This is a genomic window from Serratia sp. DD3 (assembly GCF_000496755.2).
In genome coordinates this window covers 1-57,671 of sequence record NZ_AYKS02000074.1, presented here as the reverse complement: position 1 = coordinate 57,671, position 57,671 = coordinate 1, and the positions used below count along the sequence as shown (strand labels likewise).

General features: G+C 47.4%; 45 protein-coding genes and 2 pseudogenes (1 of these 47 running past the window's edge). 27 read left to right on the top strand and 20 right to left on the bottom strand.

What is annotated here, in order from left to right; genetic code table 11:
• The 5 genes and pseudogenes from IO95_RS14695 to cysG form a co-directional block, all read right to left on the bottom strand.
• Positions 1 to 311, bottom strand: the 5' portion of a protein-coding gene (locus tag IO95_RS14695; RefSeq protein ID WP_037385925.1) for a DUF3561 family protein. Its footprint begins 13 nt before the window's first position; 311 of the gene's 324 nt are visible here — the first part of the coding sequence; the start codon lies at positions 309 to 311; its stop codon lies off the left edge, out of view.
• Between the two features lie 115 nt (positions 312 to 426).
• Complete coding sequence (cysC, locus tag IO95_RS14690; protein ID WP_023492492.1) at positions 427 to 1,056, bottom strand: adenylyl-sulfate kinase; 630 nt, start codon at positions 1,054 to 1,056, stop codon at positions 427 to 429.
• Positions 1,049 to 2,491, bottom strand: a complete 1,443-nt coding sequence (gene cysN / locus IO95_RS14685) for a sulfate adenylyltransferase subunit CysN (RefSeq protein ID WP_023492493.1) — start codon at positions 2,489 to 2,491, stop codon at positions 1,049 to 1,051. Before cysN ends, cysC begins: the two co-directional genes overlap by 8 nt.
• 11 nt (positions 2,492 to 2,502) lie before the next feature.
• Positions 2,503 to 3,411, bottom strand: coding sequence for a sulfate adenylyltransferase subunit CysD (gene cysD / locus IO95_RS14680; protein WP_023492494.1), 909 nt, complete (start codon positions 3,409 to 3,411; stop codon positions 2,503 to 2,505).
• A gap of 161 nt (positions 3,412 to 3,572) precedes the next feature.
• Positions 3,573 to 4,955: pseudogene (gene cysG / locus IO95_RS14675) on the bottom strand (siroheme synthase CysG); the annotation flags it as partial.
• 286 nt (positions 4,956 to 5,241) lie between these two features.
• Between cysG and IO95_RS14670 the strand changes: the two are divergent.
• The 3 genes from IO95_RS14670 (at position 5,242) to IO95_RS14660 (ending at position 9,166) form a co-directional block, all read left to right on the top strand.
• Complete coding sequence (locus tag IO95_RS14670) at positions 5,242 to 6,321, top strand: aminopeptidase (RefSeq protein ID WP_023492496.1); 1,080 nt, start codon at positions 5,242 to 5,244, stop codon at positions 6,319 to 6,321.
• Positions 6,322 to 7,188: 867 nt separating this feature from the next.
• Positions 7,189 to 8,181 carry an AAA family ATPase gene (locus tag IO95_RS23580; protein WP_051791249.1) on the top strand — a complete coding sequence of 331 codons (993 nt, stop codon included), beginning with the start codon at positions 7,189 to 7,191 and terminating at the stop codon, positions 8,179 to 8,181.
• On the top strand, positions 8,174 to 9,166 hold the full coding sequence (locus IO95_RS14660) for a DUF4435 domain-containing protein (protein WP_037385924.1): 993 nt from the start codon (positions 8,174 to 8,176) through the stop codon (positions 9,164 to 9,166). The genes IO95_RS23580 and IO95_RS14660 overlap by 8 nt, the downstream gene beginning before the upstream one ends.
• Positions 9,167 to 9,619: 453 nt before the next feature.
• Here IO95_RS14660 and IO95_RS14655 read toward each other — a convergent pair whose 3' ends face one another.
• The 3 genes from IO95_RS14655 to cysJ form a co-directional block, all read right to left on the bottom strand.
• Positions 9,620 to 10,354 (bottom strand): phosphoadenylyl-sulfate reductase, encoded by a 735-nt coding sequence (locus tag IO95_RS14655; RefSeq protein WP_023492712.1) that lies wholly within the window; start codon positions 10,352 to 10,354, stop codon positions 9,620 to 9,622.
• Positions 10,355 to 10,990: 636 nt separating this feature from the next.
• Positions 10,991 to 12,706 carry an assimilatory sulfite reductase (NADPH) hemoprotein subunit gene (cysI, locus tag IO95_RS14650; protein WP_023490899.1) on the bottom strand — a complete coding sequence of 572 codons (1,716 nt, stop codon included), beginning with the start codon at positions 12,704 to 12,706 and terminating at the stop codon, positions 10,991 to 10,993.
• A complete protein-coding gene (gene cysJ, locus IO95_RS14645) occupies positions 12,706 to 14,505 on the bottom strand; it encodes an NADPH-dependent assimilatory sulfite reductase flavoprotein subunit (protein ID WP_023490900.1) in 1,800 nt (599 codons plus the stop codon). The genes cysI and cysJ overlap by 1 nt, the downstream gene beginning before the upstream one ends.
• 490 nt (positions 14,506 to 14,995) lie before the next feature.
• Between cysJ and IO95_RS14640 the strand changes: the two genes are divergently transcribed.
• Both IO95_RS14640 and queD read left to right on the top strand, forming a co-directional pair.
• Positions 14,996 to 16,885, top strand: a complete 1,890-nt coding sequence (locus IO95_RS14640; RefSeq protein WP_023490902.1) for a PhoX family phosphatase — start codon at positions 14,996 to 14,998, stop codon at positions 16,883 to 16,885.
• Between the two features lie 225 nt (positions 16,886 to 17,110).
• Positions 17,111 to 17,473, top strand: a complete 363-nt coding sequence (gene queD / locus IO95_RS14635) for a 6-carboxytetrahydropterin synthase QueD (RefSeq protein ID WP_023490903.1) — start codon at positions 17,111 to 17,113, stop codon at positions 17,471 to 17,473.
• Positions 17,474 to 17,528: 55 nt separating this feature from the next.
• Here queD and queE read toward each other — a convergent pair whose 3' ends face one another.
• On the bottom strand, positions 17,529 to 18,200 hold the full coding sequence (queE, locus tag IO95_RS14630; protein ID WP_023490904.1) for a 7-carboxy-7-deazaguanine synthase QueE: 672 nt from the start codon (positions 18,198 to 18,200) through the stop codon (positions 17,529 to 17,531).
• Between queE and IO95_RS25650 the strand changes: the two genes are divergently transcribed.
• The 3 genes from IO95_RS25650 (at position 18,199) to hutH (ending at position 21,988) form a co-directional block, all read left to right on the top strand.
• A complete protein-coding gene (locus IO95_RS25650) occupies positions 18,199 to 18,369 on the top strand; it encodes a hypothetical protein (protein ID WP_160165623.1) in 171 nt (56 codons plus the stop codon). The genes queE and IO95_RS25650 overlap by 2 nt on opposite strands.
• A gap of 395 nt (positions 18,370 to 18,764) precedes the next feature.
• Positions 18,765 to 20,456: a urocanate hydratase gene (gene hutU, locus IO95_RS14625; protein ID WP_023490905.1), complete on the top strand. Its 1,692-nt coding sequence runs from the start codon at positions 18,765 to 18,767 to the stop codon at positions 20,454 to 20,456.
• Positions 20,453 to 21,988: a histidine ammonia-lyase gene (gene hutH / locus IO95_RS14620; protein WP_023490906.1), complete on the top strand. Its 1,536-nt coding sequence runs from the start codon at positions 20,453 to 20,455 to the stop codon at positions 21,986 to 21,988. Before hutU ends, hutH begins: the two co-directional genes overlap by 4 nt.
• A 135-nt stretch (positions 21,989 to 22,123) precedes the next feature.
• Here the strand turns inward: hutH and eno are convergent, their stop codons facing one another.
• The 6 genes and pseudogenes from eno to IO95_RS25645 form a co-directional block, all read right to left on the bottom strand.
• Positions 22,124 to 23,419: a phosphopyruvate hydratase gene (gene eno, locus IO95_RS14615; protein WP_023490907.1), complete on the bottom strand. Its 1,296-nt coding sequence runs from the start codon at positions 23,417 to 23,419 to the stop codon at positions 22,124 to 22,126.
• 83 nt (positions 23,420 to 23,502) lie between these two features.
• On the bottom strand, positions 23,503 to 25,140 hold the full coding sequence (gene pyrG / locus IO95_RS14610) for a glutamine hydrolyzing CTP synthase (protein WP_023490908.1): 1,638 nt from the start codon (positions 25,138 to 25,140) through the stop codon (positions 23,503 to 23,505).
• Positions 25,141 to 25,559: 419 nt separating this feature from the next.
• Positions 25,560 to 26,366, bottom strand: a complete 807-nt coding sequence (gene mazG, locus IO95_RS14605) for a nucleoside triphosphate pyrophosphohydrolase (RefSeq protein ID WP_023490909.1) — start codon at positions 26,364 to 26,366, stop codon at positions 25,560 to 25,562.
• A 115-nt stretch (positions 26,367 to 26,481) separates the two neighbouring features.
• Positions 26,482 to 28,716, bottom strand: a complete 2,235-nt coding sequence (relA, locus tag IO95_RS14600) for a GTP diphosphokinase (protein ID WP_023490911.1) — start codon at positions 28,714 to 28,716, stop codon at positions 26,482 to 26,484.
• A gap of 84 nt (positions 28,717 to 28,800) precedes the next feature.
• A pseudogene (rumA, locus tag IO95_RS24225) lies at positions 28,801 to 29,108 on the bottom strand (23S rRNA (uracil(1939)-C(5))-methyltransferase RlmD); the annotation flags it as partial.
• The gene (locus IO95_RS25645; RefSeq protein WP_160165622.1) at positions 29,095 to 29,244 is read right to left on the bottom strand and encodes a TRAM domain-containing protein; all 150 of its coding nucleotides are present in this window, start codon (positions 29,242 to 29,244) and stop codon (positions 29,095 to 29,097) included. The pseudogene rumA and the gene IO95_RS25645, both read right to left, overlap by 14 nt.
• A gap of 65 nt (positions 29,245 to 29,309) precedes the next feature.
• On the opposite strand from IO95_RS25645, the gene barA reads away from it, so the two are divergent.
• A complete protein-coding gene (barA, locus tag IO95_RS14590; protein WP_023490915.1) occupies positions 29,310 to 32,048 on the top strand; it encodes a two-component sensor histidine kinase BarA in 2,739 nt (912 codons plus the stop codon).
• A gap of 95 nt (positions 32,049 to 32,143) precedes the next feature.
• Here the strand turns inward: barA and degP are convergent, their stop codons facing one another.
• Together degP and dgt are read right to left on the bottom strand one after the other, a co-directional pair.
• Positions 32,144 to 33,601 (bottom strand): serine endoprotease DegP, encoded by a 1,458-nt coding sequence (degP, locus tag IO95_RS14585; protein ID WP_023490916.1) that lies wholly within the window; start codon positions 33,599 to 33,601, stop codon positions 32,144 to 32,146.
• Positions 33,602 to 33,739: 138 nt separating this feature from the next.
• Positions 33,740 to 35,257 (bottom strand): dGTPase, encoded by a 1,518-nt coding sequence (gene dgt / locus IO95_RS14580; RefSeq protein WP_037385919.1) that lies wholly within the window; start codon positions 35,255 to 35,257, stop codon positions 33,740 to 33,742.
• Positions 35,258 to 35,395: 138 nt separating this feature from the next.
• Between dgt and mtnN the strand changes: the two genes are divergently transcribed.
• Genes mtnN through IO95_RS14565 form a run of 3 tightly spaced genes read left to right on the top strand, consistent with a single transcriptional unit; the run spans position 35,396 to position 37,531 of the window.
• Positions 35,396 to 36,097, top strand: coding sequence for a 5'-methylthioadenosine/S-adenosylhomocysteine nucleosidase (gene mtnN / locus IO95_RS14575; protein WP_023489844.1), 702 nt, complete (start codon positions 35,396 to 35,398; stop codon positions 36,095 to 36,097).
• 1 nt (position 36,098) lies between these two features.
• Positions 36,099 to 36,905, top strand: a complete 807-nt coding sequence (btuF, locus tag IO95_RS14570) for a vitamin B12 ABC transporter substrate-binding protein BtuF (protein ID WP_037385950.1) — start codon at positions 36,099 to 36,101, stop codon at positions 36,903 to 36,905.
• Entirely contained in the window at positions 36,905 to 37,531 is a 627-nt protein-coding gene (locus IO95_RS14565) for a TRIC cation channel family protein (RefSeq protein ID WP_023489846.1), read from the top strand. The genes btuF and IO95_RS14565 overlap by 1 nt, the downstream gene beginning before the upstream one ends.
• 177 nt (positions 37,532 to 37,708) lie before the next feature.
• Here the strand turns inward: IO95_RS14565 and erpA are convergent, their stop codons facing one another.
• Positions 37,709 to 38,053, bottom strand: coding sequence for an iron-sulfur cluster insertion protein ErpA (erpA, locus tag IO95_RS14560; RefSeq protein ID WP_023489847.1), 345 nt, complete (start codon positions 38,051 to 38,053; stop codon positions 37,709 to 37,711).
• Between the two features lie 432 nt (positions 38,054 to 38,485).
• Between erpA and hemL the strand changes: the two genes are divergently transcribed.
• Entirely contained in the window at positions 38,486 to 39,775 is a 1,290-nt protein-coding gene (hemL, locus tag IO95_RS14550; RefSeq protein WP_023489848.1) for a glutamate-1-semialdehyde 2,1-aminomutase, read from the top strand.
• Between the two features lie 62 nt (positions 39,776 to 39,837).
• On the opposite strand, the gene ampE is transcribed toward hemL, so the two are convergent.
• Positions 39,838 to 40,692 carry a beta-lactamase regulator AmpE gene (gene ampE, locus IO95_RS14545; RefSeq protein ID WP_023489849.1) on the bottom strand — a complete coding sequence of 285 codons (855 nt, stop codon included), beginning with the start codon at positions 40,690 to 40,692 and terminating at the stop codon, positions 39,838 to 39,840.
• Between the two features lie 1,283 nt (positions 40,693 to 41,975).
• Between ampE and nadC the strand changes: the two genes are divergently transcribed.
• From nadC to IO95_RS14480, 13 genes are all read left to right on the top strand, one after another.
• The gene (nadC, locus tag IO95_RS14540; protein WP_023489850.1) at positions 41,976 to 42,866 is read left to right on the top strand and encodes a carboxylating nicotinate-nucleotide diphosphorylase; all 891 of its coding nucleotides are present in this window, start codon (positions 41,976 to 41,978) and stop codon (positions 42,864 to 42,866) included.
• A gap of 343 nt (positions 42,867 to 43,209) precedes the next feature.
• Entirely contained in the window at positions 43,210 to 43,647 is a 438-nt protein-coding gene (gene ppdD / locus IO95_RS14535) for a prepilin peptidase-dependent pilin (protein ID WP_023489851.1), read from the top strand.
• Positions 43,648 to 43,657: 10 nt separating this feature from the next.
• Positions 43,658 to 45,094, top strand: coding sequence for a type II secretion system protein GspE (gene gspE / locus IO95_RS14530; RefSeq protein WP_023489852.1), 1,437 nt, complete (start codon positions 43,658 to 43,660; stop codon positions 45,092 to 45,094).
• The gene (hofC, locus tag IO95_RS14525) at positions 45,091 to 46,290 is read left to right on the top strand and encodes a protein transport protein HofC (RefSeq protein WP_023489853.1); all 1,200 of its coding nucleotides are present in this window, start codon (positions 45,091 to 45,093) and stop codon (positions 46,288 to 46,290) included. The genes gspE and hofC overlap by 4 nt, the downstream gene beginning before the upstream one ends.
• Before the next feature lie 599 nt (positions 46,291 to 46,889).
• Positions 46,890 to 47,438: a fimbrial protein gene (locus IO95_RS14520; protein ID WP_023489854.1), complete on the top strand. Its 549-nt coding sequence runs from the start codon at positions 46,890 to 46,892 to the stop codon at positions 47,436 to 47,438.
• A gap of 159 nt (positions 47,439 to 47,597) precedes the next feature.
• The gene (locus tag IO95_RS14515) at positions 47,598 to 48,170 is read left to right on the top strand and encodes a fimbrial protein (RefSeq protein ID WP_051791247.1); all 573 of its coding nucleotides are present in this window, start codon (positions 47,598 to 47,600) and stop codon (positions 48,168 to 48,170) included.
• 257 nt (positions 48,171 to 48,427) lie between these two features.
• Complete coding sequence (locus IO95_RS14510; protein ID WP_037385911.1) at positions 48,428 to 50,932, top strand: fimbria/pilus outer membrane usher protein; 2,505 nt, start codon at positions 48,428 to 48,430, stop codon at positions 50,930 to 50,932.
• An 86-nt stretch (positions 50,933 to 51,018) separates the two neighbouring features.
• Positions 51,019 to 51,750: a molecular chaperone gene (locus IO95_RS14505; protein ID WP_037385909.1), complete on the top strand. Its 732-nt coding sequence runs from the start codon at positions 51,019 to 51,021 to the stop codon at positions 51,748 to 51,750.
• Positions 51,751 to 52,020: 270 nt separating this feature from the next.
• Positions 52,021 to 52,593 (top strand): fimbrial protein, encoded by a 573-nt coding sequence (locus IO95_RS14500; RefSeq protein ID WP_235186775.1) that lies wholly within the window; start codon positions 52,021 to 52,023, stop codon positions 52,591 to 52,593.
• 12 nt (positions 52,594 to 52,605) lie between these two features.
• A complete protein-coding gene (locus IO95_RS14495) occupies positions 52,606 to 53,151 on the top strand; it encodes a fimbrial protein (protein ID WP_023491265.1) in 546 nt (181 codons plus the stop codon).
• Positions 53,152 to 53,292: 141 nt separating this feature from the next.
• Complete coding sequence (locus tag IO95_RS14490; RefSeq protein WP_023491264.1) at positions 53,293 to 53,847, top strand: fimbrial protein; 555 nt, start codon at positions 53,293 to 53,295, stop codon at positions 53,845 to 53,847.
• Between the two features lie 541 nt (positions 53,848 to 54,388).
• Positions 54,389 to 55,156, top strand: coding sequence for a winged helix-turn-helix domain-containing protein (locus tag IO95_RS14485; RefSeq protein WP_037385903.1), 768 nt, complete (start codon positions 54,389 to 54,391; stop codon positions 55,154 to 55,156).
• A 4-nt stretch (positions 55,157 to 55,160) separates the two neighbouring features.
• Positions 55,161 to 55,673: a hypothetical protein gene (locus IO95_RS14480; RefSeq protein WP_037385902.1), complete on the top strand. Its 513-nt coding sequence runs from the start codon at positions 55,161 to 55,163 to the stop codon at positions 55,671 to 55,673.
• A 93-nt stretch (positions 55,674 to 55,766) separates the two neighbouring features.
• On the opposite strand, the gene IO95_RS23575 is transcribed toward IO95_RS14480, so the two are convergent.
• Entirely contained in the window at positions 55,767 to 56,186 is a 420-nt protein-coding gene (locus tag IO95_RS23575; RefSeq protein ID WP_023492924.1) for a helix-turn-helix domain-containing protein, read from the bottom strand.
• Positions 56,187 to 57,056: 870 nt separating this feature from the next.
• Here IO95_RS23575 and IO95_RS14470 point away from each other — a divergent pair.
• Positions 57,057 to 57,455, top strand: a complete 399-nt coding sequence (locus tag IO95_RS14470; RefSeq protein ID WP_037385900.1) for a helix-turn-helix domain-containing protein — start codon at positions 57,057 to 57,059, stop codon at positions 57,453 to 57,455.
• Positions 57,456 to 57,671: the final 216 nt, after the last annotated feature.

Here is a 57,671-nt window from a genome sequence, read left to right as displayed (position 1 = left end):
AACAAGCTAAAGACCCACCAAAATAGCCCTAGCACTACGATCCCCGTCAATAATAGCGTGAAGACCACATGGCCCCGTAACAGGATACTGAAAGCGATACCCAGTAGGACGGAAAGCGGCATTAAGGAAAGAAAAAACGGCCATGTATAGAGCAACAAGAACAGTGTGTTAGCACCATAGACCATAAAAGGCACAGCAAAAGCCAACCAGTAGAAAACAAATCCACTAATGCCCCCCAGAAAAAAATAAGCGGGCTCTTCTTGCTCCTGTTGTGCCGCTATCAATATCGACATCGGCGTGACATTTTGCATACGCTTCCCAAGTTATTTATCTGCGATATCCATCACTACCCAAGCTGAATATATAGCTACAGCTTGAATAAACCTCTAAAGACGCATGGCAAAAAACACCATGCCCTTTTTAAACTTAAGATCTGATAATAGCCTGACGCCGTAATACGTCTAATAATTGCTCAGTCAAATTTGTAACTAATTGTTTGCCATCCAGATGCACCTCAGGTCGTTCTGGTACCTCATACATCGCATCGATTCCGGTGAAATTTTGCAGTTGCCCCGAGCGCGCTTTTTTATACAAGCCTTTTGGGTCACGTGCCTCACAAATTGCCAACGGGGTATCGACAAATACCTCAATGAAACGCCCCTCATCCAGCATATGGCGCACCATCTCTCTTTCGGCTCGATGCGGGGAAATAAACGCCGTTAAGACCACCAAGCCTGCATCCACCATCAGTTTGGCAACCTCGCCCACCCGACGGATATTCTCGCGCCGATCCTGGTCAGAAAACCCCAGATCACTGCACAAACCATGGCGCACATTATCGCCATCCAACAGATAAGTACGCACCCCCAATTGATGTAGCGCTTGCTCCAGTAACCCTGCGATGGTCGATTTGCCGGAACCTGACAGGCCGGTAAACCATATCACCAGCCCTTGGTGACCATGACTGCTTTCACGTTGAGTACGCGTGACGGCATGTGAATGCCATACGATATTCTCATCATCACGCCCGGTGGCTGCTCTTGGCCCTTCAACCATGTGAGCCCCCCTTAAGCAGGTCACGCGCCCCCCAGTGAGGAAAATGCTTGCGTACCAAAGCGTTCAATTCCAACTCAAAGGCACTGAACTCCCCCGTCACGACTGACTTAGCCTGGTGTAACGCTTGGCGCACCAATCCGGCGCCCACCGTGACGTTGCTCAAGCGGTCAATGAAGATCAAGCTGCCAGTATCATGATTCTGCTGATAGCTATCCAATAGCAACGGTTCATCAAAGGTGAGTTCCACCAGCCCAATACCATTGAGCGGTAATGCATCAACCTGATGATGTACCAAGGAGTTTATGTCCACCTGATGGTGAATACTCTCAACACGGGCACAGGTCTTCTTACCCGCTATTTTGACATTAAAGCGTTGACCCGGCTGTAAAGCCTGCTCCACCATCCACACCACATCCACCAACGCACTTTGCACCGGCTGTAATGTTTCACTCGCATCCACCAGCAGATCGCCACGGCTAATGTCTATCTCGTTTTCCAGTACCAGCGTAATCGCTTCACCGGGTATCGCCTGTTGCAGGTCGCCATCAAATGTCACGATACGTGCCACGGTTGACTCAACCCCTGAAGGCAGCACCTTAATACGCTGCCCCACATGCACCACACCGGCTGACAGCGTGCCCGCATAACCACGGAAATCGAGATTCGGGCGGTTGACGTATTGCACCGGGAAACGCAACGGTTGATTCTCACGGTCACTCACCACATCAACACTTTCCAGGAGCGCCAACAGGGTTGGGCCTGAGTACCAAGGCATCCGCGCGCTCGGTGTGGCGACATTGTCACCATCCAACGCTGACAGCGGCACAAATTTAATATCCAGATCATCAGGTAAGCGTTGCGCGAAAGTCAGATAATCCTGTTTAAACTGTTCAAAGATCGCCTCACTGTAATCCACCAGATCCATCTTGTTCACCGCCACCACCAAATGCCGGATGCCGAGCAAAGTAGCAATAAAACTGTGGCGTCGCGTCTGATCAAGCACGCCTTTGCGCGCATCAATCAGCAGGATAGCCAAATCACAGGTGGAGGCACCGGTAGCCATATTGCGGGTGTACTGCTCGTGCCCCGGTGTATCGGCAATAATAAACTTCCGTTGTTCAGTAGAGAAATAACGATAAGCGACGTCGATGGTGATGCCTTGTTCTCGTTCTGCCTGCAGGCCATCAACCAGTAAGGCTAGATCGAGTTTTTCGCCCTGAGTCCCAATACGTTTACTGTCAGTATGCAGTACTGAGAGCTGATCTTCGTAGATTTGGCGGGTATCGTGTAGCAAACGACCAATCAGGGTGCTTTTGCCGTCGTCGACACTGCCGCAAGTCAGGAAACGCAGCAAGCTTTTATCTTGTTGAGCATACAGATAGGCTTCTACTCCACCCTGTTGTGCAATTTGTTGTGCAATCACATGATTATTCATCCGGCGGTTCCTCAAAAATAGCCTTGACGCTTTTTCAACTCCATCGAACCGGACTGGTCACGATCGATCATACGCCCCTGTCGTTCGCTGGTAGTAGAAAGCAGCATTTCCTCAATGATTTCCGGCAGGGTCTGTGCCGAGGAGTCTACCGCCCCGGTTAATGGCCAACACCCCAAGGTACGGAAACGCACCATCCGCTGGCTGATCACTTCACCCGGCTGTATGTCGACGCGATCGTCATCCACCATTAATAACATGCCATCACGCTCAATCACCGGGCGCGGTTTCGCCAGATAAAGCGGCACGATTTCGATCTTTTCCAGGAAGATGTATTGCCAGATATCAAGTTCTGTCCAGTTTGATAACGGGAACACCCGGATACTCTCACCCTGGTTTATCTGACCGTTATAGTTATGCCATAACTCAGGGCGTTGATTTTTCGGGTCCCAACGATGAAAACGGTCACGAAAAGAGTAGATCCGCTCTTTAGCTCGTGATTTTTCTTCGTCACGGCGCGCCCCACCAAAGGCAGCATCAAAACCATATTTATTCAGCGCTTGCTTCAGGCCTTCGGTTTTCATGATATCGGTATGTTTAGCACTACCATGAGCAAAGGGGCTGATTCCCATCGCTACACCATCGGGGTTTTTATGCACTAATAGCTCAAAACCGTACTGTTTGGCAGTACGATCACGGAATTGATACATCTCGCGAAACTTCCAACCGGTATCCACATGCAGCAACGGAAATGGTAACGAACCAGGATAAAATGCCTTACGTGCCAAGTGCAGCATCACCGAAGAGTCTTTGCCGATGGAGTAGAGCATCACCGGATTGGCGAATTCAGCAGCAACCTCACGGATGATATGGATACTTTCCGCCTCCAATTGCCGCAAATGAGTGAGTCGTTTTTGGTCCATAACCGCTCCTTAAATAGATTGCCTTACTGCGTAAAACCGATAAATACCCGCCGTTATGCCAGCTCTTTGGAAGAATTGACCACATCAACATAATCTGACTTGTGGTTTGAGTTGACGTTGGGGTCTTCTGGCTGCAGTGTGAAAAAGTCCGCCTGCGCCGATTGATGCCCAAACCAGGCGATCTGATGATGTAATTCCACCACTTCACCAATCACCAATAACGCCGGTAGGGGTGCCTGTTGAGCCAATTGTTCCAGTTGCTGCAAGGTACCGGTCTGTACCTGCTGATCTCGGCGTGTTCCGCGGCTAATCACCGCCACTGGGGTATCAGCACCACGGCCATGAGTGATCAAGTTACGGCTGATATCGGCGGCTTTCAGGGTGCCCATATAAATCGCCAGGGTTTGATGGGCCCTCGCTAACGCTACCCAATCCAGGCTATTTTCATCCGCACGGCAATGACCGGTAATAAAGGTCACGCTTTGTGCGTAATCACGATGAGTGAGTGGAATACCGGCATAAGCCGTCGCCCCCACAGCGGCAGTCACTCCGGGCACCACCTGGAAAGGAATACCAGCAGCCGCAGCAACTTGCAGCTCTTCCCCACCACGGCCAAACAGGAAAGGATCGCCCCCCTTCAAACGCACCACGCGTTTCCCTTGTTGCGCCAGCGTAACCAGCAAACGATTAATCTCGTCCTGAGAAGCCGAGTGCGCACCAGCACGTTTACCGACACAGATACGTTCCGCATCACGACGAACCAAATCCAGTACCTCTTGGCTCACCAGGTGATCATAAAGCACCACATCTGCCAGTTGCATCACCTGCAAGCCACGTAAGGTCAACAAGCCCACATCACCGGGCCCAGCCCCCACTAAGGCTATTTCCCCTTGCTCCTGTTCACTCCCCTGCACAAAGGCGCTTAGCTCCTGCTCCAATTGCTGCTCAGCTTGCACAACTCGGCCCTGAGCCACCAGCGAAACAAAACGGCCATTAAACAGCTTTTCCCAAAACCGGCGTCGGTGACTAAAAGAGGCGACTTGCTGTTTTACTTTACCACGTAATTTCCCCGCCAATTGAGCCATGCGCCCCAAGCTGGCAGGCAGTAATGCTTCTAATTTTTCCCGTAGCATGCGGGCCAAAACGGGGGCCTGGCCACCCGAAGAGATGGCCACTATAAGCGGAGAACGATCAATAATTGACGGAAAGATAAAGGAGCAACGGGGTTGGTCATCAACCACATTGGCCAATACACAACGTTTGTCTGCTTCGGCAAAGACTTCGGCATTGAGTGCACTGTCATCGGTGGCGGCAATTACCAGAAACACCCCATCCAATTGCGAGGGGGTAAAAGCCTGCCCCAGCCAATAAATCAGCCCTTGCTGATAAAGCTGCTTAAGTTCCGCAGACAGCGCCTGGGCAACCACATGGATTACCGCACCGGCACGTTGCAGCTGCTCCACTTTACGCGCAGCGACCGCACCGCCCCCCACCACCAACACCGGACGTTGTTTGAGATCAGCAAATAGAGGTAAATAGTCCACAGTGGCCTTTGCCTATAACAAAAAGATAGTGTGACTATACGGAGTGAGATTTGCTCGATGAAATGACTAATAAGCATGAGTAGTTCCATAATGGAATATACCGGCAAATTTATTTAAATGAGTAACGGTGAGTTGTAAATTGAATAACCGTAGGATGAGTAACAGCGCAACTTGCACATTGGCCACAAAATTAATAAACACATAAATTGTGTAATTCGCCATCACGTCCCATACTGAACTTGCAAATATATTTGGCTCCACCTCTGTTACAGAAGGATTTTTCGGTATGTTTTTCCGCTTATGCCTGAGAACCGGGCTGTTGTTAGCCGCTTTCAGCGGTACTGCCAACCTGTATGCGGCCCCTGATAAAGCCCACAAAGAAGTGCCGCTGGGTCAGTTTGCCGCCAGCCAGATACGTTATATCGCTACCTACTTTCCTGGTCGGATGGCTGGCAGCCCCGCCGAAATGCTTGCGGCAGATTATCTAAAACAACAGTTTACAGAGATGGGCTACCCAGCTGATACCCGCACCGTTGACGACCGTTATCTTTATACCAACAAAAACCGCAGTGAAAACTGGCATAAAATTACCTTTACCTCGGTCATTGCGGCCAAAAACGGTGATCAGCCCAAGCAGATCATTATCATGACGCACTTTGATACTTATACCCCGGTCAGTGATGATGACGTGGATAATAATCTGGGGGGGCTGACGTTACAGGGTGTGGACGACAATGCCTCTGGCGTCGGTGTGATGCTAGAGTTGGCTAACAGACTTAAAGATATCCCCACCACTTATAGCCTACGTTTTATCGCTACCAGTGGGGATGAGCTCCATTTGTTGGGGACCAAAAACTACCTGCAACGGATGTCGCCGGCAGAGCGTGAAAATACCTTGCTGGTGATTAACCTCGACAAGTTGATTACCGGGGATCGTCTCTATTTCCAATCCGGTGATAACACCCAACCCGATATCATTAAGCAATCCCGTGATCAGGCACTAAACCTTGCCCACCGCTACGGTATTGACGCCGCTCTGGTTCCTGACGGCAAAAACAGTCGAAAAGAGCATGATCCCAATAAAGAACTGTTTGACCAGGCAAAAATTCCGTTCCTATCCGTAGAAGCGACTAACTGGTTACTGGGGGCGAAAGATGGCTATCAGCAGCGGGCCATCAGCCCAAGCTTCCCACAAGGGGTCACCTGGCATCGTCCGCAATATGATAATTTGCAATATCTGGAAACCCATCTCCCAGGGCGGATTGAGAAACGCAGCCACGACAGCGTGCAGATCCTGCTGCCTCTGATTAAACAGCTAGCACAAGCGCGGCCAGCAGCGGGGGTGAAAGGTAAGAAGGTGAAATAGGCTATACCCAAGTTCATTCAAGTTGCAGGACAAAACGCGTAGCGTTTTGAACAGCGCTAGCGCTGGCTCCGAAGGAGCGAGGCCCAAATGGGCCGAGTAACGCGGCAACTGAGCGACAAATCGGTCAGGAACCGATTTGAACAGCACTTGTGCTGGCCCGCAGGGTGAACCTCATGGATGAGGTTCATTAATCCCCAGGAGCTTACATGAGTAAGTGACTGGGGTGAGTGACAAATCTGCAGGAGCAGATTTGAACGCCGCTGGCGGCGGCCCCGAAAGGGGCGAGATCCACGGACGGACCTCGTAACGCAGCCAACACCGCTGCAGCTTGAATGGCGACGGGTATATATCAGCTCTGTGCTAATACTGTTATAGCACAGAGCGATAGCTAATCTGGCAGGTAGTTCAGCACTACGTTGAATATAAATCAAGAACCGCGCTAATGGTAAATCGGTTGAGTCAGAAGGATGTTTGCTTCACGCTCTTAGCGGATCAGCGGTATCTTTGGTTGGATGCTAAGTGCTGGAGCGGATGCTGTTTACATTATGGGTGACAGGTCAGACCCGCCCTCTGCCCTGCTGCCACGGAAAAAACACAAAGCACGGCGTGCTGGATTTCTACTTTCTGGATATGTACCATGTAAGTGGGAAAAATTAATCAGACACCAGGATAACAATAGGAATGAAAAGGAGCGTTTCCCCCTAGATAATGGGGTAAACATCGTGATTTACTCCCATATGACGCGTTCGGTGGCAAACTGCCTCCAACGGGCGAAACATCCTTAAACAGACAGAAAGCGAAAACAGTTACTAAGGTGTGCATGACCGTAAAATCCCTTACACTAGTACAAAAATTGAAGAGAAAAAAATGACTAGTCTCCCAAAGTTTCCAAAAATAAAAAACCTAATGGTTAAGGGTCTTCACGGCTATAAAGACATTTTTCTGGAATTTAAAGATGTAACTGTAATTGTCGGTAAAAATGGCATGGGTAAGACCACTTTGCTGAAATTGATTCACTCATTGCTTATCAATAAAAAAGATGAATACTTAGTATCAATATGTGATTTTGCAGAACTATCCTTCACCGATAACGAATCGATCTCTTTCGGTGGTATTACTGATAAGCTTAGAAGTGAGCTTTTAAAATTTACAATTAATGAGAGACTTGAGGAGATAAAAAAAACAAGAGGAAAAAAAGGAATCTCGAAAGCAATAACCGATATGATTTTAAATGATTTAGAAGTAAACAATAAAATAAATGACATATTAAAAATGCATAGGGATGCTATTTTCTTTAAAGAGAAAACCGAAAAATACATTAGAAATGAACTAAAGATAAGGTATATCTCCACAGTGAATATATCCTTTAATGCTGATAACAACATTGATGTCGGGAATAGTGTATCAACCAATTTACTTGATCTTGCAACAGAGAAAGAAATGAGGGAGCTATTAAAAAGCGAAAATCAATTATACAAAAATGCATTTTTAGAACAAATCAATGTAATGTTGATTGATACTAATAAGAAGTTTTTCACTTCAGATAATGAGTATTGGATTCTTGATGGAAATACAAGTAAAAAAATCACATTAAGCCAATTATCATCTGGGGAAAGGCAATTAATTTACATATTAGTTACTGCTGCAAACATTGGTAATTCGCCAGCTGTTTTTCTCATGGATGAGCCAGAAATATCGTTACACTTAAGTTGGCAAGAAAAAATACTCGATGCATTACGTAAAATAAATAATAACATGCAAATCATCATCGTAACACATAGCCCGGCAATGATTATGAATGGATATATGGACTCTTATGTAGATATTAAAAATATCATCACGGAGAATAATCATGGATGATTTTGATTCTATTAGATCAAGTCGTAATTTTTTAAATGCATACAATGTATTTACTACATCTATTCCAGCAGGTTTTCTTTATATTGAAGATGCCTCCGATCGTCTGTTCTGGGAAGAGCTTGTTAAAGCTGTTTGTCCTGGGAGATATAGAGTCATGCCCTATTCGCAGGGGGGGGCAGAGGCGAAACGAAGCCTTGAACGCGAGTATATTAACCTTCATCAGGATTTTATCGTTGGGGTTGATAGTGACTTTGATTATTTATGCTGCAATAGAAATGAATTTGCAGAACAGTTAAACACTAATCAATATGTGCTTCATACATTTTATTACTCTCGTGAAAGCCATATTAACTCACCGGAAGCCATTAGTAATATCCTTGATTGTTTTCATTTGCATAAGTATCCCGACAACCAATTACTAGCCTCTTTAGATAAATATTCAAAAACCATTTACCCTGCTCTTTGTCTTTTTTCATGGCTGCACAATGTTAAACGGCAGATGCATCCAGAGAATTTGTTTAATATGGCCATCCGTTTACCTGAAGGCTCAAGACTTCTCAATGAAGACCTTACAGTAAATGAAGAGACTATAAATGGAGTTAAACAGAAGATTGATGAATATATCCATACATACAGTATCCAAGTGAATGACAGTCAGAGTTACATCTCGCATCTTGAACAACTATTGCAACGTGGAATAAATACAGGAAATGCTCACTTATTTACAGATGGCCATTATCTTTTAGATGGCATACTACTCCCGATTTTAAAAATGGTTGTCATGGCTGGCCAAAGGCAAGATAAAGCTTGGGTAGAACAAAATTATGACGGTGATGCGATTGGACAAAGAAAGAGTCAGGTAGTTAAGCATTACAAAGAAAACTGTAATACAAAAACTTTAGTTTACCAGTGTACAGCTTATCATTCAGGTGCTTTCTGGCAGCGAATAGTTGAAAAAATGCACAAAATCATAGGCATGTCGTAAGTCCCTCTATCCTATTATAAGGTTTTGCAGAACCATTTATTATAATAGTGAAAGCTGCTGTAAGATTCTTGTAATCTAAGAATAAGGGCTTTCTTTGAACTTAATAAGTTGTGAAGGAATTGTAGGTCTGTGAGTTTTTATTTTGGGCGTGATTCTCTGCAAGTACAGGTTTTTCAGGTCTATGACTATATGACCACAATTAGACAACTCTTTAAAGAACAGCTGTTCTATTAACTTGATCCTCGTTTATTAGTACACCACGATTTAAGTAATACTTTCATCATTGATGAGAGCAAGTGCCAAAGTCCGCTTCGCTCAAAGCCGCCAGCCACACTCGATTATCTGCCACCCGAGAAAACTATCAGGCCAAGTCTGAGCCAATAGAAACAAGAAATCCCCCCAACCTCGCTTGCCTATATCAAGCGTGCCTATATCGGGGGGCATTGGCTCCATTTATCCCTCATGTAGCCCACATTCGCGTTTCAGGCCAAAGAACCGGGTTTCTTCTTCACTCATGCCCGCTTCCCATTTACGGGTGGTGTGGGTGTCGCCCACGGAAAGGTAGCCCTGTTCCCATAGCGGGTGGTAATTCAAGCCATGTTCGGTGAGATAATGATAAATCTGGCGGTTATCCCAATCGATAATCGGCAGGAATTTAAATACCCCGCGCTGTACCGCCAATACGGGTAGATTGGCGCGGCTATCTGATTGTTCACGGCGCAAACCAGCAAACCAGGTCTGTGCCCCCAGTGTTTTCAGCGCGCGGTCCATGGGTTCCACTTTGTTAAGCTGATTATATTGCTCAATCCCGCTCACCCCCTGTTCCCACAGTTTGCCGTAACGCGCCTCTTGCCAGGCGGGCGACTGTTCAGCTCGGTATACTTGCAAGTTCAGTTGCAACTGATCCGTCAGTTGGTCGATAAACTGATAGGTTTCCGGAAACAGATAACCGGTATCGGTTAGGATCACCGGAATATCCGGCTTAATGCGAGTGACCAGATGCAAGCACACCGCCGCTTGAATACCAAAACTGGAGGTGAGCACAAATTCACCGGGCAAATGCTCTAACGCCCACGCCACCCGCTGCTGTGCAGACATCTGCTCCAACTGGCCATTGACGACCGCCAGTGACAATGCCTGCCGAGATTTTGGTTGGGCATTTAACGCCGCCAAATTGAATTGAACCATGTTGCATACCTCCAGAGACCATCACTCTACCCTTCATCCTTCAAGCTGCTTGGGTGTTAGCTGCATTTACTCGCCTCATCCCTGAGGCTCGCCCGTATCGGGGCCGCTGCAAGCAGCGTTCAAATCCGCTCCTGGCGGATTTGTCTGTCACCCCAGTCACATAGTCAGCTATGCTCCTGGGGATTAATGAACCTCATCCATGAGGTTCACCCTGCGGGCCAGCACAAGTGCTGTTCAAATCGGTTCCTGACCAATTTGTCCATCGCTGGCCGCCTACAAGCAACTCGAATTATTTTGGGTACAAATAGTTACGCCTAATCGTGTTACAGGTGGTTATGATGCAGGTTAGCTGACCGTGGAGCGCATGGACGCGCGATACGAGCCCCCAGGGAGGGGTTCACGGCGTGTCAGCGTTCCGCATCATACCCACCAGCCTGACGCTTAACATGGAGCGGTATCAGGCTCGGTTATTTATACCCGTCACCAATAAAGCTGCAGGGTTGTTGACTGCCTTTACTCACCCCAGTCACTTACTCGTGTAAGCTCCTGGGGCTTCGCTCAGTTGCCGCCTACCTGCAACTTCATTGAACTTGGGTATACTGAGTACTCTCACCTAAATGAGTACAATCACCTAAGTTAATCCCAGAAATCCCGCGCTGGATCGACGACTGGCCGCACAATACCGCTTCGTACTGTGAAATCGCCGAAACCTTCTCCCTCTGTGCGCTCTCGTGCCCAACGACCTACCAAGTCATCAATCTCTTGCAGGATGTCATTTTCATTAATGTTCTCGCGGTACATGCGCGGAATGCGGGTTCCTTCACGGTTCCCCCCTAGGTGGAGGTTATAACGACCAAGAGCTTTACCCACCAGGCCAATCTCCGCCAACAGTGCTCGGGCACAGCCATTTGGGCAACCGGTAACGCGCAATACAATATGCTCATCCCCTACCCCATGCTGCTGCATAATGCTCTCCACTTTGGTGATAAATTCTGGCAAGAAGCGTTCCGCCTCGGCCATCGCCAGTGGACAGGTGGGATAAGAAACACAAGCCATCGAATTCTTGCGTTGCTCACTGATGTTGTCGTCGAGCAGGCCATATTTACGCGCCAACGATTCGATCTGTGCCTTTTGATCCTCTTTTACACCCGCCACGATTAAATTCTGGTTGGCGGTCAAGCGGAAGTCACCTTGATGAACTTTGGCAATCTCGGCCATGCCGGTTTTTAGCGAGCGGCCGGGATAATCCAGCAAACGGCCATTTTCGATAAATAACGTCAGATGCCACTGATTGTCGATCCCCTTTACCCAACCGATGCGATCACCACGCCCGGTAAAATGGTATGGGCGCACCGGCTCAAAGGTGATGCCTGCCCGTTTCTCTACTTCAGCGCGAAACGCATCAACACCAACGCGCTCCAGTGTGTATTTGGTTTTGGCATTTTTACGATCGGTGCGGTTCCCCCAGTCGCGCTGGGTCGTCACCACCGCTTCCGCTACCGCCAGCGTATAATCCAACGGGATATAACCAAACTCACTCGCCGTCCGGGCAAAGGTATTTTTATTGCCATGATCGATAGACAACCCCCCACCCACCAGCAGGTTAAAGCCCACCAGCTTGCCATTTTCGGCGATCGCCACAAAGTTCATGTCATTGGCATGGAGATCGACGTCGTTTTGCGGTGGGATCACCACGGTGGTTTTAAACTTGCGTGGCAAATAAGTGTCACCGAGGATTGGCTCTTCATCGGTGGTGGCGATCTTTTCTTTATCTAACCACACTTCGGCATACGCACGAGTTCGCGGTAACAGATGTTCAGAAATTTTCTTCGCCCATTGATAAGCTTGCTGATGCAACTCAGATTCCACAGGGTTGGAAGTACAGAGCACATTGCGGTTAACATCGTTAGCCGTCGCCAGCGAGTCTAAACCTAAGCGATTGAGCAACTGGTGAGCAGATTTCAGGTCACCTTTTAAAATGCCGTGAAACTGGAATGTCTGGCGGTTGGTCAGGCGAATGCTGCCATACAGTGTATTTTCCTGCGCAAACTTGTCGATACCTAACCATTGCTGTGGCGTGATAATGCCCCCAGGTAAGCGGCAACGCAGCATCATGGCGTGGCGTGGTTCCAGTTTTTGTTCGGCACGTTCAGCGCGGATGTCTCGATCATCTTGCTGATACATGCCGTGGAAACGGATCAATAAAAAGTTATCGCCAGAGAAGCCGCCCGTCAGACCATCAGTTAAATCATCACTAATGGTGCCACGGAGGAAATTACTCTCTTTCTTCATGCGTTCGGCATCAACCAATTTGCCTGTTACCTGTAAAGGCCCAACGTGTTTATCATTCATCAGTACACATCTCGCTGATAACGGCGCTCTTGGCGCAGCTCACTTAAAAATTCATCTGCCTGCTCGGTATCCATACCACCGTGTTCGGCCACCAGTTCTACCAAGCTCTCTTCAACGTCTTTCGCCATATGGTTGGCATCGCCACACACATAAAGATGTGCCCCTTGCTGGATCCAACGCCAAACTTCAGCCCCCTGTTGACGCAATTTGTCCTGCACATAAACCTTATGCGCTTGATCACGGGACCAGGCCAGATCAATTCGGGTTAACAGCCCTTCTTTCACATAGCGCTGCCATTCAACTTGATATAAAAAGTCTTCGGTAAAATGGGGATTACCAAAGAACAACCAGTTATCCCCTTTGGCACCCACCGCTTCGCGCTGCTGCATAAAAGCGCGAAATGGCGCGATACCGGTACCCGCGCCAATCATGATCACCGGTATTTGTGGGTCAGTAGGCAGGCGGAAATTGTCGTTATGCTCAATGAACACCCGCAGTTCTGCTTCCTCTTCCAGGCGATCCGCCAAAAAACTTGAGGCACCACCCGCACGGGCACGACCATCCACCTCATAGCGCACCACCCCGACGGTAATATGCACTTCGCTTTCATTTTCTGCTTGCGAGGAGGCGATAGAATACAAACGCGGTGCCAGTGGACGCAGCAAACCAACCAATTGCTCCGCTGCCAGATCGACAGGAGCCTGACGAACCATATCGACGATCGGCGTAGAGTGTGCATAGTGTTGCAAGCTGGGTTTATCCGCCAGCAAGCCTATCAACCGCTCATCTCGCGACAGCGCGGCGTACTTTTCCACAATCGGTGCGGTGTTCTGTGTCAGTTCAAAATGGTGCAACAACGCATCGCGCAGTGATTGAGTTTTCCCTTCTACCGTCAGCAACTCATCGCCACTCAGCCACAACAGTTGCAGCAGTTCCTCCACCAGCGCGGGATCGTTATCAAACCAGACACCCAGCGCATCCCCCGGCTGGTAACACAAGCCGGAACTACCCAGATCAATTTCGATATGGCGCACATCCTTACTCGAACCGCGCCCGGTAATTTTTTGATTCAGCAGCAATTCTGCCGTCAATGGCTGTTGTTTATTATAGGGAGAAGTGAGGACTTGCTCACTCACACCACTAACCGATGTGGGAGCAACAAGAGCGCCCGCTGTAGCACGAGCCTGCAGGATGGTCACAATCTGTTGACGCCAAGCGACGGCCTGTTGCTGATAGTCCACATCAGCATCAATGCGATCTAGCAAGCGTTCTGCACCTAACGCCGCCAGTTTGCCATCAAAATCTTTACCAGACTGGCAGAAATTCTCATAAGAACTGTCGCCCAGACCAAATACCGCAAAGGCCGTTTCAAGCAACTTGGGCGCCTTTTTTGAATGCAGGTATTTATGTAGTGCCACCGCTTCTTCTGCAGGGTCGCCCTCCCCTTGGGTCGAGGCCACGATCACCAACAGCCGTTCCTGAGCAATCTGTTTGAACTTATAGTCACCGGCATTCACCAAAGTGACGTTCAGCTTGGCGGCCAATAGGTCATCACGCAGTTGCTCCGCCAGCCGGCGTGCGTTACCGGTTTGCGAGGCAGAGATCACGGTGATACTGGCGGCTTCAGCTGCCACTGGCACATGAGCCGCACTCTGCACTTGCGGATTCACCAAGCCCCATAAATAACCGGACAACCACGCCAACTGTGTTGGTGAGTATTCACTAATCGTCCCCTGAAGGCGCGTCAACTGTTCCGCTGACAGTGGCAGTAAAGATGTTGCAGAAACCTGAGTCGTCATCGTGGTATGGATATCCTATGCTTAGCCAGTATCAGCTGTTTCATTGTCATTTTTAAGGCTCTATCCTTAACAGACCGAGGGAAGTCTGTAAGGTTACCCAGCTCCATCGCAATGACTAAATAAGTGATAGCAATAAATAATAACCAAAATGACTATATAGCAGGCGCTATGGGATGAGCCTCAGGGGAACGCCGGATTACCACCATCCCCAATAGCTTGATTAAACGTTGAATATACGGTGACGGACACACTACCTATTTAGCATCACTCCGTCATAAAAGCCTTATAAAACAGAAAAATACCCCCTCCACTGACATCTATTGCTATCTATTAGCATCGTTATCACTTAAGTGAGTTTGATAGCTCTCATTGACCCCCAAACAGCAAGAATGAATTGCTTTCATATTGCGCTGTAACATTTATGAAACATTCCTTCACTATTATAAGACTCAAATTTGTTTATGGTATCTACTCGCAGGAAGCTAACTCCATGAAGAATAATCCGAATCAATTTAACGACCCTACACTGAGCAATCCTACTCGCCGCAAACTGTTAATCGGTGGTGCCAGCGCTATTGGCATCACCCATTTTCTCGCTGGTGGTGTACTAGGGATGACTGGTGAAGCGCTAGCAGCCGACTTACCAACCAGTAATCTATTGGGATTCAAAGGCATTGCCGCTTCCACCGCAGATGAAGTGGTTATTGCCCCAGGTTACAAAGCCGAGGTGTTGATCTCATGGGGTGACCCTTTGGTGAATGGCGCTGCCGCATTCGATGCCAACGGTGGCAACAGTGCAGCCGACCAAGAAAAACAGTTTGGTGATAACAATGACGGTATGAGTTTCTTCCCAATTGATAAAAATCATGGCGTGATGGCGATCAATAACGAATACGTCAACGAGCAATACTTGTTCGCCCACGGTGGCACCCAAGCCAAAAGCCTGGATGATGTACGTAAATCCCAAGCCGCACATGGTGTGTCTATTGTTGCGGTAAAACGTATTGGTGATAGCCAACGCTGGGAAGTTGAGCGTCCTTCACGCTATAACCGCCGCATCACCGCCAATACTGAAATGCAATTCAGCGGCCCGGCTGCGGGGCATCCACAACTGCAAACTGCAGCCGACCCCTCAGGCCTCCGTGTCCTAGGTACACTCAATAACTGCGCCAATGGCAAAACCCCTTGGGGCACCTACCTGACCTGTGAAGAAAACTTCGAAACCTATTTTGGCACTCAGCAAACAGATTACAAAAATACGCCAGAGCAAAAACGCTATACCTTGAAGGCCAATGAACCTGAACGCAATTGGTCAACGTTTGACGATCGTTTCGATGTAGTGAAAAACCCCAACGAACTCAACCGATTCGGTTGGATTGTTGAGATCGATCCGATGAACCCAGAATCTACACCCATAAAGCGTACTGCTCTGGGGCGCTTCAAACACGAAAATGCCGCCGTGACGATAGCCAAAGATGGACGTCTTGTAGTTTATATGGGTGACGATGAGCGCGGGGAGCATATTTACAAGTTTGTCTCCAAAAACAAGTTCGATAGCGCCAACCCGGCAAATAACCGCAACCTCTTGGATGAAGGTAATTTGTACGTGGCTCAGTTTGACGGGGACAGCAATGGTACGCCGCTCAAGGGCACAGGACGTTGGATTGCTTTGGAGTTTGGCAAAAATGGCCTAACGCCGGAAAATGGTTTCAAAGATGCAGCGGAAATATTAATTTTCACACGCAAAGCCGCATCACACGTTGGCGCAACCAAGATGGACCGCCCTGAGTGGATAACAGTCAATCCGCATGATGGCCGTGTCTATTGCACCTTGACCAATAACAACAAACGTGGCGAAGATAACATGCCGCTCAATGCGGCGAATCCTCGCCCCAATAACGTTTATGGCCAGATTATTCGCTGGAGTGAAGCCGGTGATGCGACAGGCGATAATTTTACTTGGGACATGTATGTACTGGCTGGCAACCCACTAGCGCATCCGCAAGGCGTTAACCGCGGCACCCCAAACATTACGGCAGATAATACCTTTAACAGCCCTGACGGCCTGGGATTCGACAGTGCTGGCCGCTTGTGGATCCTCACCGATGGTAAATACAGCAACAAAGGTGATTATCTGGGGCAAGGCAATAACCAGATGCTGGCGGGCGATCCGCAAACTGGTGAGATCCGCCGCTTTATGGTCGGGCCAAAGTCATGCGAATTGACTGGACTCACCTTTACTCCAGACTATAAAACGATGTTTGTTAACGTTCAGCACCCAGGGGAAGAAGGAGACTCTCACTTCCCTCATAATAGCCCACGTCCACGCTCGTCTGTGTTAATGATTACTCGTGAAGATGGTGGCGTGATCGGCGCTTGAGGGTTGGCTATTTAACACATACCCAAGTTCAATGAAGTTGCAGGACAGTTTTGAACAGCGCTTGCGCTGGCTCCGAAGGAGCGAGGCCCCAACGGGGTGAGCCTCAGGGAAGAGGCAAATAATTGTAACAACACCCCTGCAGCTTGATTGCTGAATGGGTATAGATGGCAACGGGAACCGCTTTCCAGTACTATTTGACAGTTTTAAATCAATAAGGCTGGGTCAATGGTCACTACGTTGTTTAAAGATTTTCAGTTTGAAGCCGCACATCACCTACCTCATGTACCAGAAGGCCACAAATGCGGTCGCCTGCATGGGCACTCTTTTACAGTGCGTTTAGAAATCACTGGGGAAGTCGACCCCCACACTGGCTGGGTAATGGATTTTGCTGAGCTGAAAGGGATATTCAAACCGATTTGGCAGCGCCTTGATCACCATTATTTGAACGATATTCCAGGGTTGGAAAACCCAACCAGCGAAGTCCTCGCCGGTTGGATCTGGCAGCAACTGAAGCCGCAACTGCCAATTCTGTCGGCGGTGATGATCAAAGAAACCTGTAGCGCTGGCTGTGTGTACAAAGGTGAGTAAACCGATATCAGTAACTCATTGGGCTGTAAGGAAATAGCCCATATAGGCTAGAGTATCAGGCAATATTGAGGTACTTGTGCGTCTGCATTGAAAGCCGCCAATTACGAGCAATACAGGTTTCAATACATAGACGCGTTGCTTCTTCCTGCTGGCTGATGGGTTGTAAAGCGATAATACGCCGCTTTTCATCCTGCAATATCGCCAGCAGTTGATCTAATGCTTCAATATCACGTTCACGCCCAACCGGATGTTTGATCTCATCGGCGCGTATCAGCGCCTGTGGCAAGACCTGCAAGCCACCACGCATCTTCACTTTTGGCGAAACCGTCACCCAGGTATTAGGCGAACAGAGAACCTCATAAGTACCACTGGTTTCTATCTGGCAACTGTAACCCTGGCTCTCGAGCAAGGTGGTCAGTGGTATCAAATCATAGATACAAGGTTCCCCACCCGTAATAACGATATGGCGAGCGGTATAACCTTGCTGTTGGATCAACATCAGCAATTGTTCAGCACTGGCACTGCCCCATTGGCGGCTTTCAGAAGGTTTCAGCAGAATTTGCTGCATATCCACCTCCTGATGTGCTTCCTTTTCCCAAGTATGTTGGGTATCACACCAACTACACCCCACCGGGCAACCCTGCAAACGAATAAAGATAGCAGGCACACCAGTAAAATAACCTTCTCCCTGCAAGGTCTGGAACATCTCGTTAATTGGGTAGAGCATGGCATTCTCAATGTTGGCAAGGGCAAAAAAAGGGATTATTGCAGATCCTGCCGCGATGACCAAACCAGATACCGGTAAACCTTGCTCGAATGAGATCAAGCTTGGCTATCCGCAATATGTTGGCGCTATTCTTCGGTTTAATTGTAATAACTATGTAAATCCATTGTGACTTAACGCTCAAAAACGACACTATTTTAACTGATTTTTGCAGTTCATCTCACTATTTTCCTCGGTTAAAACGCCTATCCCATCACCTTTTAATAATTTAATTAATTGATTTTAAATTAAAATAATTTTTTGTTGCTTATTTTTACGCCTGCACTTCTCATGGTTGCATATGCTTGTACATACAAGTATATGTTAAGAAGCCCACCGCATTGTTATGGCTTGGTGCTGCTATTCACCACCAGGTCGTGGAATTTGTACCGATACCTAAGTTCATTCAAGTTGCAGGTCGACAGCAACGCAACCAAGCCCCGACCATGGGTCAATCCCATGAACGAGGCAAGCTAACACTGCTGCAGCTTGAATGGCGACGGGTATAAACTGCTAGAGGAAATAGCTGTGACGACAAATAACAAAATTCGCAACGTTGATATCCGTGCACCACGTGGCACACAATTAAACGCTAAAAGTTGGCTGACCGAAGCGCCACTGCGTATGTTAATGAACAATCTCGACCCAGAAGTGGCAGAAAACCCCCATGAGCTGGTGGTGTACGGCGGCATTGGCCGTGCTGCCCGCGACTGGGATTGCTACGACAAAATTGTTGCAACGCTTAAAACACTGGAAGATGACGAGACGTTACTGGTGCAGTCTGGCAAACCGGTAGGCGTGTTTAAAACTCACAGCAATGCACCACGCGTGCTGATTGCCAACTCGAACCTGGTTCCGCACTGGGCGACTTGGGAGCATTTCAACGAACTGGATGCCAAAGGCCTGGCGATGTATGGCCAGATGACGGCGGGCAGTTGGATCTACATTGGCAGCCAGGGCATCGTACAGGGCACCTATGAAACCTTCGTGGAAGCGGGACGCCAACATTATAATGATAACCTCAAAGGGCGCTGGGTATTAACCGCCGGCCTGGGTGGCATGGGCGGCGCTCAGCCACTGGCAGCAACCTTGGCGGGTGCCTGTTCACTGAATATCGAATGCCAACAGAGCCGTATTGATTTCCGTTTAAAAACCCGCTACGTCGATGAGCAAGCCAAGGATCTGGATGACGCCTTAGCACGTATCAAGAAATACACCCAAGAAGGTAAAGCTATTTCTATTGCCCTGTGTGGGAATGCAGCAGAAATTTTGCCTGAGCTGGTCAAACGTGGCGTACGCCCGGATATGGTCACCGACCAGACCAGTGCCCATGATCCGCTTAATGGTTACCTGCCAGCCGGCTGGAGCTGGGAAGAGTATCGTCGCCGTGCACAAAGTGAACCCGCAGTAGTGGTAAAAGCCGCTAAACAGTCAATGGCCACACACGTTGAAGCCATGTTGGCGTTCCAAAAAATGGGCGTTCCAACGTTTGACTACGGCAATAATATCCGCCAAATGGCGAAAGAAATGGGGGTCAATAACGCCTTTGATTTCCCTGGTTTCGTCCCGGCTTATATTCGCCCGTTGTTCTGCCGTGGTATCGGTCCATTCCGTTGGGCGGCACTCTCCGGTGATCCGCAAGATATTTTCAAGACAGACGCGATGGTGAAAGAGTTAATCCCTGACGATGCACACCTCCATCATTGGTTGGATATGGCACGTGAACGTATCAGTTTCCAGGGTTTGCCAGCGCGTATATGCTGGGTTGGCCTGGGGCAGCGTGCCAAACTTGGCTTAGCGTTTAATGAAATGGTACGCCGTGGTGAATTGTCTGCGCCTATTGTGATAGGTCGTGACCATCTGGATTCAGGATCAGTTGCCAGCCCTAACCGCGAAACCGAATCAATGAAAGATGGTTCTGATGCGGTCTCTGATTGGCCATTGCTCAACGCTTTACTTAACACCGCCAGCGGTGCAACCTGGGTTTCTCTGCATCACGGCGGTGGCGTCGGTATGGGCTTCTCCCAACACTCGGGGATGGTCATTGTTTGTGATGGCACGGATGAAGCCGCTGAACGTATCGCTCGTGTGTTGCATAACGATCCGGCGACCGGGGTAATGCGCCATGCCGATGCTGGTTACGACATCGCTATTGACTGTGCTCGTGAACAAGGCCTTAACTTACCTATGGTAGCTGCAACTCAAGGGGCTAAAGCATGAAATCATTGACTATTCGCCCAGGCAAAATGACCCTAGCCGAATTACGCCAAGTTTATCAACACCCGGTCTCACTGACCCTGGATGACCATGCCTACGGTGCTATCCAACAGAGCGTGGCTTGTGTTGAACGCATTGTGGCAGAAAACCACACCAGCTATGGTATCAACACCGGTTTCGGGTTACTGGCTTCCACCCGTATCGCCCGTGCAGATTTAGAGAATCTGCAACGCTCCATCGTGCTGTCACATGCTGCCGGCGTTGGTGCTGCAACCGATGATAATCTGGTTCGCCTGATTATGGTGCTGAAAATCAACAGTCTGTCTCGTGGGTTCTCAGGTATCCGTCTGGAGGTTATCCAGGCACTGATTGCATTGGTCAACACCGAAGTCTATCCCCACATCCCATTAAAAGGTTCTGTTGGTGCTTCTGGCGATTTAGCACCCTTGGCGCATATGAGTCTGGTGCTACTGGGGGAAGGTAAAGCCCGTTATCAAGGGGAGTGGTTACCAGCGACTCAGGCACTTGCCAAAGCGGGGCTGAAACCCTTAACACTGGCGGCCAAAGAAGGCTTGGCGTTATTAAACGGTACCCAGGTTTCCACCGCTTTTGCACTGCGTGGCTTGTTTGATGCTGAAGATCTGTATGCCGCAGCCACCGTCACCGGTAGTCTTACGGTTGAGGCCGCACTAGGTTCACGCAGCCCATTTGACCCGAGGATCCACCAAGTCCGTGGTCAACGTGGCCAGATCGATGCGGCTGCGGCTTACCGCCATCTGCTGGGCACACACAGTGCCATATCTGACTCACACCAAAACTGTGACAAAGTACAAGACCCTTATTCGCTGCGCTGCCAGCCACAAGTGATGGGTGCCTGCCTGACTCAGATCCGTCAAGCGGCAGAAGTGCTGGAGATTGAGTCCAACGCGGTTTCCGATAACCCGTTGGTCTTTGCTGAGCAAGGGGATGTGTTGTCTGGGGGGAATTTCCACGCTGAACCGGTCGCGATGGCCGCCGATAATCTGGCGCTGGCCTTCGCCGAGATGGGCTCCCTCTCAGAGCGTCGGATCTCTCTGATGATGGACAAACATATGTCACAGTTACCGCCGTTCCTGGTGGAGAATGGCGGCGTGAACTCTGGCTTTATGATAGCCCAAGTGACTGCAGCGGCGTTGACCAGCGAAAACAAAGCGTTGGCTCACCCGGCCAGTGTCGACAGTATCCCTACCTCTGCCAACCAGGAAGACCATGTTTCGATGGCACCGGCTGCCGGTCGCCGCCTGTGGGAAATGGCGGATAACGTGCGCGGTATTCTGGCGGTGGAGTGGCTGGCGGCCTGCCAAGGGCTCGATTTCCGTCACGGTCTGCAAACCAGTGAGGGGTTGGAACAAGCTCGTCGCTTGCTACGAGAACACGTCAGCTTCTACGATAAAGACCGTTTCTTCGCCCCGGATATCGAGGCGGCCAGTCAACTATTAATGACCGGCCAACTGACCGCTCTGGTCCCTGCCAAGTTACTGCCTAGCCAGGCGTAACCTCTTTAGGCTGTATCCTGCTGCAAGAGAGAGATACAGCCTATTCCATTAAAATAGAAAACCCGCCAAATACTGCGGCGGGTTTTCACTTAACTAGCTACTTAACTCTCTACTTAGCTCACAATCAAAGACTGATTACTGACCTTTAACTTCTTTCAGGCCATTAAACGGTGCACGGTTACCCAGTGCTTCTTCGATACGGATCAACTGGTTGTACTTAGCTACACGATCAGAACGGCTCATAGAACCAGTCTTGATCTGACCTGCTGCTGTACCCACCGCCAGATCAGCGATAGTCGCATCTTCAGTTTCACCTGAACGGTGAGAAATCACCGCAGTGTAGCCGGCGTCTTTAGCCATCTTGATAGCAGCCAGGGTTTCGGTCAGAGAACCGATCTGGTTGAACTTGATCAGGATAGAGTTAGCAATGCCTTTATCAATACCTTCTTTCAGGATTTTGGTGTTGGTTACGAACAGATCGTCACCCACCAACTGGATTTTGTCACCCAGCACTTTGGTCTGGTAGGCAAAACCGGCCCAATCAGACTCATCCAGACCATCTTCAATGGAAACGATTGGGTATTGCTTGGTCAAGTCTTCCAGGAAATGAGTAAACTCTTCGGAAGTAAACGCCTTGTTACCTTCGCCAGCCAGGACGTATTTACCATCTTTATAGAATTCAGAGGCTGCACAGTCCATCGCCAGAGTCACATCTTTACCCAGCTCATAGCCTGCCGCTTTCACCGCTTCGGCAATTACTGCCAATGCTTCTGCGTTAGAACCCAGGTTTGGCGCATAGCCACCTTCATCACCCACTGCGGTGTTCATGCCTTTGGCCTTCAGCACTTTTGCCAGGTGATGGAATACTTCAGAACCGATACGTACCGCTTCTTTCAGGGTTTTTGCGCCTACTGGCTGAATCATAAACTCTTGGATGTCGACGTTGTTGTCGGCGTGCTCACCACCGTTGATGATGTTCATCATTGGCAATGGCATAGAGAATTTGCCTGGAGTACCATTCAGTTCAGCAATATGCTCATACAGCGGCATACCTTTAGAGGCCGCAGCCGCTTTGGCGTTAGCCAGAGAAACCGCCAGGATAGCGTTAGCACCGAATTGAGATTTATTCTCGGTACCATCCAGATCGATCATGATCTTGTCGATGTTCGCTTGATCGCTAGCATCTTTACCCATGACTGCCTGAGCAATTGGGCCGTTTACTGCAGCAACGGCTTTCAGTACGCCTTTACCCAGGAAACGCGACTTGTCACCATCACGCAGTTCCAGTGCTTCACGAGAACCAGTAGATGCACCTGATGGCGCAGCAGCCAGACCGACAAAACCACCTTCCAGATGAACTTCAGCTTCAACAGTTGGATTGCCGCGTGAGTCGATAATTTCACGGCCAATGACTTTCACAATTTTAGACATACAGGTTTTCCTCAAGTCACAAGTTAAATTAAAACTCCAGACAAACAACGCGCGGTTTTAGCGCGCGCTGTCGACTAAAACTCTTATTTCTCCTGACGCTTCTGATAATCGGCCGCTGCCTTGACAAAACCAGCAAACAGCGGGTGACCATCACGTGGCGTCGAAGTAAATTCAGGGTGGAACTGGCAAGCGACAAACCATGGATGGTCAGGCAGCTCAATAATTTCAACCAGCTTGTTATCTGCAGAACGACCAGCAACACGTAAACCCGCCGCTTCGATCGGTTTCAACAGCATATTGTTCACTTCATAACGGTGGCGATGACGCTCAGTAATGGTGGGTTCGCCATACATTTTACGCACCAGACTATTGTCCGTCAGATGACATTGCTGACCACCAACACGCATCGTGCCACCGAGATCACTTTCTTCAGTACGGACCTCGACGTTACCTTCTTCATCACGCCATTCGGTAATCAAGGCCACTACCGGGTACTTACAATCTGGCACAAACTCAGTGGAGTTGGCGTTTTCCATCCCCACCACATTGCGGGCAAACTCCATCAATGCCACTTGCATACCCAAGCAGATGCCCAGATAAGGAATTTTGTTTTCGCGGGCATAGCGTGCAGTCATTACCTTGCCTTCTACGCCACGGTAACCGAAACCACCGGGGATCAGGATAGCATCCAGATCTTTCAGCACTTCTACACCACGGGTTTCAACATCTTGTGAGTCGATCAACTTGATGTTGACGGTCACACGATTTTTCAGGCCCCCATGTTTCAGCGCCTCAATCACTGACTTATAGGCATCGGGCAGTTCGACATATTTGCCCACCATACCTATCGTCACTTCACCACCCGGATTGGCTTCCTGGTAAATCACCTGTTCCCATTCAGAGAGATTCGCTTCAGGCGGCGTCAAACCGAATCGTTTACAAATATAGTCATCTAACCCCTGAGACTTCAATAGCGCAGGAATTTTATAAATAGAATCAATATCTTTTAGGGAGATAACTGCCTTTTCCGGCACATTACAGAACAGCGCGATTTTTGCACGTTCATTGGCTGGAACGGTGCGATCAGAACGACAAATCAGGATATCTGGCTGAATACCAATGGAAAGCAACTCTTTCACCGAGTGTTGGGTCGGTTTGGTTTTCACTTCACCCGCAGCAGCCAGATAAGGCACCAACGTCAGATGCATATACAGCGTGTGTTCACGGCCTACTCCAACGGCCATCTGACGGATAGCTTCCAAGAACGGCAAGGATTCGATATCGCCAACGGTGCCGCCAATTTCAACCAGAACCACATCGTGGCCTTCGCCGCCTTCAATGATGCGTTCTTTAATGGCGTTAGTGATATGAGGGATGACCTGTATCGTCGCCCCCAAATAGTCACCACGGCGCTCTTTACGCAATACATCAGAGTAGATACGGCCGGTGGTGAAATTATTACGGCGCGTCATTTTGGTACGGATAAAGCGTTCGTAGTGACCGAGATCCAGATCAGTTTCTGCGCCGTCTTCGGTGACGAAAACTTCCCCATGCTGGATCGGGCTCATGGTGCCCGGATCCACATTGATATATGGGTCCAGCTTCATGATGGTAACATTGAGGCCACGGGCTTCAAGAATAGCTGCCAGAGAGGCTGCAGCAATGCCTTTACCCAGAGAGGATACGACCCCGCCAGTCACAAAAATATAATTAGTTGTCATGCTGAACCTGAGAGTTTAGGTTTAAAGACGATGGAAGAACCAAGACGGGAAAACAGTATACCCGAACCTCTCTTGACCTACAAATGATCGTTTTGCCATCCATCATCTCTGTCACCGCCGCGAGTTTATCCAGGTAAAGCCGCCCAAGAAATCATAAAAATGCTTTAAAAAACAAAAATAAAGCAAAGATCAGCCAATAATCCGTCTTCTGTGGCTATATCTCTATAAAACGCTATAAAAAACCTGCAATTCAGTTTGTTAACCTTAGCTAGCGTCTCGCCCCATCATCTGGCACTCTGCAACCTGCATGGGGCTGGCGGAACCTCACCGGGCGATTCAGCAACGACATGCAACCGAGCTTAACCGTTTCAGCTTAAGCAAGTATTGTCGGCGATCAAACAACCGACAGGGTTTGTCCATCATGTTTCCTGCTGGCTTTCTTGTTTTTTTATCTGCTGCCAGGCGGCTTCCATCTGCTCCAGCGTCGCTTCCTGCAGAGCTAACCCCTGCTGCTGTATGATCTCTTCTACCTGACGAAAACGGCGCTCAAACTTGCGGTTGGCCACCTGTAAGGCATTTTCCGCTTTGTGCCCAAGATGGCGGGAAAGATTAACGGTAGCAAACAGCAGATCGCCGATCTCCTCTTGCAGTTTCTGTTCATCCACCACCGCTTGCCGTACTTCATGCATCACTTCGTCAAGCTCTTCGCGCACTTTACCCACGACTGGCTCCAAGGTGTGCCAGTCAAACCCCACTGCCGCACAACGCTGCTGAATCTTATGTGCTTTCATTAATGCGGGTAAGGCATTGGGAATATCATCCAGCACTGAATGCAACGCTTTCTCTGCTCGTTCTTCAGCCTTCAGTTGTTCCCAACGCACAGAAACAGCCTGGCTATCCGCCGCATGAGCATCACCAAAGATATGTGGATGGCGGCGCTCCAGTTTGTCGCTGATGGCATTACACACCTGTTCGAAATCAAACAGCCCTTGCTCCTGCCCCATCTGAGCATAGAACACCACCTGGAACAGGAGATCACCCAGTTCATCGCGCAGATCGGCGTAATCCTGGCGTTCAATAGCATCCAACACTTCGTAAGTTTCTTCCAGCGTATAGGGCGCAATGCTGGCGAAAGTCTGCTTGCGGTCCCAAGGGCAACCCGCTTGTGGGTCGCGCAAGGTTCTCATAATGGCCAGCAAGCGTTGCAGTGAAGAGGTTTGGCTCATGTTAATCTCTCAGTAAAAATAGGCACAACACGCCCCAAACGCAGGGCAAAGCAAACACCCAAGGGAACAGATAAATACCGCCCCCAAGCCGCTTGAATGACGAAATCAAACGCACTTACTTGCCATGCAGGCGCTTGGCATCTATCACATCAGGTAATTGATTGAGCTTGGCCAATACACGCCCCAGCACTTGCTGATTGTAGATTTCAATGTCCATATCGATTGTCGCCAACTGCTTTTTCGTATCGCTACGGCTGGCAACACCCAATACATTAACTTTTTCGTTAGCCAGGATGGTGGTGATATCCCGTAGCAAGCCACTACGATCATTGGCCAACACCCGCACTACCAGCGAATAACCGCTGGAATAGCTTTCCCCCCAGACCGCATCAACAATACGCTCTGGCGCGTGAGACCTGAGCTCGGCCAGTTGATCACAGTCGGAACGGTGGATCGAGATCCCCCGACCCTGAGTGATAAAACCAACGATGTCATCACCCGGGATCGGTTGGCAGCAGCGGGCGATGTGGTGCATCAGATTACCGACGCCTTCAACCACCACGCGCCCGTTATCTTTACTACGAACCCCTGCCCCAGGTGCTTTATGTTGGGTCAACTGCTGCAATGCCTGGCGATCCTGCTCTTCAGCACTGGGTTGGTTAAGCTTATTTTGCAGGAAGTTGATCATCTGATTAAGACGAATATCACCACCGCCGATCCCCGCCAACACTTCATCCAGCGAGTTAACGTTATAACGTGGTATCAACAGCTTTTCAGCTTCCCGTAGGCTGATGCCTAGATGCTCCAGCTCATTGTCCAGCATCTGCCGCCCGGCCAGGATATTTTTATCGCGATCCTGTTTGCGGAACCAGTTGTGGATCTTCGAACGCCCACGGCTGGTGGTAATATAACCCAGGTTCGGGTTCAACCAGTCTCGGCTAGGATTCGGCTGCTTCTGAGTGATCACCTCGACCTGATCGCCCATTTGCAACTGATAGGTAAAGGGCACGATACGACCACCAATTTTGGCACCAATGCAACGGTGGCCGACATCGCTATGGATGTGGTAGGCAAAATCGAGGGGCGTGGAACCGGTGGGAAGATCTATCACGTCACCTTTAGGGGTAAACACATAGACGCGGTCATCAAAAACCTGGCTGCGAACTTCGTCGAGCATTTCGCCAGAATCAGCCATCTCTTCTTGCCAGGCAATCAGTTTACGCAGCCAGGCAATACGCTCTTCATAACCCGAACGTATTGTCGCCACCGCGCCTTCTTTATATTTCCAGTGCGCAGCAACACCCAGTTCAGCATCTTCATGCATTTGACGGGTACGGATCTGGATCTCCAGCGTCCTTCCTCGCGGCCCAAAAACCACAGTATGAATCGACTGGTAGCCGTTCGGTTTCGGGTTGGCGACATAATCGTCAAACTCATCTGGCAGATGACGAAAGTGCGTATGCACAATACCCAATGCGGCATAGCAATCCTGCAAGCGTTCTACCACCACCCGCACGGCACGCACATCGAATAACTCATCGAACGCCAGCGACTTTTTCTGCATCTTGCGCCAGATGCTATAAATGTGTTTCGGGCGGCCATAGATCTCTGCCTTGATCCCTTCCTGATTCATCTCAGTACGCAGTACAGCGACAAAGTCATCGATATACTGCTCACGATCAATACGGCGTTCATGTAACAGCGTAGCAATACGTTTATATTCGTCAGGATGCAGGTAACGAAAGCAGAAATCTTCCAATTCCCATTTTAATTGACCAATACCGAGACGATTGGCTAATGGCGCATAAATATTGAAACACTCTTTAGCTGCCAGCACCCGCTCATCTTCAGGAGCATCTTTCACTTCGCGCAAGTGAGCGATCCGCTCAGCCAGCTTGATCACCACACAACGGAAATCTTCTACCATCGCCAGCAGCATACGGCGCACGTTGTCGAGCTGTTCTGAGCCCAACGAATCGTTCTGTGTCGCTTTCAGTTGCCGGATGGCATCCATATCACGCACGCCGTGAACCAACGAGGTGATATCAGAACCGAACTCTTCAGTCAGCGTCGCTTCCGGCAAAATACCGGCATCCACCAGCGGGAACAGGAGCGCGGCGCGCATACTGTCGTTATCCATACTGAGGGTGGAGAGGATCTCCACCATTTCCAGACCTCGCCCCAGCAATAACAGCCTATCTCCGTGGCTTTGGGTCTGTTGCTCACAATAATTCCAGGTTGTGGCTAACCGCTCACATGACTGCAGGCTGGGAAGCTTTAAGCTAGCTATCCAATCATCAAGCGCAAACTCCCCCGCCGTATTCAGATGTGCACTTCTTACCGCAACCATAACTATCCCCTACTTTAGCGCTCCTGACGCCTTGATAAACAGCGCCATGGATTCAAGATGCCCCGTATGTGGAAACATGTATCACATCCGCACACGAACCAGATGGTAACCGGCGGCCAGTAACACTTTGCTATCACAAGCCAGTGTCGATGGATTACAGGAAACGTAAACCACACGTTCTGGTGCCAATTTTACAATATGTGACATCACACCGGCAGCGCCAGCGCGGGCAGGATCCAGCATCACCTTATCAAACCCTTGAACTGCCCAAGGTTGCTGTACGACAACCCCCTCCAGATCCTCATGGAAAATGACACATTCATCAGTAAATTCTTATGGGCGTTATATTGCCCATTAGCAACCAGTGTGGCAACACCTTCAACCCCTACCACCGATCACAAAGACGGTTTTACCTTGGTAACGAGCCACCCCTTTGCCAAATGAATCAAGCTCAGTCACCGTTACGGTTAATAATTGTGTTGTTGCTCGGGTCGTCACACGGCGTTTGGAAGAGTAGAATTGAGCCATAGTTGTCGATCGAATGCTGGTTCATTGTTAGGATTAGCTATCTGATTCTCCCAAATTGGAATCCCATGACCAAATACAGCTTACGCGCGCGCATGATGATCCTGATCCTGGCACCGACATTATTGATCGGTTCACTGCTCAGCACCTTCTTTGTTGTGCATCGCAACAACGAGTTGCAGAAGCAGCTTATTGATGCGGGTAGCAGTATTATTGGGCCTCTGGCGGTCGCCAGTGAATACGGCATGACCTACCCCAGTCGAGAATCGGTCAAACAACTGGTTAGCCTGCTGCATCGCCGCCATTCGGATATTGTACGTTCAATTGCCGTCTTTGATGCCCATAACAATCTGTTTGCCACCTCTAATTCCCACTCTAATTACACGCAATTGCAGTTACCGAAAGAAGTCGCCATTCCTTCTGAATTGATGCTGACGCGAAGAGGGGACTCGTTGATTTTGCGCACCCCTATCTTGTCTGAAAATCAATACTCAGATGAAAGTACCAACAACGAAACGCCTCATGATAACAATCTCGGCTATGTGGCCATCGAGATCGATTTACAATCGGTACGCTTGCAACAGTACAAAGAGATTTTCGTTGCAACATTATTACTCTTGTCGTGCATGTGCATCGCCATTTTGTTTGCTTACCGTTTAGTACAGGGCGTGACAGCGCCTATCCGCAATATGGTTAACACCGTTGACCGCATCCGTCGTGGGCAATTGGATAGCCGAGTGGAAGGCTCTATGCTCGGTGAGCTGCAGATGCTGAAAAACGGTATCAACTCCATGGCGATGTCGCTGACCGCTTACCATGAAGAGATGCAGCAAAATATTGATCAGGCGACATCCGATCTGCGTGAAACCCTTGAGCAGATGGAGATCCAGAACATTGAACTGGATTTGGCGAAAAAGCGCGCCCAAGAAGCAGCACGTATCAAATCTGAGTTCCTGGCGAATATGTCCCATGAACTGAGGACCCCACTCAATGGTGTTATCGGTTTTACTCGCCAGATGTTAAAAACCGAACTCAGCACCACCCAGACAGATTATTTACAAACCATTGAGCGCTCAGCCAATAACCTGTTGTCTATCATTAATGATGTGTTGGACTTCTCCAAACTGGAGGCCGGTAAGCTGGTACTGGAACATATTCCATTCTCGCTGCGCGAAACGCTAGACGAAGTGGTCGTTTTGCTCGCCCCAAGTGCCCATGAAAAAGGGCTGGAACTGACGCTGGATGTACAAAATGATGTTCCTGAGCAAGTGATTGGTGATGCATTGCGCCTACAGCAGATCGTCACCAATTTGTTGGGTAACGCAGTGAAGTTTACTGAAACCGGCAATATCGATATCCGTGTGGAACAACGTAACCAGTTGGAACGACAGGTAGAATTGGAAATACAGATCCACGATACTGGCATCGGGATTTCCGAACGCCAGCAGTCACAACTGTTCCAAGCCTTCCGCCAAGCGGATGCCAGTATTTCTCGCCGCCATGGGGGGACCGGGTTAGGTCTGGTGATCACCCAGAAACTGGTGAAAGAGATGGGAGGAGACATCTGTTTTCACAGCCAATTAAACCGTGGATCCACCTTCTGGTTCCATATTACGCTGGATCTCAATGAAGGCATGTTGTCATTACCGCCAAGCCTACCCGATCTGCGGGGTAAAACACTGGCCTACATCGAAGCTAACCCTGTTGCAGCACAGGCGACGCTGAATATGTTAAGCGCCACCCATTTGCTGGTGACGCATTCTCCTACACTCGACCAGTTACCAAGAGATTCCTATGATTTCCTGCTGGTAGGTATCCCCATTCCTTACCGAGAAAATATCACCCATCATCGTGATAAGTTAGAAGAGGCGTTGACGATTGCCGACCGCGTGATCCTGGCTTTACCGAGCCAATCGCAAATCGACGCCGAGGAGATGAAAAAACTGGGGGCGATTGGCTGCCTAACCAAGCCCATCAGTAGCAGCCGTTTGTACCCATTACTACGTCTGGAGCCCCCTCAGCGCTCAAGTACACTGACGACAGAACGTAAGCGCCTACCACTGACCGTCATGGCGGTGGATGATAACCCGGCCAACCTGAAACTGATTGGCACCCTGTTGCAAGAGCAAGTGGAAAAAACGTTGCTGTGCGAAAGCGGGGAGGAAGCTATCGCATTAGCACGTGATAATGTTCTGGATATGATCCTGATGGATATTCAGATGCCTAACATTGATGGTATCCAAGCCAGCGAGCTGATCCACAAAATGCCGCATCACAACTCGACCCCCATCGTGGCGGTAACGGCCCACGCAGTCAGTGGTGAACGCCAACACCTGTTACAAGCCGGAATGGATGACTATCTGGCAAAACCCATTGATGAAGCCATGCTGACACGAGTGCTTTCACGTTATCTCAACGCCAAAGTCGAACCCGAACCGTTAAAATCCCGTAGCCCATCTGACGCTGCTCTGGCCTTGGATTGGTCATTAGCATTGCGCCAGGCCGCCAATAAAGACGATCTCGCTCGTGACTTGCTACAAATGTTGATTGAGTTTCTACCACAGGTCAGTGAACGGGTGAAAGGCCTATTGGATGGACAATCAGACGAAGGCATTCTCGATCTGATCCACAAGTTGCACGGTAGTTGCAGTTATAGCGGTGTCCCACGTCTGAAACAGCTCTGTTTCTATCTTGAACAACAGCTACGCCAAGGGGTTGACAGCCACGATCTTGAGCCGGAATGGTTAGAACTGCTGGATGAGATCGAACTGGTGAAAACTGAGGCGAGCTTCCAACTGGGGTCATGATGCAAAAACTGGGGTCATGATGCAAAAAACCAGCCACTGGGGAAAACCAGTGGCTGGGGTATAGAACAGAAAATCTTACTGCATCAACAAATACTTTATTGCATCAACAAATACAGCTTCGTGTCACCACGTTGGATGTTCAGCGCCAATACCGAAGGTTTGCTGTCGATAATTTTGCGCAGCTCACCCAGGTTTTCAACGGCTTGTTGGTTTACCCCGAGGATCAGGTCACCTTTTTTCAGGCCAATGCGTGCTGCAGCACTGCCAGCTTTTACATTGTCTACTTTCACCCCTTTTTCTTTGCCAGAATTGTTACTTAATTCCGCGCCTTCGATACCGGTATAAATATTACTGGAATCAACTTGTGAATGACTCCCCTGCTCCAGCGTCAACTCGATATTCAGTGGTTTACCGTCACGGATAAGGCCTAAGGACATCTTGGTGCCAATTGGCAGGCTACCAATCTCAGCTCGGAATGAAGCAAAGCTGGAAATGGCTTTACCATTCATGCTGACAATAACGTCACCGGCTTTAACGCCCGCTTTATCAGCAGAAGACTTTGGCACTACCTGGCTGATAAATGCACCGCGCTGAGCATCCACTTTCATCGCCTGAGCCAGATCGGAGTTCAGTTCAGTGCCCATAATACCTAGCTCACCGCGTTTCACCTGGCCGTATTCCACCATTTGCGCCGTCAGGTTTTTCACCATATTGCTGGGAATAGCAAAACCGATACCGATATTACCGCCATCCGGCGCCAGGATCGCGGTATTGATCCCGATCAGTTCGCCATTCAGATTCACCAGTGCCCCACCGGAGTTACCCCGGTTGATTGCCGCATCGGTCTGGATAAAGTTCTCGTAATTTTCGATATTCAAACCACTACGCCCCAGAGCTGACACTATCCCAGAGGTTGCGGTTTCCCCCAAGCCATAAGGATTACCAATCGCGACGGTATAGTCACCCACACGCAATTGCTCAGAATCTGCCATCTTGATGGCGGTCAGATTTTTGGCCTCTTTCAATTGGATCAGCGCGATATCTGAACGAGGATCCTTACCAATCACTTTAGCTTCGAAGCGACGGCCATCACTCAACTGCACCTGAATTTTAGTGGCATTGTCTACCACATGGTTGTTGGTCACCACATAACCTTTAGCGGCATCAATAATGACGCCAGAACCGAGAGACTTGAAGGGTTCTTTGATACCTTGATCAGCAGCTCCGCCCTGCCCCCCTTGACCAGCCGCCCCTTGGCACATGGGTGATGCTTGGAAAGGTGAGCCCTCTTGGCAGAATGGCGAATTATCACCAAAGAATTGCTGGAACTGTTGAGGCATTCTCTGTCTATTCACCGTGGTGCTGCCTTCAACATTGATGCTCACCACAGAAGGCATCACTTTTTCCAACATGGGGGCTAAACTGGGTAATTGCTGGGCAGTAGCAGTAGATGCAGCAGCACTTTCTGCTGCAGTCGCGCTGGTCACCACTGGCCCTAAAGCCATACCCACACTGAAAGCCAAGGCGCTTAAAACCAATGCTGTCTTTTTCATCTGTATATCTCTTAAAAGTCGTTTAATTAAATACGGTGGTCTGGATGCTTAGTAAGAGCCTGTAAATAAGCCGAAGTTCCAATACCGTCATCAGCCAATAGTAAACAAATATTCTCCGTCTTTACAAAACTCGAAATATTACTCAGCAGCCATTAAACGACGATATTCATCATAGGCATACAGATCAGTCATACCACTAATATAATCCTGTAATAAACGTGCTCGATAATAATATTCTCTCACTGTCAATTGCTCGGCGGAAAGATGCTGTAAACCGCTAACTGCCTCCACGTAGGCTAATCGATGCTTGGTAGATAGCTTATGATATAACCGCGTTTCAATAGGGAATGCGCGATGGCTATCTTCGCGTACCAACTGACTAAAATCCGCTTGGGACATCGCCAACAATGGACTGTAAATATCCAGTAATCCATTGATTACCCGATACCCCTGTAACTCGAGCTGCTCCACCTCTGGGTGATTGAACACCTTCTTAAATGCGACGTTTTTAAAAACCTGAAGCAATTTACAGGCTGGACTGTCATCCTCTAACAGCGCACCGTTAAATCGGCCATGATATACCGCATCCAGATTATCAATAAAACGCTGTGCCGCGTGGGGAACTAACCTGGCCACGGTAAATACCCGTAGGTACATGAAAAACTGGTCTTCCGAACTGCGACGTGCGCCACTAGATTCAATTTTTCCAAACGCGCTAGCAACGGTTTTATCAAACAGGTCCCCAGGCGTAATATCTCCCCACTCTTTCACTAAATGTTGATAAAGCTGCTCAACGGTAAATATTTTTTTCTCAACAGCATCTTCCAAGTCGGCCACACAATAAGAAATATCATCAGCGGCCTCCATAATATAGGTCAGTGGGAAACGATCAAATTCGCCCATATTCAATTCACGCCGCAAGCGTTCGACAAAGCTCTCTTCCGCCAGATAAAAACCCGGTTTTTTCATCAGATAATGGTGACTGGCCGGAATTTCATCTGACCAATAGGCGGGGCGAGTATATTTTAAAATGCAGCCCACTTGGGCATAGGTCAAATTCAGTTTCAGCAGTGTATGCACCAAGCGAATTGCCTGCGCATTCCCTTCAAAATGGCTGAGGTCTTGACGAATACGGCTGCGCAAGCGGTTCAGGTCGCTCTCCCCGGCACGCAGACGCAAGATGTCAACTTGGCAGCGGTCATGGCTACTTGGCTCACTACCGCAATTAGCCGGATCGAGACGCTGGTGGAACCAGTCTTTAATCGCCGATTCACCGAAATGACCAAAGGGAGGGTTGCCGATGTCATGCATCAGACACGCCATCTCGACAATACTTTCAAAAGGATCAAGTAACTTACTCAGGCCCAACGTATCAATACGCTGCTCCTGCTTGAAGCGGTTCAGGATCTCTTTGGCAATATGCCGCCCGACCTGTTGAACCTCCATTGAGTGCGTGAGACGACTACGCACTGCTGCATTACGCTCCAATGGAAATACTTGGGTTTTCTGCTGCAAACGACGGATCGCTGCCGAGTTAACAATACGCCCGCGATCGCTCTCAAACTGTCGGACAATATCATACTCCTCTTCGGCTTCAATTCGTTTGCTGAATGGCCGTTGAAAGCTGATCTTCTGTTTAAAATCGATCACCGACATCTGTTTCCCCTACCGTTGCACATTCCTACTGTGATAACAATTCCCCGCTGCAGATGCAACGTTATTGCCGATTATCTCTCGCTGCGAGCCATGATAAACTATGGCACAATTTCCATACCCTATCAGTGAGAGTGAGTGATGAAAGTAGGCATTATCGGTGCAATGGAGCAAGAAGTGGCATTACTGCGCGAGCAGATTGTTAACCGCCAGACGATTCAACGTGCAGGTTGTGAAATCTATACCGGTCAAATCAATGGTGTTGACGTGGCGTTGCTCAAGTCCGGCATTGGTAAAGTCGCTGCAGCATTGGGGACCACTTTACTGCTGGAACACTGCAAACCTGACGTCGTCATCAATACCGGTTCCGCCGGTGGCCTGGCCCCTACTCTGAACGTGGGCGATATCGTAGTCTCTGAAGAGGTACGCTATCACGATGTCGATGTGACTGCCTTTGGTTATCAACCCGGTCAAATGGCCTGTTGCCCTGCGGCGTTTATTGCCAACGAGGCGTTGATCGCCCTGGCTGAAAGCTGCATCGAACAACTCGATCTGCATGCCGTGCGGGGTTTGATTTGCAGTGGTGATGCTTTCATTAACGGAGCCGAACCCTTGGCGCGGATCCGTGCCCATTTCCCAACTGTTGCCGCTGTTGAGATGGAGGCAGCGGCTATTGCCCATGTCTGCCACTTGTTCTCAACACCGTTTGTCGTAGTTCGTGCTATTTCTGATGTTGCTGACCAGCAGTCACATATCAGCTTCGACGAATTCCTGCTGGTAGCAGCCAAACAGTCTTCGCTGATCGTCAATGCCATGCTGCAAACGCTGGGCAAACGTGATTAATGTGAAAGCGCGTTTCTCCATCCTGTTATGCTGGCTGGTTTGCTGGGCAGTGCTACCCATTCATGCTGCTCAGCGTGTTATCAGCCTGGCACCCAGCACCACTGAACTCGCTTATGCGGCGGGCATGGGTGATACCTTGCTGGCTGTCAGTGCCTATTCCGATTACCCCCCAGAAGCCCAAAAACTGGAACAGGTAGCTTCTTGGCAAGGGGTCAATGTCGAACGGGTGTTGGCGTTAAAGCCGGACTTGATCCTGGCATGGCGTGGCAGTACTCCCCAGCGGGTACTGGATCAATTCGCCGCTTTCGGCATCCCTATTTTCTATGCAGATGCAAAAAATATTGATGACATCGCTCACTCGCTGGATGCCCTGGCCCAGTACAGCCCTCATCCACAGCTGGCCCATCAAGCAGCACAAGCAATCCGCCAGCAAGTCGCAGAACTGAAAGCCCGCTATGCCAATAATCCTTCCCCTCGGGTGTTGTTGCAATTCGGTACCCAGCCATTGTTCACCAGTTCTGCGGCTACACTGCAAAGTCAGGTGCTCTCTTTATGTGGTGCAGAGAATATCTTTGCAGATAGCCGAGTCCCTTGGCCACAAATCAGCCGTGAGCAGGTACTGGTGAGAAAACCACAAGCCATCGTCATTAGCGGTAGCCCACAGCAAATCGCCAATGTGAAAGCTTTTTGGGCCCCACAATTGGCCGTGCCGGTTATCGCGTTAGATGAAGATTGGTTTAGCCGCGCCGGACCACGCATCGTATTGGCGGCGCAATCGTTATGTAGTCAATTGGCGGAGATTCACTGATGATAGGGTATAACCTGATGTTATGGTTAGATATTCTTGGCACTGCGGTGTTCGCTATCTCGGGAGTATTACTGGCCGGTAAGCTGCGGATGGATCCTTTTGGCGTGTTGGTGCTGGGGGTGGTAACGGCCATCGGCGGCGGAACAATCCGTGATATGGCATTAGCTAATGGCCCGGTGTTCTGGGTAAAAGATCCTACCGATCTGATAGTGGCCATGCTCACCTGTGTGTTGACGCTACTACTGGTACGTCAGCCACGCCGATTACCTAAGTGGATCCTGCCAGTACTGGACGCCATCGGCCTGGCCGTGTTTGTCGGCATTGGCGTCAATAAAGCCTTCGATGCGGGTAGTGGGCCATTAGTGGCTGTCTGCATGGGCGTTATCACTGGCGTTGGTGGCGGTATCATCCGCGATGTGCTGGCACGTGAAATTCCAATGATCCTGCGTACAGAAGTCTATGCCACCGCCTGTATTATTGGCGGAACAGTGCACGCCGCCACGTTCTATATCCTTGGTATCTCGCTGCAACAGGCGATGATGCTAGGTATGGTGATTACTCTGGGGATCCGCCTGGCAGCAATTCGTTGGCATTTGAAATTACCGGCATTTGTTCTCGAACAGTAGTTATCGAACAATAGTCCTGCAGTTACCTCTTGGTCTGCGAACGCCCCCATAGATGGCCTACCGGTGTTCATTCAAGCTGCGAAATCGTTGCCTGCAACTTGAATGAACCTGGGGGCAAACCCCTGGGGCGCCACCGTAACCCCAGCATTCGGGTTGTGTTGTAGAGCAAACATAACATCAAATACTGAATGAGGAGCCACAACCACAAGTGGTTTTAGCATTGGGATTAACCACGACAAAGCGGGAACCTTCCAGCCCCTCGGTATAATCCACTGCCCCACCCACCAGATATTGCAGACTCATCGGGTCAACCACCAACTCAACCCCTTGCATTTCAATCGTGGCATCCCCTTCATTGACCTTATCGTCAAAGGTGAAACCATACTGGAATCCACTGCAACCACCACCGGTAATGTAAACCCGCAACTTAAGGTTTGGATTCTCTTCATCAGCAATCAGGTCTTTTACCTTATTTGCTGCTGCCTCAGTAAATTTCAGGGGCAGTGCTGCTTCATCGCTCATACTCTTTACTCCCAACCATGTTCTGCATCAGGGATGCCAAGGATACCTGATCAATATCTTCAATTATCGCTACCTGTCGCCATTCAAGCGTCAAGGTTGTCGGCTACAACTCGATAAACCTGAGTATAATACCTGAGTGTTGCATTCAAGTATTCACTAATTTGTCGCATTCTATCTCGCTGTTTCCCCCAACTATCGTCCTCCGCCCTTGCCACCATGATAAGAACAGGGATTTTATCCTGACGCATAAACAGGCGAACTTTGTCACAACGTCTCAAACGTGGTTTCGTTGTTACTGGAGATTGCAGCGGAAATTCAGACATAATGAGTTATTCATTATCGATGTGAAAAATAGTACCCATACCTAAGCCAACTATTCTATACAATAACCGGGTCAAATCATCCAAATATAAACTCAGGAGCAAGTTGTTTATGAGCCTACACAGTAAGTCCGAAAGTCTGTACGCCCAGGCGCAACAGTTAATCCCAGGTGGAGTTAACTCCCCAGTGCGTGCATTCACCGGTGTAGGTGGTACCCCGCTGTTTATCGCACATGCTGATGGCGCTTATCTGTTTGATGTCGACGGTAAAGCTTATATCGATTATGTCGGTTCCTGGGGGCCAATGGTATTAGGCCACAACCATCCCGCTATCCGTAACGCCGTCATCGAAGCAGCACAACGTGGCTTGAGCTTCGGTGCCCCCACGGAAATGGAAGTCAAAATGGCGGAATTGGTCACCAATCTGGTACCAACGATGGATATGGTTCGTATGGTGAACTCTGGCACTGAAGCGACCATGAGCGCCATCCGACTGGCTCGTGGCTATACCCACCGTGACAAAATCATCAAGTTTGAAGGCTGTTACCATGGGCACGCCGACTGCCTGCTGGTAAAAGCGGGATCCGGCGCGTTAACCTTGGGTCAACCCAATTCACCAGGTGTACCTGCAGACTTTGCCAAGCACACCTTAACCTGCACCTATAACGACCTCGATTCTGTACGTCGCGCATTTGAACAATATCCGGCCGAGATTGCCTGTATCATCGTTGAACCAGTCGCTGGCAATATGAACTGTATTCCGCCGTTGCCTGAGTTTCTACCCGGTTTGCGCGCGTTATGTGACCAATATGGTGCACTATTGATTATTGATGAGGTGATGACTGGTTTCCGTGTCGCACTCGCCGGGGCGCAAGCTTACTATGAGGTGGAACCGGACCTGACCTGCCTGGGCAAGATTATTGGTGGGGGAATGCCAGTAGGTGCTTTTGGTGGCCGCCGAGAGGTGATGGAGGCGTTAGCCCCTACAGGGCCGGTGTATCAGGCCGGTACATTGTCGGGTAACCCGATTGCTATGGCCGCTGGTTTCGCCTGCCTGAACGAGGTAGCACAAGTGGGTGTTCACCAGACACTGACCGAATTAACCACCAAGTTGGCAGAAGGCCTGTTGCACGCAGCAAAAGATCAGAATATCCCATTAGTTGTCAATCACGTGGGGGGCATGTTTGGTCTGTTCTTTACCGATGCGCCAAGCGTCACCTGCTATCAGGATGTGATGAAGTGCGATGTCGAGCGCTTTAAACACTTTTTCCACCTGATGCTGGATGAAGGGGTTTATCTGGCCCCCTCAGCCTTTGAAGCCGGGTTTATGTCTATTGCCCATAGTGATGAAGACATCCAGCGCACCATCGATGCTGCTCGCCGTTGTTTCGCCAAACTGTAATCCTCTTACGGGCGCATAGCGCCCGTCATTTCTGCATGCTGACAAGATCTTGTTGCCAATCCTCACAGCAATGCGCCGTAAATTGTCAGCAACGCCACCACAACCACCACAAACAGTGTGACCTTGCGCGCTAACAACACGGCTGCACGCGGTGTCTGTACGGGATCGGTATGAGGTTCGCGCGCCAGTGAAAACTGCGCCAAACGCGTCAATACTTGATACTGTGAAGTGTGACGGTCCCACAACGAAGCAAACCACGCAGGCAATGCCTTTTCACCGTGCCCCAACAAGGCATAAACCACCCCCGCCAGACGTACCGGGATCCAATCCAGGCAATGTAGTAAGGACTCTATCCCCGCCTGAGAACGCTCCAGTGGCGAATGATGGCGGGCCAACCAGGTTTGATAAGCCCGCAGAAATGCATATCCCGCCAAGGCGATTGGCCCATAAGGCCCGCACACCACAAACCAGAACAGCGGTGCCAGATAATAACGGTAGTTAATCCATAACAAGGCATTCTGTAGTTCACGCAGGCGCTCTTCTACGCTCCCATTCACAGGCAAACCATGAATCAGTGACAACTCTTCCGCCATCTGATCACTGGCATGGCTATCTCCTTGCTGCGCAGCCTGCAGATAGGCTCGATAATGTTGACGTATCGCCCCGGCCCCCACACACAACAGGCCAATCGCTATCCACAACAGTAATGAAACGACGCCAAACAGCAGGCCCCGTAACAGCCATAAGATAGCCCATACTAAAGCCATCCAGGCCAAGGTCATCACCAGCGTCCGCAACAAGGAGAAACGATGCTGACGCTGAAACACTACGTCAAGATAGTGATCCAATTGCCAGTGCTCACCCTGTTTAAATAGACGTTCCCACGCCAAAACCAGTAATAGCGTAAATAGCGTCATCAGCTCATCCTCACCTTGTCTCGGTTAAATTCTCATTACTCTGCAAGTTTCGAGCAGAGGATACCTATATTACCCTCTTCACTTAACGCCAACCTGCCACCCAAGTGAACTTGAGTATAATGCTTGCTGTGGTACTTACTCTAACAACAGAGTAGCATGATTCTGAAAAATGAATTTAATAAATTGATATTAAAGGGATTTAACTCAAAAGCATCCAAATTTATGGGGTCAGTTCAATGTCGGGGCTTTTCTTTGGGGATAAAAAAGCAATCCACATATGGCCATGAACTGATAGTCCAAATTGTAATCGCTGGATAGGCGAGCTAATTTGCTACGGGGGATTATCAGTAATGCGGAATGTTAAAGGCCACCAGTCAACAACCCCGGTGGCCTTATCTACGTTTCCGTCACTCTTAATTGCAGAATGCGCGGATCAACTCTAGAAACGCGAGTAACGCTCTTAGAGTGATGATTGCAATATCAATAAATGCTTTCATCCGTTTGCTCCATATTGCAGGAGCACGATATACCGATCATAGCCCTTACACTGCCTGTCCGACCGGTTCCCGTCATGTGTTAATTGATTGGGATCGCACACCTTCGCCTGGGCTCCGAATCAGCACCACCTGTATTCAGACAGGACTTAAACAATGAACCGAAAATCATTGTCAGCTCAGGGGGGTTACCCTGGCGGCTTATGGAGGCGACACAACTAACAGTGGAGGATTATAAGTGGATTTTTACCATTTCAATCTGTTAACTGGAATGCAAAACCAAAGACGAAAAAAAACCCAACTGGTGAGGTCGGGTTCTTTTCATTGCTACCACGCGCTATAAGCGGCGCGATCCCAATCAACTAACATATCTAGTTTAATACCTGTGGACAGTAATCACAACCCCGAGACCTAACGCAATAGATACCGGAGAGCTAAATCTGTCCCAATGGGCTTTCCGTGGTTCCATTTTGTCTGGTCAGAATCCTGACGGTACAGCAATCCTTTCTAGATCCTTTACACAATAAATTGCAAACTCGCCGCTTGTTACCTATCAGCCGGAAACCCACGCCCCCCCTAGCTGTTACATCAATCGTCCGTAACCAATATCAAGACCATTAGGCCATAGAAGACCCACGTATTATCCACACCCTGGCAATAGTTAGCACTTTTTAGTGTCACCTTTCCTTTCTAACCTATTGATATTAATGATAACGACCCGCTGGCGCAGGGCCAAAAAACAGAGTAGCATGAGCATTTGCTATCCTTCTGCCGATTTCGGAGTTTTCTATGCCGACACGCCGCTACAGTGCCGACAGCCGTCGTTCCTTGCTTTTTCAACGTATTAACAGCGATATTCCCGCTACCGTCGCCCAGGCATTGCGTGAAGATTTGGGTGGAGTTATCGATGCCGAGCGCGATATCACCGCACAACTGTTACCTGCCGATAAACAGGCCGAAGCCACCGTTATCACCCGTGAAGCGGGCATCTTTTGTGGTCGTCGCTGGCTGGAAGAGGTGTTTGTCCAATTAGGTGGGCAGGTCAATATCATCTGGCTGGTAGAAGATGGCGATCTACTGATCGCCAACCAACCTTTATGCCAATTGACTGGTCCAGCACGAATATTGCTGACCGGCGAACGTACCGCCTTGAACTTTGTACAAACACTTTCTGGTGTCGCAACTACCACGCACCATTATGTAAAACTGTTGCAAGGTACACAAACCCGCCTGTTGGATACGCGGAAAACATTACCGGGCCTGCGCAGCGCACTGAAATATGCGGTGTTATGTGGTGGGGGCAACAATCATCGGTTGGGTCTCTCGGATGCTTTTCTGATCAAGGAAAACCACATTATCGCCTGTGGCTCAATTAAGAATGCAATAGAACAAGCCTTCTCGCTGCACGCAGATGTTCCGGTGGAAGTAGAAGTGGAATCGTTGGACGAACTTCAACAGGCGCTGGATGCCGGGGCTGATATCGTTATGCTGGACAATTTCAGCATTGAAATGATGCGTGAAGCAGTCGCGCTAGCACAAGGGCGTATACAACTGGAAATTTCTGGCAACGTCACAGAAAAAACATTGCGCCTGTTCGCCGAAACCGGTGTGGATTACATATCCGTGGGCGCATTAACCAAACATGTTACCGCACTTGATCTCTCGATGAGATTTAAATAATTTCCGGCTTCTTCAACGCTCATCATGACTCTAGCTCATTGAAAGTTAGGATAATATTGACATCTCGTTGTACAGCAAGGGTGCCCCTTTAGATGAGGTCCAGAAATGGGCCTCGTAATCTAGCCCCCGGCAACTGGCATAGCTCAGACTTAACTGGCTCAGCGATAACCTAAAGAGCACCTGGGCTGGTTTCTGGGTTGTGAAACACCGCGCATTCTTTTTCAACAATCGGTAATACCACCTTATTGTGCTGGATAGGCTGCGCATAATAACCATTCCCCTCTCGCTACCTATCAATTACCGTTTTAACGTTGTCTTCCAATAACTACGGAGGACACAACTGATGGAAAAACAACAGGGTTTTACACTCATCGAACTTATGGTGGTGATCGCCATTATCGCCATACTCAGTGCAATTGGCATTCCAGCCTATCAGCGTTATATCCAGAAAGCGGCCATGACAGACATGCTGCAGACTATGGCACCCTATAAAATGGCCGTCGAATTATGCGCTCTTGAAGGTGGCGGCCTGACCGGGTGCGATGAAGGCAAGAAGGGGATCCCTACCGGAACTGCATCACGTTATATCAGCCGTATTCAGGTGCAACAGGGGGTAATTAATCTCGTTGGTTCTCAGAGTTTGCAAGGGCTGACGGCCACACTGACACCGGCTATCACTTCAACCGGCTCACTACAATGGACACGCCAATGCAACAGTGAAAACAGCAATTTGCTGGAGGCGTGTCAGGAAGTTCTGCGCTTTGATAATACCCGTGAATGAGGGCTGAGTTATGGAAATCAATAGCGAAATCCACGCGTTATGCCAGCATTATCAGGCCTTGGCACTCAGTGAAGATGAACAGAGACTGACTGTCGCCCTGCATGGTGAGATCCCATCCGCGCTGGTGCAGGCTCTACGCTTCGCTACCGGTAAAAACATTGAAATTGAACAATGGCCCCTCGCCCGACTGGAGCAGACACAACACACATGGTCCTCCAATTCCCCGCTACCACTGCCGGAACACAGTGGGGAACCTGCCGCCTCACTTAATGACACCAGTGAGACACCAGCCATACAATTTATTAATCAAACTCTACGTAGCGCAATACAGCGACGTGCCTCTGATGTGCATTTTGAACCCTACCCGCAAGCATTTCGCGTCAGGTTGAGAATCGATGGTGTTTTACAGGTTATTGCTTCAGCGCCCATCCTATTGGCAGCACAGGTTATCGCCAGATTGAAGGTGATGGGGCAACTGGATATAGCAGAACGCCGTCTGCCACAAGATGGCCAACTTAATGTACAACTGGACAACAGTAGCTTTTCAATGCGTATCTCCACCTTGCCAACACTACATGGCGAAAAAGTGGTGTTGAGGATCTTGCAAACAGACCGCCAGGAATTACCTCTCGAACAGCTCGGTATGAGTCAGGAAGCCCTTGGCTTTTTTGCCCATGCCCTGTCCCATCCGCAAGGGATGATCCTGGTAACTGGCCCCACTGGCAGCGGTAAAACCGTGACACTCTATAGCGCCCTACGCCAATTAAATGACACGCAGAGTAACTTGTGCAGTGTGGAGGACCCCATTGAAATCCCGGTATTTGGCATCAACCAGACACAAGTCAACAGCAAAACCGATCTCGATTTCGCGCGTGTATTGCGAGCGTTGTTACGGCAGGACCCTGATGTCATCATGATCGGCGAAATCCGTGACCAAGAAACCGCCGAAATCGCCGTAAAAGCCGCGCAAACAGGGCATTTAGTTCTCTCAACTCTCCATACTAATTCTACTTGTGAAACCTTGACGCGCCTGACCCAAATGGGGATACCGGGTTATCTACTGGCTGCCAGCTTGAAGCTGGTGATTGCCCAACGCTTGGTGCGCCGCTTATGCTCACATTGTCGCCATCCGCAAACCGATAGTATCCATTTCCCGGCAACGATCAGATCCGCTCCTCTTATTCCTTGGTGTGCTACTGGTTGCGAACACTGTTTTGGCGGATATTACGGCCGTATTGGTATCTATGAATTACTCAATATCACGCCAGAAGTGCAAAATGCCCTGATGCACAATGCCTCGGTAATACAACTAGCGGAGATCGCCCAGCAACAAGGGCAAATCACACTACTGCAAGCTGGCCTGGCATTGGTTGAGCAAGGCATCACCTCACTGGAAGAAATATATCGCGTAGTTGGCGTACTCACCTCCCCAGAGAGCGCAGCATGACTGGGCGACGTCTCTATCGTTGGCAAGCGATTGACAGCCATGGGGTAATACAACACGGCGAATTTATGGCTACCGGAAAGCACCAAGTGTATCAGCAACTGCTGGCACAAAATCTGCAGCCATACCAAGTCAGTGCGGGTCAGCGAGTTCCTGCCAAACAATGGCATGGCGAACCGATGATCCAGTTTACCCGCCAATTGGCAACCTTGTTACAAGCAGGGTTGCCGTTGGTCAATAGCCTGCGCTTGTTAGCTGTGGAGCATCAATCTGCAGCCTGGCGCTGTCTGCTAACAGAAATAAGCGATAAAGTGGCGGCCGGACAACCTTTATCTACCGTCCTCGCAGAGCAGCACAATATTTTCCCCTTAATCTATCACCAACTTATCGCTATCGGTGAAATGACCGGAAACCTGGATCATTGTTGCCTGCAACTGGCAAAACAGCAGGAAATTCAGCAAAAATTGCACAAAAAAGTCATGAAAGCGCTGCGTTATCCACTGTTTATCTGCTTGATTGCCCTGCTGGTCAGCATCCTGATGCTGGTTATGGTGCTACCAGAATTCGCTAAAGTGTACCAATCCTTTGATGCTCCCCTTCCCTGGTTTACTCAAGGGTTACTGTCACTCTCTGATTTACTGGTTGATGTCGGGCCTTATCTACTCAGTATGCTGGTGGGGATCATCGGGTTTTATCTGCGCCGACTACATCCATTGACACAGTGGCAGCGGCGGGAACAAGCGCTTTTATTACGTGTTCCATTGATTTCATCCTTGATCAAGGGGAACTACCTGAGCCAGATATTTCATATTCTGGCAATGACACAACAAGCAGGGCTAACCCTGATTGCTGGTCTGAATGCTGCGATGTTGTCAGTAAACAATATATTCTACCGTCAAGCGCTGGAATCTATTGAACAACAACTCAGTCAGGGGACGCCTTTTCATCGTGCACTCGCACAACAACCGTTATTCCCTTCTTTATGCCAGCAGTTAGTTCGTGTAGGTGAAGAATCCGGTACGTTAGATACCCTGCTAGGCAAACTGGCGCTTTGGCATGAACAGCAAACCCATGAACTCGCCGATACACTAGCTCAAACACTGGAACCCATGCTGCTGATGATAGTCGGCGGGATTGTCGGGGCCCTGGTTATCGCCATGTATTTACCGATCTTCCAACTAGGAAATGTTTTAGGGTAATAACCAGTCCCCCCACGCCAGGCAATATATTTATGATGAGATGATAGCTCCGTAAACGATTAATAAACACGCAACAGCCAGCTCTTTACCACCTTAATAAAACAAGAATTCTTGATTCCAATCGCCAAGATAAATATACCCACCCGCTTAGGTGATTTGTTCCAAAAACCGTCTTTCTTCACAATAATTCACTCTCCATGAAAAAACCAATCATTCAGATTTAAGTCTGATTAAAATAATAAATTCAGAACATTCCACCATAGAAGTGAATGTTTAAGATAAAGATAGATGGAAGTGAATAAAAAACACCCCGTGATGCGTGGGTTACTTTCAATAAAAAGAAACACTAGGATAAGCGCAGAAATCAGGTCAGTGTTGCCGAAAGATATCTCAACACTTTTTTTAAACTGATTATTTTTAAATGCACATTTTTCAATGGGGATACCTCTATGGAATCCCCATTGGAAAACACGTTATTAGCTTGGCTTTTGGTTAATAAAAGATGTGTTTTAACTCACTTGGCGTGGAGATGTATAGTATGGAAAACCATACTAACTTCAGGAATAAAATATCATCTATATTATAAGGAAATGTTGTAAATGAAACTGTCTAAAATTGCATTAGCTACTGGCATCTTGACCCTCTCATTAACTGCACTGACCGCTCAGGCAGCCGATCAGGGTTCAGGAACCGTACAGTTTAAAGGTACCGTTATCGATGCGCCTTGCGGTATTACCTCTGATTCTGCCGATCAAGTCGTTGATTTTGGTCAACTGAACTTGGCAAACCTGAAAGCGGGTGGTGTTTCTCCCACCAAAAACTTCAAGATAGAATTGATTAACTGCGATATCACCAGCTTCGTTCAGGGTGGAAAAAATGGCACAGTAACAGTCAGTTTTACCGGTGGAACAGTACAGGGTAAACCAGCTATGTTGGGTACAACTGGCGGTACGGGTGTGGGTATTGTGTTGACCTCTCAACAATCCGGTGCCGAGATCTCCTTTGATGGTTCCGCCAGTGCACCGATGGTTCTGCAGGATAACTCAAACCAATTCACTTTTGGCGCAGTGGCCAAAGCGGCTGATGTTGCAACTGTAACCGCTGGTGAGTTCAATGCAACGGCTAACTTCAGCTTGGCGTATCAATAACCCCTCAAAATTATTATGAAATTTATATAATAAAGCGGGTAATATAGCTAGCTATCTCAAGGTGTAACGAGTTACGCGCTCCATGGAGGGAGCGAATAATACTTTCTTCAACTTGAAAGGGATAGATATAGGCCTACTTATATAACTATTGGCTAATCCATGCATTTAAAAACAACATTAGTATTAATCAGTTTTTGCTTGTATGGCGGTTCAAACATCGCAGCGACGGATATCCCGCTCACCAATACAGCGAGTCCGTTTATTGATGTAACAAGCAAAAATAAATTTGCCATTGGTCGGGCTACTTTTTCAGGAGTTGTTATTGCATCTGCCTGTAATCTGGCGATGGATGATAATTATCAGACCATTGATATGGGGGTCACCCCTATAAGTGAATTGCAAAGTATACCTTCACTACCAGAGAAAGTACTAAAGCTGAGAATGACCGGTTGTGAGTTAGGGAAAGATGACTATACAGGCCACTTAATCGAAATTCTCTTTGAATGGGAAAGAGTAGATATTACTAACAGTAGCGATGCCGCCACTGGCATTGACCTCAAGATACAGGATAGTAGAGGAAGTTGGGCTTCTTCTGGTATCCCATTACCGCCTCAAGTATTAGGTAAAAATGAAAAGGAGTTGGATTATAAAGTGTACTTAACTAACAGTGAAAATATTGTACATAGCGGACATTATAATTTTGCATTGAAATTCAAAGTAAATTATCAATAAATATTTATATTCGCTTGCTTTATATTCCAAGTTGCATTCAGCCAAGGGCAAGAATTGCCAAGAAATACCGTGGGCGATGGAGTCGCCATAAGCAATGATATGAATATAGTCATTTAAAGCCATGACTTTTAAGAAATCATAAAAAACCGCATCAAAGATCAAGACTCCTATAGCTCACTTTACAATCAACACCCGTCGGTTATTGGTTAGTTAAAATGATAAAAATAAATTCTTTCATCAGAAACATTACGGTTTTTATGTTTTTTTTATCATCTCAGGATAGCGCCTATGCCATTGAGTTTAATACCGATGTACTGGATACGAGCGATAGGGAAAACATTGATTTTTCGAGGTTTTCTCAAAAGGGCTATGTTCTTCCGGGAACCTATCCGCTGCAGATACAACTAAACAAACAAGCAATAACCCCCGGTAGCGTCTCGATAGAGTTTATTGAGCGAGATAAAAATGGTGAAGAAAGTGAGAATTCTGAAAAAGAACCCACGACTGTGTTACCTCAGCCCTGTCTTTCTGCTGAAATTGTAGAAAAAATGGGATTAACAGAGGTGGCATTAAAAAAGGTGACCTACTGGCATCAAGGGCAATGTGCCGATTTTAGTGCGCTAAAAGGCTTTGAGTTAAGTACCAATATGGCAGATAGTCTATTATTGGTGAATATGCCACAAATATGGTTGGAATATTCTGACCAGTCTTGGTTACCTCCTTCTCGTTGGGAAGAGGGTATCCCAGCCTTGCTGTTGGATTATAATATCAATGCCGATAGCACTAAAAATAAATCCGAAGCAAACAGAGAAAATGTAAGCTATAACGGTACAACTGGCGCAAATATTGGACCATGGCGTTTACGAGCTGATTACCAAGGTAATTACAGTAGTAATTACCGAGGCAATCAAGGTATGGGTAACCAAAACTCCTTTGATTGGAGTCGTTATTATGCCTATCGCTCATTGCCGCAATTACGCGCCATGTTAATGCTGGGAGAAAACTATCTTAGCTCAGATATTTTCAGTAGCTGGTTGTATACCGGAGCAAGCCTGACCAGCGATGACCGGATGCTCCCCCCTAAACTACGTGGCTATGCTCCACAAGTATCAGGAATTGCGGACACCAATGCCCGTGTGATTATTTCACAACAGGGAAGAGTGCTTTATGACAGTACCGTACCTGCGGGGCCATTTACCATTCAAGATCTGGACAGTTCTGTGCGGGGTCGGCTGGATGTTGAGATACTAGAACAAACGGGACAGAAGAAAACCTTTACTGTTGATACTGCCTATGTTCCTTACCTCACACGTCCAGGCCAGGTGCGCTATAAACTCTTTGGTGGGCGCTCCCGCGTGAATAATCACGAACTTGAGGGACCGGCATTTCTCAGTGGTGAAGCTTCCTGGGGGATAAGCAACAGTTGGTCCCTGTACGGGGGAGGGATAGAAGCAGGGGAATATCATGCTATCGCGCTCGGGCTTGGGCGTGACATGAACCTATTGGGCACATTATCTGCAGATGTCACACAATCTCTGGCTAACTTACCTGAGCATGGTAATAAACAAGGGAAATCATGGCGGTTTAGTTACTCCAAATTCTTTGATCAGGCGAATACCGATATCACCTTTGCTGGCTATCGTTTTTCTGAAAAAGGTTATCTGACGATGCAACAGTATCTGGATAATCGTTACCGTGATAACAGTTTCGGGCAAGAGAAAGAACAGTATACGATCACGTTAAATAAAAATTTTGAATCCTTGCAGACTTCGGTCAACCTGCAATACAGCTATCAAACCTTTTGGGATCAAGGGATTTCTAACTATTATGCATTAAATGTTAACCGCTATTTTGATATCTTTGGCTTTAAGAACGTTTCATTGGGGATGTCTGCATCACGTACCAAATATCAGACTGCCAATAATAACGCCCTATTCTTTCGATTATCAATGCCACTTGGCAGTGGGTATATTAGCTATAATGGCAGCAAAAACAATGACCGCTATACACAAACGGTAGGATATAGCTCAACCGTTAATGGGGGGCTGGATAGCTATAATGTTAATGCCGGGGTTAATTCCGGTGGTGAACAAAATGCTCAGTCACAGTTTAGTGGCTATTACACTCATAGCAGTCCGTTAGTCAGCGTCGCAGGTAATATGACCTATGTCGAAGACAACTATGTCGCGGCCGGTATTAATCTCACCGGTGGGGCAACAGTCACCACTAAAGGTGCCGCACTGCACAGTGGTGGTATCAATGGTGGTACCCGGCTCTTGGTCGATACTGATGGTATCGCGGGTGTACCCATTGATGGAAGCCGAGTTAAAACTAACCGTTGGGGAATCGGCGTAGTCAACAACATCAGCAGTTACCAACGTAACCTGACCTCAGTAGATTTGGACAAGCTACCCGATAATATGGAAGCCAAACGAACGACAGTAGAATCAGTACTAACTGAAGGTGCGGTGGGCTACAGGAAATTTGAGGTGTTAAAGGGGATACGCCTATTTGCTGTATTGCGGCTTTCAGATAATAGTTATCCGCCATTTGGTGCCAGTGTCAACAATAGTGCAGGCAGCGAACTAGGCATTGTCAGCGAAGATGGCCTAGCTTGGTTGAGTGGCATCGCCGCTGGCGAAACACTGAACGTATCTTGGGATAATAAACAGAAATGTCAGATAACTATTCCTAACGACGTCGTTGAAGGAAAACAACTGTTACTACCCTGCCGGGATATTATCACTATGCCAGCAGAATAATGGAAAGAGGAGACTTTATCACTAGTCCCTGTTTGCATCAAAATTAATCTCTATTTTGCAAGACTGAATCTTTATGTGGAGTTTTTATGTCAAAAGTATCAAGTATCACTAGCATTCTATTAATCATAGCTGGGGTGATCGCGCTAGGGCCTGCAGCCCATGCGGCAATTTCATTGGATCGTACACGGGTCGTTTTTGATGGTGGAGAAAAATCCGTTTCAGTCAACATATCTAATGATAATAGCCAGTTACCCTATCTGGCTCAAACATGGTTGGAAGATGAAAAACAAGTTAAAATAACAACTGGTCCATTGCTGGTAACACCGCCGGTACAACGTCTTGAACCGCAAGAAAAAGCAGCAATCAGGGTTATCTCGACACCAGAGATCAGTCAATTACCTCAAGACAGGGAGTCACTATTTTATTTTAACCTGCGTGAAATTCCACCAAAAAGTGAAAAAGCGAACGTGCTACAAATAGCACTACAGACCAAGATAAAATTATTCTATCGGCCAAAGTCCATTATGACTACGCCAAATACTGTCTGGCAGGATCAGTTAGTATTAAATAAAGTGGCTGATGGATACCGTATTGAAAACCCAACACCTTACTACGTTACAGTCATTGGCATGGGTAACAGTAAAAAAGAGGCTGATGAGGGTGAGTTTCAGTCAGTCATGTTAGCTCCAAAGTCTAATATGAATGTAAAATCAGGTGGTTACTCCACTCCGCATCTAACTTACATTGATGACTACGGTGGCCGCCCAGTTTTAAAATTCAGCTGTAGTGCTGCACGTTGTACCGTGCTTAAAGGGTAATGTTATCCTTTAACAGGTTGTTAACTAATGGATATTAGCGGATTGACACAAAAAAAGAAGTATTCATATTATATCAGCTGATATTAAAAGCATTGAAATAGTTGTAATAAAAGCAAAGTAGATAGCCATCAAAAGTAGAGGGGGCTTTACGTTATTACAACATAAAAACAGGTACTACTGTTTGCTCAAGTTGCTATTGGTTAGCAACCAAAATAAAAATCAGTCAGGAGGTAGACCACCAAGGGCTGCTCTGAAATCTGAATAAAATAAGTGCGCGAGGTATTTATGCAATATAGTGCAAGGGTAATAAAATTTATCATGGCTGGATTGGCTATATTGATGTTGAGCCTCTCACCTGCCCACGCCGAAAGCAATAGTCAAATGCAATTCAGCGGTGAATTATTTGATCGCCCTTGTACCATTGATAACGACAGCCTGCAGCAAGAAGTAATATTTCCTACACGACCATATCGTGATTTTTGGGTATTACCTGCCAAGACACCTAGTGTAGCGTTCGCCATTAACCTGGTTCATTGCTATGCCAGTACGTTGGGTAAACTGGTTAAAATCACATTTCGCGGAACAACTGAATCAGCATTACCTGGTTATGTCGCGGTGCAAGGCAATAATGCGGGGAAACTGGCTATCGGGATTATTGATACCGATGGGCAAACATTACTACCAATAGGTACGGTCACCGGCCAGGGTCTCTTAGTAAACAGTGATCAGGTCAGATTACCTTTTAAAGCTTTTGTTCAGGCCACATCTGAGGCTGTACAAAACAGGAGTGTTGCCCCGGGTGTTTATATGGCAACAGTACAATTTGAACTATCTTACCAATGAGTTGATATCATCATGAAACAGAAAAATATTTTGAAAAAAATGATTTATGCCAGTGCATTCTGCATATCATTTCAGGCAAGTGCTGTGGACCTGAGATTTAGCGGAACTCTGATTATCCCTAATTGCGTAGTCAATAACAATACTGATATTTCTATTGTTTTTCCATCAATGGAGATTCAAAGGGTCAGCACTATTGCCAGCCCAGGTACCAATGCAGTGACCCAAGCCATTACACTTAATTGCCCCTATAGCGTTGGTACACCTTACGTGCTGATTGGCGGTACAGTAATGACCGGGCAAGCTGCACCAAGTAATATTTTAGCCACCAACCAGACTGCATTGGGTATTGCGCTTTATCAAGGTACTGGGATTGATGCAAATAGGAGATTGCTATTGGGAGCAGGTGGTGGTGTTGGCTATGCAGCGACCAATGGTATGACAGGGACTGGCAGTAACCGTACATTTACCCTGACTGCAGCACCAGTAACGTCTGATTATACGAGACTGGCAGCAGGGACTTTTACTGCTTCGGCATCCATTGCGATTATTTACCAGTAAACGGATGCCTCAGTATACTTATTGAAGTTGCATGTGGACAACTAGGGGGGGGATCCTCTAATGAATATGTGCAACTTATTGTCTAATAAGTATAACTATTTAAATTCCTTAAAAATCAACCTGACTGGATATTGATATATCATGGAAAAAAAGTTCTGGTTTAAACTCCCTGTCAGTTTGTTTGTGATGGGGGCATCACTGCTAACTTCAGTGCCTAGCTACGCTGTAGATATCATGATTAATATCTCTGGTACTGTCTACATCCCTCCTTGTAATATTAATGGAGGTAACGCTATTTCTGTTAATTTTGGCGATATTGCTGTCGCGAATGTCAATGGGGTTAACGGTGCAAAATCGACCACCGTACCAATCAGTTGTAGCTACTACCGGGGCACCCCCTATGTTCAAGTTATAGCGACTCAACTGACTGGCGCCCCCAGTAACGTTTTACAAGCCAGTGCGGGTAGCAACCAGAACTTTGGTATCGCCTTATATATGGGAGCCTCGGTAAATAGTAGCTTTCCATTACCATTAAATGGCGCGGGCAATGGCTTTCCTATTAACCAAGGGATGACCAACATTAATAATGCCAACAGCAACTTTACCTTTACCAGTGTGCCTTATAAAAATGGGACAACCGCTTTAGCTACAGGAAATTTTAACGCAACCGCCACTATGGCGATAACCTATCAATAACTCAATTCTACGAAACGAAACTATGCCAGACCGGAATCAAGGTAATATTAGAGTAATGACGTTAACGGCTCTGGTGTTTTGACAATCATGATTAATTTATTTTAGTCAATATGATGATAAAAAATCTCCTCTAAAACCACACAGTAAAACACTCATTTTCCTAACATCGTTTACTGCCCCTGTAAAAGGCCAAAATATCGATGCATCAAATAATCACACAGTTACTAGGGTTGATTTATGCCCCTCATCGCAGATGTTTTTTATAAAAACCATTATATAACATGCGGTTATTAACATGGTTTATTTACTTGGCTAGTACAGCAGTCGAATCAGGTATATACTCTCGCGGTCTTAGACTACAGATTTTTTAGCTGTATTAGGGAGGTTTTTAGCGAGTTCTTAGACTATTGTACATTTTCTGCCCTGCGAAATGTGTGGTAACAATCTTGGACATCGTAGTTTTGAGACACATGTAGCCAAACAATTTATCTGCCTATTTTTACAGCACAGTTTGGTTTGTTCAGTAAAAAGGAGGATCGTAATGTTGGTTTTTTTCGATAATGTTATCGCTTACAACAGTCAACTCGCGTTGCTGTATAACATTAGTCAACCAGAGAAAAAAGTCACGCTCTATTCTCGCACCAATAAATGTTTAGCTTTATTAATAGAACGCCATCCCGACTTAATACCACAAAATGATTTCTTTGAAAATGTATGGGAAAATGATGGCCTTGAAATTACGGCCAATACCTTCTACCAGCACATCGCTATGCTGCGCCGAGCCTTCGAGGAAGTTGGTTTTGATCGTGAAGTTATCATCACCATTCCAAGGCGTGGGGTCAGTATATCAAATGAAATTAATTTAACCTTTAATGTTTACCCTGAAGAAGAAGTCACGCCATCAGAACCATCGGCAAGCAAGCCTGCATGGGAAAAAATAATAAATATTGCCAGGGGAAATAGCAAATATCGACTAGCGACTATTACTTTCCTATCTCTATTAACCTTCTTGGTGACATTTTTTATCACCATCTGGTTACTTAACTCTAACTCGGCTAAAAATACCAGTTTATCGCAATACCACGGTATTGGAGATATCGACAAGTGTGAAATATTTACTTTCACATCACGCACAACGCTGGATGATGTGAAAAAAGACATTATAAAAAACAATGTAAACTGTAGCCAGCCACAGAAGATATATTACTCTACACTTCCATTCTTAAATCGCACATCACTTATTGCATGTGAGACGAATTATAAAGAAAGTGATGCGTGTATTTCTTACTTTATGGCTGACTTGAGGTAATCCAATGAAATTAATGCCATTAATTATTTTACTTCTACTAGGCTCCGGTGTAGGGTTGGGATTTTTATATGATTTTCACACTCAAAAAAAAATCGAGAACATGAAGTGCCACATTATATTAAATGCTAGCTATGAAAGTGACCTTGGAGAGGAAAAAATTAATGCTGTCGTTAGCATCTCTTTTATCAAGCCAAAAGGAAATATGAATATAAATGCGATTGTAAATACAACAGATGATACAAAGTTCCCCATATCTCAACGCCTAGCCTTCTCCTACTCATCACCAAAGAATAACGAGTATGTTTTAAAAATCACAGACACAATGAATAAAAATGTCGAAGATGTGCTGCCCAAAAATCTATCTCCATTTATGCGAAGTATGATATATACCCATTTTATAAACCCCGATATTTTAACTTTTAGAATCACCCCTGAACATGATGGAAACCATCTTATTTCCAGTAATGTCATTCCCTTTGGCTATTGCAATAATAGCGAAGCCATACTTAACAAGTAAGGTTAAACTCGTTAGTTTATCTATTACAGCCAATTTCAATGATTTTTTAGATAGTGTAAAGCTGCTCACTGCCGACTTAAAATTCAACTACGGCTAACAGCCATTGCCAACGATATCATTTTCATTGATCATCGGCATACTATATAGAGGCAGAATATCCATATCCTTCACGCGATACCCCTTGCCACGAACAGTGCGGATAAAGTCATCCGCCAAGCCGAGATCCTGCAGCTTTGCCTTTAACCCCATCATTACCTGGCTCAAACGTTTATAAGAAGAAATAAGCCCACGCTTATCCCAGACTTCATCTAAAATATCATCATATAACACAATACTCTGCTTGGAGCGTTCAAGAAGAAATGCAAACAGCTTCATTGCTGTTTCCCCGAGAAAGACCGCCTCGGCAGAATAATAATTGGCTTTACGTGATGAAAATATACGCGCCACCACCATTTGTTCAACATCAACTCTAACTTCATTGTCAATAATATAACTGTGAATATAAATACTCATAATCAAACCTAACCACAAATTTTACTCGTGATCCCTCAAAGACTAATGCCTATATCTGTTGTATTTACAACAACAGAACATCAATACTATTTGCGCTATAAAACCACTATTTACGCTATAAAAACCCCGCCCCCCGATAATTCATAACCTTGTTAGATATTACTGGGGGTGGCATATCAATATTTTATTAGTCTATATGGCTAACCTATTGATGTGATTATTATCACACAAGGTATTTTATATAATATATATTTAGTTCATTAATTAAGCACAAAACACCCGCTCAATGAGAAAGAAAAAAATAACATAAAATCAATTAGTTATGTGGTTTGGATGATCTTAAAAGGCTCTTAAGTTGATTTAAAAATTTGCACTCCCCTTTATTGAGAGATTTTTACTCCTTGAGATTCCCCTTCTCCTGGGTATTTAATGGCCTTTACAATTTTCATCTGTTTAACCCTAATGACTCTTATCTCACTCATTCCATGCTGACGAGGTGTATTTCCGGTTCAATAGCTCCTTTTTGGTGTAAACATTTTTGATACCAAAAATTAACAGGACGATAACCTTAAAATTTAATTAAATTGGTGAATATAACCCACCTACCAATCACTCAAAAGGCAGGGATAAACTCCATTTTTTTTGTAAAACAAAGGTAATTATTTTACATAAGAGAATTTCCATCACCTTTACCAGATAAAGAATCACAGGGGTCAATTGTCTTTGTGGGTTTTTTTACCCGCTTCATGTTGCGATAATAGGCCCGAATTAAGATTAATCTTACCTTTATTACCACCATCATCTATTTGATTATTCAATAAATTCGATTCAATAATCATCTAATCCATGAGGAATTACTGGAGCGTCGCTATGCATAAAAATATTTATGGTTACCTTATTGGGAGTGAAATTCGTGTCGACATTGAACAAAGAACCGTTTCACGCATATATGCACTTCAAAAGCAGAACTATTATATGTCAGAAGCCGTATTTTTAAGTGAAACCTCGATGGCGTTGTTTATTTACCTACTCGAGAATGCTAAACAAACGGTTATTCCCTATGAAAATATTTTAAGTGAAGTCTGGGATAAGCGTGGGCTTATTTCATCTTACAAACGACTAAACCAGGTGACGAAGGAGTTAAGAGATAAACTAAACCAGATTGGTTTAGCAGAAGATTTTATACTGACTATACGTAGTAGAGGATATCGATTGAAAGAAGAAAGTATCACTCAACTTTATAGTGAAACCATTGTGGCAGATAGCTAACTACCCACTGAACATACTGCAGGTAGATACAGTATCAAAGATATTATACCTTGTGTAAAAACTTATTCCACGCACCATTTATAACCCGCTTTAAAATCAATCAATATACATATTGTATATTGGAATAAAATAATTTAGCAGAAAAACATTATGCCAATATATGTAACAACACAAAATAATTATTTTTTCATGGGATTATCGAGTGCCATGATGGCT

Coding starts and splice junctions, on each gene's coding strand:
- cysC (WP_023492492.1), bottom strand. CDS start 1,056: ATGGTTGAAGGGCCAAGAGCAGCCACCGGGCGTGATGATGAGAATATC.
- cysN (WP_023492493.1), bottom strand. CDS start 2,491: ATGAATAATCATGTGATTGCACAACAAATTGCACAACAGGGTGGAGTA.
- cysD (WP_023492494.1), bottom strand. CDS start 3,411: ATGGACCAAAAACGACTCACTCATTTGCGGCAATTGGAGGCGGAAAGT.
- IO95_RS14670 (WP_023492496.1), top strand. CDS start 5,242: ATGTTTTTCCGCTTATGCCTGAGAACCGGGCTGTTGTTAGCCGCTTTC.
- IO95_RS23580 (WP_051791249.1), top strand. CDS start 7,189: ATGACTAGTCTCCCAAAGTTTCCAAAAATAAAAAACCTAATGGTTAAG.
- IO95_RS14660 (WP_037385924.1), top strand. CDS start 8,174: ATGGATGATTTTGATTCTATTAGATCAAGTCGTAATTTTTTAAATGCA.
- IO95_RS14655 (WP_023492712.1), bottom strand. CDS start 10,354: ATGGTTCAATTCAATTTGGCGGCGTTAAATGCCCAACCAAAATCTCGG.
- cysI (WP_023490899.1), bottom strand. CDS start 12,706: ATGAATGATAAACACGTTGGGCCTTTACAGGTAACAGGCAAATTGGTT.
- cysJ (WP_023490900.1), bottom strand. CDS start 14,505: ATGACGACTCAGGTTTCTGCAACATCTTTACTGCCACTGTCAGCGGAA.
- IO95_RS14640 (WP_023490902.1), top strand. CDS start 14,996: ATGAAGAATAATCCGAATCAATTTAACGACCCTACACTGAGCAATCCT.
- queD (WP_023490903.1), top strand. CDS start 17,111: ATGGTCACTACGTTGTTTAAAGATTTTCAGTTTGAAGCCGCACATCAC.
- IO95_RS25650 (WP_160165623.1), top strand. CDS start 18,199: ATGGCATTCTCAATGTTGGCAAGGGCAAAAAAAGGGATTATTGCAGAT.
- queE (WP_023490904.1), bottom strand. CDS start 18,200: ATGCTCTACCCAATTAACGAGATGTTCCAGACCTTGCAGGGAGAAGGT.
- hutH (WP_023490906.1), top strand. CDS start 20,453: ATGAAATCATTGACTATTCGCCCAGGCAAAATGACCCTAGCCGAATTA.
- eno (WP_023490907.1), bottom strand. CDS start 23,419: ATGTCTAAAATTGTGAAAGTCATTGGCCGTGAAATTATCGACTCACGC.
- pyrG (WP_023490908.1), bottom strand. CDS start 25,140: ATGACAACTAATTATATTTTTGTGACTGGCGGGGTCGTATCCTCTCTG.
- mazG (WP_023490909.1), bottom strand. CDS start 26,366: ATGAGCCAAACCTCTTCACTGCAACGCTTGCTGGCCATTATGAGAACC.
- relA (WP_023490911.1), bottom strand. CDS start 28,716: ATGGTTGCGGTAAGAAGTGCACATCTGAATACGGCGGGGGAGTTTGCG.
- IO95_RS25645 (WP_160165622.1), bottom strand. CDS start 29,244: ATGGCTCAATTCTACTCTTCCAAACGCCGTGTGACGACCCGAGCAACA.
- barA (WP_023490915.1), top strand. CDS start 29,310: ATGACCAAATACAGCTTACGCGCGCGCATGATGATCCTGATCCTGGCA.
- degP (WP_023490916.1), bottom strand. CDS start 33,601: ATGAAAAAGACAGCATTGGTTTTAAGCGCCTTGGCTTTCAGTGTGGGT.
- dgt (WP_037385919.1), bottom strand. CDS start 35,257: ATGTCGGTGATCGATTTTAAACAGAAGATCAGCTTTCAACGGCCATTC.
- mtnN (WP_023489844.1), top strand. CDS start 35,396: ATGAAAGTAGGCATTATCGGTGCAATGGAGCAAGAAGTGGCATTACTG.
- IO95_RS14565 (WP_023489846.1), top strand. CDS start 36,905: ATGATAGGGTATAACCTGATGTTATGGTTAGATATTCTTGGCACTGCG.
- erpA (WP_023489847.1), bottom strand. CDS start 38,053: ATGAGCGATGAAGCAGCACTGCCCCTGAAATTTACTGAGGCAGCAGCA.
- hemL (WP_023489848.1), top strand. CDS start 38,486: ATGAGCCTACACAGTAAGTCCGAAAGTCTGTACGCCCAGGCGCAACAG.
- ampE (WP_023489849.1), bottom strand. CDS start 40,692: ATGACGCTATTTACGCTATTACTGGTTTTGGCGTGGGAACGTCTATTT.
- nadC (WP_023489850.1), top strand. CDS start 41,976: ATGCCGACACGCCGCTACAGTGCCGACAGCCGTCGTTCCTTGCTTTTT.
- ppdD (WP_023489851.1), top strand. CDS start 43,210: ATGGAAAAACAACAGGGTTTTACACTCATCGAACTTATGGTGGTGATC.
- gspE (WP_023489852.1), top strand. CDS start 43,658: ATGGAAATCAATAGCGAAATCCACGCGTTATGCCAGCATTATCAGGCC.
- hofC (WP_023489853.1), top strand. CDS start 45,091: ATGACTGGGCGACGTCTCTATCGTTGGCAAGCGATTGACAGCCATGGG.
- IO95_RS14520 (WP_023489854.1), top strand. CDS start 46,890: ATGAAACTGTCTAAAATTGCATTAGCTACTGGCATCTTGACCCTCTCA.
- IO95_RS14515 (WP_051791247.1), top strand. CDS start 47,598: ATGCATTTAAAAACAACATTAGTATTAATCAGTTTTTGCTTGTATGGC.
- IO95_RS14510 (WP_037385911.1), top strand. CDS start 48,428: ATGTTTTTTTTATCATCTCAGGATAGCGCCTATGCCATTGAGTTTAAT.
- IO95_RS14505 (WP_037385909.1), top strand. CDS start 51,019: ATGTCAAAAGTATCAAGTATCACTAGCATTCTATTAATCATAGCTGGG.
- IO95_RS14495 (WP_023491265.1), top strand. CDS start 52,606: ATGAAACAGAAAAATATTTTGAAAAAAATGATTTATGCCAGTGCATTC.
- IO95_RS14490 (WP_023491264.1), top strand. CDS start 53,293: ATGGAAAAAAAGTTCTGGTTTAAACTCCCTGTCAGTTTGTTTGTGATG.
- IO95_RS14485 (WP_037385903.1), top strand. CDS start 54,389: ATGTTGGTTTTTTTCGATAATGTTATCGCTTACAACAGTCAACTCGCG.
- IO95_RS14480 (WP_037385902.1), top strand. CDS start 55,161: ATGAAATTAATGCCATTAATTATTTTACTTCTACTAGGCTCCGGTGTA.
- IO95_RS23575 (WP_023492924.1), bottom strand. CDS start 56,186: ATGAGTATTTATATTCACAGTTATATTATTGACAATGAAGTTAGAGTT.
- IO95_RS14470 (WP_037385900.1), top strand. CDS start 57,057: ATGCATAAAAATATTTATGGTTACCTTATTGGGAGTGAAATTCGTGTC.